Source organism: Sediminispirochaeta bajacaliforniensis DSM 16054 (assembly GCF_000378205.1).
GTDB classification, from domain to species: Bacteria; Spirochaetota; Spirochaetia; order DSM-16054; family Sediminispirochaetaceae; genus Sediminispirochaeta; species Sediminispirochaeta bajacaliforniensis.
This window is the reverse complement of the sequence record NZ_KB899420.1, coordinates 57672-115342: the sequence shown is the minus strand read 5'-3', so window position 1 is coordinate 115342 and position 57671 is coordinate 57672. Positions and strand designations below refer to the sequence as shown.

Here is a 57671-nt window from a genome sequence, read left to right as displayed (position 1 = left end):
TCTGATATCTTTTTCAAATTTTTTGTTTGCATATGGGCAACTTCCATGGCTTCATGTATAGTCGTGCTATGATAGATCATGAGGGTCTTGTAAAATTAGCTAATTATCGAATGCCCTTCGGTAAGTATAAAGACAGATTGTTACTGCAGATACCCGAAGAGTATTTTCTGTGGTTCGTAAACAAAGGCCTTCCCAACGGAGAATTGGGGCGGTGTATGTCCATGATGCTGGAAATAAAATGCAACGGCCTTGAATATCTGCTTAAACCGCTTATTAAAAAGGATGATGCTCCCTGTGGGAAGCTTTAATTGCTTCTTTCGTTATTTTTGAGGTGAAATTATATGGTGTTATACAGATCAAAAGGACTGAGGTGCTAAAACCACATGGCTCCAGCCGTTTCGGTTATCGTTACCGTATACAATACCGCGCCCTATCTTGAGCGCTGTCTCGACTCTCTGCTTGCACAGAGCCTTGAGGATCTGGAGATCATCGTCATAGACGATGCATCTACCGATGGCAGCCGTGACATTGCCGAACGCTATGCCGAAATGGATACGCGCATCCATTGTATTCCGCTTTCCGAGAACAGCCCGGGAGGTACAGGCATCCCGTCGAATATCGGTATTCGCCAGGCCAGGGGCCGCTACGTGGGATTTACCGACGGCGACGACTGGGTTGAGCCTGAGCTCTTTGAAACCCTCTACCGGGCGGCGGAGGAGAGTGAGGCCGACTTTTCCCTTTGTGATTTCTATACCGCACCAGAGGGAGGTGAGCCCATTGCCGCCTACGACCGTCACCACTGGAGCGGCCTTGCCCTGTCGGCTCCTGTCGCCCTCGATGAGGAGAGTAGAAGGGCACTTCTTCTCCTCTCGCCCGTGCCCTGGCGTAAGCTCTACCGTCGGGATTTTCTTCTCAGCCAACAGCTTTTCTTCCCTGAAGGGGAGTTTTTTTTTGAGGACACCCCCTTTCACTTCTTTACCGTCCTGGCCGCCCGCCGGGTTATCCTTATCGACAAACCCCTTTACTACCATCGCCTCTTTCGAACAGGACAATCCATGGAAGGGGGAGGTACCAAATTCCTTGCCTTCATCGCTCATTTCGGTTTTATGGCCGATTTCATCACTTCCCGTGGTCTCTGGGACCAACATGGGATAGACTTCATTATCATGATGCTGAATAATGCCTACTGGGTCTGGGACAGGCTGGATTGCAAGGAACGAAAGGTCTTTTTTCTCGATTGTAACCGCCTGCTGCATGCCCATCCCTCAGAGAAAAAGCGCCGGAAACGATTCCTCCGAAGAGACCAAAGGATTGCATTTTACATTGTTTACAAAAATATGATAAAAGTGTTTAGTATCTATATTACCCTTCGCAAGAAAGGGGTAGATGTATATAAAAAAATCATGGGTTAGGGGTAGGTATGCGAACGCTATTTCTCGTTGTGGTTCTTCTGTGCTTCGCCTTCTTTCCTCTTGCTGCGGACGATGATCATAACGGTGTAAACATTGATGACCTTTTCGAGCTGCCTGCGGAAAGCGAACAGCAGGATACCACGGAGCCGGAGGTCCAATCGCCTCCTGAGGCTGCGGAAAGCAATGATGTGCTGAGCACGCTTCTCGATGACGATCGCTTTTTCTTTAAGGGCCAGTACAACTTTTCCTTTGGCTACTCGCCGGAACTTGAATTTGATGATTTTAGCGACCTGGTTATCTACGACGCCGATGCCACCATCTCCTTCGATACCAGGATAAACTCTCGTTTCCGCGTTTTCCAATCCTACAGAATCGAACATCCTGATTACCTGTTTGATATTCCCGAGCTCTTCGGCGATTACACCCTTGGAAATCTTCTTTTCATGCGTTTCGGTATCCAAAAGGTCTCCTGGGGGATTTCCCCCATCTTTCCCTTTACCGACCTTCCCGCCCGCCTCTCCGATGATTTCAACGACATCCGGGACGATTTCCCTGAACGCTCCTATAGCCTGAAAGTCGACTACCCCCTGGGAACCGGCGGCGTGGAACTTCTTGCCCTGACACGAAATGGCTTCCTTGACGACCCGGAGCACCCCCAAACATCTGAGGTCGGCTTCGGCGGGAAGATCAACATCGCAAACAAGCTCTTCGACCTCACAGTGGGTGATTTTTACCACGGTGAAATGAACAATCGCGCCTTTTACTCGCTGAAAACCACCCTCTTTGATCGGATCGAGCTTTATCAGGAGGGGCTGTGGGCCCATGCCATGGACGGCGAGGAGACGACGGCCATCATCGCCGGGAAGGAAAAGATCGACAACGTCGACGACCTTTCTGCCAATATCGGCTTGTATATCGATTTTTTCGACGAACGTCTCCAGCTCCAGGGTGAGTACTTTTTCAACGGGGAGGAAAGTGAGCTGGAGCTTGTCGATGTTACCTATCCCCTCTATTATGGCCACAACTATGCCCTCAACCTCGGGTTCAAGGCTTCGCCTTCGACGAGTTTTTTTCTCCAGGGGCGGTACAACCAATATACCGATTCCATGCTGCTTATCCCCGGGGCTCGCATAAAGCTTTACCCTGAGCTACAATGCTATATTGCCGCTCCTCTGGTCTTCGGGCCAAAGACGGGCGGATACTATGTTGATAATCCCGACGCGAACGACCGGCGGGCCTTTTTTGTGTTTGCCGTCCGGCTTTCCGGGACGATCAAAAGGAACTGGTAATGGAAGATGATCTGGTGTCGATTATCACTCCCCTCTACAATGCGGAGGAGTTTATTGCGGCAACGGCACGGTCTGTCCTTGCTCAAAGCTATGAAGCGTATGAATGGATCGTGGTGGATGATGGGTCCCAGGACGACTCCGTTGCTGTCTTGCAGAAGGCTGTCGGTGACAACGAAAAGGTGAAGATCGTCAGACTTCCTGCCAACAAGGGACCCATCGCGGCCCGCAATGTTGGTTTTGAGGCTGCCAGAGGCCGTTTTATCGCTTTTATCGATGCGGACGATCTATGGCTTCCCGAAAAGCTGGAACTTCAGGTCGCTGCCATGAAAAGAAGCGGGGCGCCTTTATCCTGTACCGGATATAAGAAGATCACCCGGGAAGGCTCCCTTACCACCGGTATCACCATTCCGATCCCCGAATACGGCTCCTATCGACGGCTGCTGCATTCCGATCACATCTGTGCCTCTTCTGCCATGTTCGACCGTTCCATTACCGGCGATATCAGGCAGTCCCACCAGGCGCCGGTGGGGCGGGACGACTACCACTTTTTTCTGAGCATCGTGAAGGCCCACGGTTTTGTCTACGGCCTGAAGCGTGATCTGGTACGTTTTCGGGTCTTTTCGGAATCTCTTACCGGGAATAAGTGGAAATCGGCCGGGCTTCAGTGGCAGCTCTATCGAAGGACCTACGGTTTTTCGTTTTTCTCCTCGCTGGAAAAATTCTGTGTTTATGCAGTGAAAGGATTTGCCAAATACCTGTTATGATCACACTCGACGCTATTACCAAAAGCTATCAGCGGGGCAGTTCCGAAGTGGCGGCTCTCAGCGGAATTTCGATCAAAATCAAGAAGGGGGATTTTGTCGCCGTCGCCGGCCCCTCGGGATCGGGGAAGACCACCATGATGAACATCATCGGTCTTCTCGACAGACCTTCCTCCGGACGGCTCGTGATCGAAGGTGTCCCGATGGATGATCTTTCCCGTCGTGAGCGTACCCGATTCCGGCGGGAGCATCTCGGCTTCATCTTTCAATCCTTCAACCTCATATCGGTCCTATCGGTTTTTGAAAATGTCGAATTGCCTCTTATCATCGCCCGCTCTCCCCTTTCTTCTTCCCAGCGGCGGAAGAAGGTAAGTGAGGTAATTAAGAAGGTAGGGCTCGACGGCAGGGAGGACCATAAACCCGCAGAGCTCTCCGGCGGGCAGCAGCAGCGGGTGGCTATTGCCAGGGCCCTGGTGACGGTTCCCGACCTCGTCATTGCCGACGAACCCACGGCGAACCTCGATTCGGCAACCGGGGAGAGGATCCTTTCGCTTATGAAAGAGATCAACCGGAATAACGGTACCACCTTCCTCTTTTCCACCCACGATCCGGTGATCAGGGATATGGCCGATCATGTGATTCTCCTCCATGACGGCAATGTCGAACGAGAGATCCTTGGAAACGGGCGATAGACTATGTTCTTCCTGGTCATCAAATTCTTCGTGAAAAACTGGAAGAAGAATATGCTTGCCGCCCTTCTCCTTACGATGTTGACCTTTCTTTTTTTCATCGGCAATACCATCCTCGAGGAATCGGCAGAGGGGCTGCGGAAAAGCTATACCGAGAATTTTACCGGCGACCTTGCAGTTTTTCCGCAGAGCGAGGAGTCCCTGAGCATCTTCGGGGTCAATAATCCCGCAATCGGGGAATTTTTTTCCATTCCGGTGTTAAAAAACCGCCGGGAGATCCAGGATATGCTGGATGCCAATGATAAGATCGGCGCTTACACCTTTCAGCTCACCGGCTTCGCCGCCATGGATATTGCCGGCCGCCGTTACCAGAGCCTTATTTTTGGCGTTGATCCGACCTCCTATTTTTCGTTCTTCTCCGGGATAGAGGTGATCGAGGGCTTCGCGCTTCGTTCTCAGGAAAAGGGGCTGCTTCTTTCCGAAAAGCAGGCGCAGCAGATCAAACGGGAGACCGGGCGCAGCCCATCACCCGGTGATATGGTGATGCTCAGCAGCCTTGGGGAGATGGGATTTCGCATTCTTGAGCTTCCCTTATGCGGGATCTATCGCTACCGCGGTGATATTGAACTGCTGAACGAGGTGGCTATAGCCGATGCCGATACTGTCCGGGCCTTGAACTCCGTCATGGTTGCCGGTGACTTTACTCCTTCGGATGAGGCGGTCTCCCTGCTCGATGCGAATACGCAGCTTGATGATCTCTTTGCTTCGCAGTTTACCGATGAACCGGAAGCGACAGATGGGAATCTTGGGGATCTCTCCATCGATGAGCTGCGGAAGCAACTCTCTTCTCCCAGGGAGAAGCGCCAGGGGGAGGGAAGCTGGAATTTTATGCTTCTTCGTACCGCTGCGGGCACCTCTTCCAAGGCCCTTGCCAGGCAACTCCGCCCGCAGTTGTCGGCTCTTGGGGCCGAGCCGGTGCTCTGGCATCAGGCGGCCGGCCCTGCCGCCATGTTGGTCCTGCTGCTCCAGACTCTTTTTAACGGAGGCTACCTCCTTGTGATGATTGCGGGGATTATCGGCATTGCCAACATGTTTCTCGTGGCCGTATTCAGGCGTACTTCTGAGATCGGAACCCTGAGGGCCGTCGGTGCCGAGGATCGTGATATCCGTCTGCTTGTCTACGGCGAGAATGTCGCGGTGGCTTTGGTTTCCGGAACAATCGGTGTGTTTCTTGCCTCTCTGCTTTTTGGGGTAGTCAACAGCCGGGCCCTGCCTATCGATAATTCTCTTGTTGTGGCATTGCTCGGTCGTTCGACCTTTCACTTCGAACCACATCTTGATACCGCTCTGGTAAGTATTCTCCTCTCCGTGGCGTCCGGCCTTGTAGCCTCTCTCTTTCCCGTCCGTAAGGCCCTACAGATCGAGCCCGTTGTGGCCATGAGGAGGGGCTAAGGTGAGATTCTTTCATGCCACCGCTCTTTCGGCCCGTTACCTTTTCGGCCATTTTCGTAAGTACCTCTTTCTTTTCATTGCCCTAAGCTTCGGGTTTGCCTTTATCACCGTCATTACCTCCCTCTCCGCAGGCATGCGCGATGCCGTTTTCCAGGCTGCACAGCTGCATTACGGCGGCGATCTCTTTGTCCTTGGCTTCGATCGCTCTTCCCACAGGATGATGATCCGCGTGGCAGATGCCGAGGCTGTGGGTGAGGCGATCGATGCATCCCGGCTGAATCCTCAGGCTATCCTGTATCGAACCAACTGCTTTGAGAAGGCTGTTCTCTATTTTAACGGAAAAGCGGTTAGGCAGAAGAATGTCTTTGGTGTCGACTGGGATGCCGAAGCAGCACTTTTCAATGCGGTGGATATGAGCCGCGGCGAGGGTGGCAAGGTCAATCTTGATGGCGGTGATACCATCATCATTTCCGCACCCGTTGCCAAGCTGCTTGGGGCAAGGGTCGGCGATACGGTACTGCTTCAGGTCGATACATTGACCGGACAAAAAAACAGCGCCGATCTTCGAATTACGGGTATCATCAGCGATGCCTCGCTTTTCGGCTATTACCGAAGCTTTATGGACCGGCGGGCCCTGAACGCGCTTTTAGGAATGGATTCTGACGAATACTCCTCCGCCGGGCTCCTTTTTTCCGATTTGAAGGGGATTAATGAGAAGGCCGCACGGCTGCACTACGCCGTTTCAAGCCTGTTGCAGGCAGCCCCCTATATGGCGAACCGGGATGATTTTTCCTATCAGCTGAGCCGGAGCTGGGATGGTGTTCGCTATTTTGTCCTATCCCTGCCGGTCTATGTCTCCCAGGTGACAGAGCTGCTTTTTGCTTTGCAGGGCGGCTCGTACATCCTCTTTGCCATGATGCTCCTGATCGTGTTTACCAGCAGCGTGCTCACCTATCGCCTTATCCTTCACGAACGGCGAATGGAATTTGCAACCATGCAGGCGATGGGCTTAGGGGAGGGGAGTCTCTTTGCTGTTCTTTTCTTTGAAGGGGCCATTCTTACCCTGTTAAGTACCCTCTGCGGCTTCCTCTTTTCTCATGTCATACTGTTCATTCTTTCCCGTTTTTCCTATGATGCCATACCCGGCTTTGAGATATTTTTGCGAAACGGCAGGCTCAGCGCCGATTTCTCTCCCGCAACCATTGCTGCCAATGTCGGGATTGTATTTTCCGCCGTGGTACTTGCCCTGTTGGGACCGGCGCTGAAGAGTCTACGGGCCGGTCTTGCTCAAGTCCTTGCCGGAGGTGAATGATGCGCAGATATGGTTTTCTTTTGGCCTTTACTGTAGCGGTACTCTTTGCTGCCTTCCCCCTCTTTGCCGTCGATTATCAGGCCTTGCTGAAAAAGGCCGACTCCCTCGTTTCCTTTCCCGAGAGTGATTTTTCGGCTCGATATACCATCGTTCGTGATGTTCCGGGTGAAGGTCGCGATACCACCGAATGTGTTATCTTCAGGCGTGACGAGGAGGAGAAATATGTGATCCTGATCTCCGAGCCTGAGATCAACCGGGGCCAAGGCTATCTGAAGCAGGGGGATACCCTCTGGTTCTATGATCCCGACAGCCGCAAATTCAACTCGACCAGTTCGAAAAACCGCTTTCAAAACAGCAATGCCCGAAATTCCGATTTTACCCGTTCGACCCTTGCCGAAGATTATCGTGCTATTCGCGGAGAGCGGACCAAGCTCGGCCGCTTCGATTGCTGGCTCTTGCGCCTGGAGGCCACCAACGATCAGGTAACCTATCCCATCATGAACATATGGATCAGCGACGACGGGCTTGTGCGCAAAACCGAGGATTACAGCTTATCGGGTACGCTGCTTCGAACTACCGCCATTCCCTCCTACCAGAGCGTCGGAACAAAACACATCCCCGGCTACATGCTTATCGTCGAGAATCTCGAAGGGGCGATGGTAAACGGCTCCTTTGTCAATGAGAAAACACAGATTACCATTACCCAGCCGACACTCAAAGAACAGCCCAATTACATTTATTCGAAGAATTTTCTCGAGCGCATGTCGCGTGAATGATGTTGTGAGTAGTGTCACGAATATTGGTGGCACTATGTCGTTTTCCCTGGAAAAGATCTTGCGTTTCCCCTCCTGTCCGATTTTCTGTATGCTCATGTCTGTAATGAACGATGGGGAAATGAATTAAGCACCTTATACCACCAATATTCCTAACACTACATACACGATACAGCTAACAGGAAAAACATTGATGGTTAATTTTTATCTAACAATTTTACTGTAATATCGTTTATATGGTATATTAATTGTGTTTTTGGTGTATTATTACATAATAATTTTACCGAGGTGGTGATGGGTACCGATTGGTTGGAACGACTGCAGGCCGGGGAAAGCGAGCTTTCCCGGACAGAACGGGATCTTGTTTCGTACATCAATAATCATCCCGAATTTGCTGTCTCACTTACCCAGTTGAAGCTTGCCGAGGCTGCCGGAGTAAGCAAGCCGGTAGTTATCAGCTGTTTTCGTAAACTCGGCTTCGATGATTATCGAAGCTTTCAGAATTCGGTCGAACAATTTTTTTCTACACAGATAGACGCCCTTCGTGCCTCTGAGCGTATGCAGGATCGGGTCCATTCCGTAGAAGAGCTTATCCATGAGGCGGCAGCGGTGGACATCCGCTCCCTTCAGCGGCTTGAGCGTTCGATCTCGGCGCAAACCCTCAACGACCTTGCCTCCCGTTGTTTTTCCGCCAGGACCCTCTATTTTTTCGGCGAGGGTACGGGCTACTATCCGGCCCACTATCTTGCTCAGCGCCTTCGTCGCTACGGGCGGCAGGCCCTCATGGTGACCCAGGACCCGAGCCACCGTCCTGATCTCCTTCATCCGATGGGAAGCGACGACGCCCTTTTCCTTTTTCACTATAGCGACAACGATGCATGGCTGTGGCCGCTCCTCGATCTGGCACGCAAGCGATCGGTCTGGACCCTTCTGGTTTCGGCGACGATTCATCCCGACTATGTGGCCGGTGCTTCCTGTTTTCTCCATGTGCCCCGGGGTGAGTTCCAGTTCAAAAACAGCATTGCGGTGCCCATGCATTTTGCCAACTTGATCTTACTTGCCTGTGAGCTGATTTATCGGAACGAGGTAAAGGAGCAACTTACGGCATTGGAATCGACCCGAGGAGCCTGGAATCGGGCATCGGGAAAAAACATTCGTAAACAAGGAGGAAAAGATGCCTAAAAAGGTATTATTGCTCTCGCTAATCGCTGTTTTGGTAACGGTGAATGGATTTGCCGGAGGGCAGAAGGAGACTTCACAGGGGCCTGTGACGATCCAGATAGCCTACCCTGTGGCGGTGGATGCCCCGGTAACGGAGATCCTCGACGGCTATGCCAGGGATTTTATGGCGAGCCACCCCGGGGTAACGATCGAGCCTGTCTACGCCGGTGGGTACACCGATATAAAGACCTCTATCCAAACCGCGATCGATGGAGGAGGTCAGGCTCCCGCCTTGGCGGTCATGCTTGCCACCGACCTTTTCGACCTGGTTAACGCCCGGTATGTGGAACCCTTGAGCGACTACGTGGATGAGATGAAGGATGGTAAGGCCTACCTGAACGATTTTCTCCCGGTCTTTCTTGATAACTCCTATTATCAGGGTAAGCTCTGGAGCCTTCCCTTTCAGCGGAGCGCTGTGGTGATGTACTACAACGCCGATCTGCTCGAAAAAGAGGGGATCGCCCCGCCTGACAGCTGGGATACGCTTGCTTCAGCCGCAGAGGCCCTGACGCTGAAGGATGGAGATGCTGTAAAACGCTGGGGCATCGAATGGCCTTCGGGATGGCCCTATTGGGTTTTTCAGCCCCTGGCGATTGGGGCCGGACAGAATATTGTCGGCGAGAGCGATACCGAGGTCTACTTCGATAATCCTTCGGTAATCGATGCGGTGAAGTACTACAACAGTCTCTCTGCCACGTATCACGCAATGCCCGCTGGGGTCCAGTCCTCATGGGGGAATGTGGTGCCCAATTTTGTCTCGGGGAATACGGCGATGATCGTCCATAGTTCCGGCAGCCTTTCTAAGATCCTTTCCCAGGCCGATTTTACGGTTGGTGTCTGCGGTGTTCCGGGGAAAGAAAAAGGCACCTTTGCCAGCGTTCCCGGAGGCGGCAACATCTACATGGTCTCCGGCTTAAGCGATGCGCAGAAAAAGGTCGCCTTTGAGTTTGCCGTTTTTATGACCGACCCTGCCCGTGCCGCTCAGTTTTCCATTCAGACCGGCTATATCGCCACGCGAAAGAGTGCCTATGATCAGGACGTCATGAAGGAGTACATCAAGGAGCATCCCCAGGCATTGGAGACCCGAAAGGCCCTGGACAATGCAGGCAAAGAGCTTTCGCTGCAGAACCTGAACCAGGTCCGTACGATCTTCCACACCTATATCCAGGCCGCCTTTAACGGTGATATGACGGCTGAGGCCGCAATGGCCCAGGCCCAAAAGGAAGCCGATGAGGCTCTCAAGGATTTTAGATAACAGCCAACACCATTCCCGCTTACCGGCACCCGGTCCCTTCGGGGCTGGTGGCGGGGGCGGTTCGGAGTGCCCATGATTCGAAAATCACACCCCCTCCTTCCCTATCTTTTGATTCTGCCTACGCTGGTTTTTGTTCTCATCTTCACCGTTTATCCCAGTATCTCAAGTATCGTCGGCAGCTTGTATCAGCATCGTCTCAACATTCCAAAGTATCGGGATCCTCAGTTCTTCGGCTTGGGAAATTACCGGGATCTCTTTGAAAGCCAGCAGTTTCGGCTCATCATGTCCAATACGGTGCGTTACGTGGTGGTTCTTGTTCCCGCCATGGTTGTGGCCTCGCTTTTTCTCGCCCTCTGGTTGCGAAAAAAGCGTTTTGCCAGGCTCAGGGTTGCGATTTTTCATCCCACCATCCTTCCCATGGTATCTGCCGCAACGATCTGGCTTTTCTTTTTTACCCCCGACTATGGTCTCTTTAACTCGTTTCTTCGCCTTTTCGGCTATTCGGGGCCGGAAAACTGGATTGGAAACCCCGACATGGCCCTGTGGGCGATGGTTATCGTTGCGTTCTGGAAGGATACGGGATTTTATATGATTTTTTATCTTGCCGGGGTACAAAATCTCCCGAAGGATGTCTATGAAGCCCTGGAAATCGAAGGGGCGGGGCCTGTGATCACCTTTTTCCGCTTTACCCTGCCGCTGCTGCGAAGGACCACCCTTTTTGTCACTACCGTGGCCGTTATCGGTGCCTTTCGAACCGTGGACCATGTCTTCGTGATGACCCAGGGAGGCCCCAGCGAGCGGAGTTCCCTTTTGCTCTACCACCTTTGGCAGGTACGCTTTGAGAGCCTGAATGTGGGACAGGCTTCGGCCATTACGGTGATTCTGATCCTCGTTCTTTTGATGTTCACCATTGCGAATTTCATCTTCAGCGAAGGGAGGTCGAAGGATGTCTGATATCCATGCTGTTAGTTCCGGCTCGAAAAAACAGCCCCGGGTTAGCGCACGTGTACTGCGTTGGATTGCGGCCGCCCTTGGCCTCTGCCTTGCCCTTCTGTGGTCCATGCCCCTCATCTGGTCGCTGATTGCAAGCCTTCGGCCTGCTTCCGAGCCATTTGCCCGTGGACAGATTTGGTTTGGTTCGGCTTTGAGCCTTGGAAACTACCTGCGGGCCTTTTCTCTGGCTCCCTTTGCCCTCTATTTCCGTAATACCCTGATACTGGTTGTCATGGTCCTTGCTGTCCAGTTGGTAACCAGCAGCCTGGCTGCCTTTGCCTTTTCCTTTTATCGCTTTCGTGGTGAGCGCATCTTATTCACCCTCATCCTTACGCAGATGATGATTCCCACCGTTGCGCTGCTGGTACCGAATTTCCAGACCATCCGGGTCCTCGGCCTGTATGACCACATCGCGGCAATGGCTGTCCCCTTTTGGGGAAGCGCCTTTGGTGTCTTTCTCCTGCGTCAAAGCTTTCTTGGTATTCCCAGAGACTATGGCGACGCCGCGCTGGTCGACGGTTGCAGCTGGTACCGTATCCTTTGGCACATCTACCTGCCCATGGCCACTCCTGCGGTGATAGCCTTTTCGATATCTTCGATAAACTGGCACTGGAACAGTCTGCTTTGGCCCCTTATCATCACTCGCAGTGATGCCTCCCGGCCGCTGACGGTGGGGCTTGCCCGTTTTACGCAGCTCGGAGAGATCGGAGCTCAGTGGGGATTGATGTCTGCGGCGACACTGATTGTGGCTTTGCCCCTTGTCGTTCTTTTCCTTATCTTCCAAAAGCGATTTATGGAAGGCTATATGAGTTCGGGGTTGAAATGAAAAAAGCTACGGAAACCGTGTGCTGGCAATGGGCCGACCCCAAGCACTTTGAGGCACATCAAGATGATTTTATTCGACCGGTCGGGGAGATATTAGAGGAGCTGCATGGCTTTCTGCCTCCCTTTCAGGCTGCATCGAAGAGCGATAAGCCCATTGTTTTGGAGTGTGAATTGGAAGAGCCTGTCGGACGAAGCGGCCTGAAAGTAGTTCGCCCCGAAGCAGACAAGAAGGACGAATCCTTTTGGGCATTTAGACGGGGGCGGGCTATCCCTTCTCATCTCATCTTTGCCGAAAAGGAACTTACACGCTGGGTGTGCCTGTGGGGCTGGAGAAAAGAAGATAGCTTCCTTATTCATACGATCTATCCGGGACGCAGCGCTCCACGGGAGATCCATGATCCCGCCATCACCCTCGATCAGTTATCATCCGCCATAGAATTTTGGCGTTGTCATGCAATAGTAGTAACAGAAAAGGGGGAGTTCAGCCTTGAGCCGGAAGCCTGAACCCACAGCAGACAACCATATTTCGGGAATAAGCCTTCAATGGATTGAGACGTATCTGGGCCTGCATCTGCAGGAAGGTATTGCCCTCTTTGATATCGATGGCACGGTGATGGATACCATCCCCCGCAATTACCAAATTCTTAAGGAGGCAGTCTCGATTATTCCCTGCTTACGGCCGATAGTTGATACGATCGGGCCGGAGGCGTGCGGCTGGAATGTCTTTACCCCCCTTTCCGGTCGCATCCAGCTTACCGACGCGGAATCCCGGGCGCTCCGTCGATTCTGGCGGCAGCGTTTTTTTACCGATTCCTACCTTGCCTATGATAGGCCCTATGCCGGTGTGAGGGAATTTTTGCAGGCGATTAGGAAACAGGGCCTGACAATCGTCTATCTTACCGGCAGGGACAAGGAGAATATGAGTGCCGGGACCATCGCTTCGTTTCAGGCCCACAATATCCCCGTCGATGAACATACCCGCTTTCTTTTTAAGCCGGATGCAGCCATACCCGATCTCTCTTTCAAACAGGATGCCTGTCGCCGTCTTGCCGAAAACGAGCACATAGTTTTTGCTGTTGAAAACGAACCGGCCAATGCCAACATGATGGTGGAATACTTCCCCGGTGCGTTGGTGATGTTGGTCGAGACCATTACCAGCCCAAATCCGGCAGAGCCCGATCCCTCTATTATCCGGTTTTCCTCTTACCAGTGATCGTATTCGTGCCAACTATTATCCTATGTTAATGATTTTATGGTTAGGTTTCTGTACGTTCTATCTAAACAATGTCTACAAGGGGCACATTGAATATGATCGAACAGAAACAGATCCTAAGAAAAGGCACGCAACGAGAATATTTCCTGGATTGGATCAAAGTGAGTGTCGTTTTGTTATTGGTGCCATACCATACGGCGGTAAGCTTTTCCCACATCGGGCATGCCTATATCTATATCGAACCTAAGATAGACTCGTGGTTCTATATCCTGATGTCCGATTTCCTCAACCTTTGGTTTATGAGAATACTTTTTTTCATTTCCGGAATCTCGGTATATCTGGGGCTAAGAAAGAGAACTCCGAAGGAGTTTATTGTCGAACGGTTCAAGCGGCTGATTTTACCGATTGTTTTTCTGGTTTTGACCATCGGCCCTCTTTCCGGGTATGTCCTTGCCACCACCAGGTACGGGTTTACCGGTTCTTTCTTTGCGTTTTATCCCCAATTTTTTCTGAAATTGCACCAGTATCTTTTTTGGGCACAACTCTGGTATTGCGGCTACCTTTTTGTTTTCTCACTTATCGGCCTTCCGATCTGTGTCTTTCTGAAGGAGAGGTTAGGCATAGTTGCAAAGATCAACGGATTTCTTGCAGGAAAATACAGTATTTTACTTCCGGGAGTCGTGATTGTCATATTCGAGATGAGCCTGCGACCCTTTTTCCCCGGTTATCAATCGCTTATTGGTGATTGGGCCAACGAGGCAGTGTATTTTTCTCTTTTTATTTTTGGCTACATCATGGGACAGTCGAAGGATATTTTTAGGGTTATGGCCCGGCATAGCAAACTGTACGGAACCATAGGAGCGATATCAAGCCTTGTATATCTCTACGTAAAGCGATTTTGTTCTTTTATTCCCGAGGGCTACGGCAAAGAGGTGCTTGTTGCTATGTTGTGGGGAATAGCCGCTTATGCATTAATTCTTTTTATTCTGGGATTCGCCAAAACCCATTTCTACAAGAATAGCCCCCTTTTAGCATATCTTTCCAAAAGTTCTTTCGCCTTGTATGTGTTTCACTATGCTATTATTACGTTTATCAACTTCTTTCTGTTAAAGAGCAACATGAATCACTACCTTGTGTGGGGGTTGTCAACGATCAGTACCTATCTTGTGTTTACGCTTCTTTTTGAGTGTGTTCTTAAGCGAAATAGCTTTTTTTGTTATATTTGTTCCATACGAAAATAGGAACATCGATATCGAGGGTACTTAAATGACTGCAGATATAAAGGCCTTTCTCTTTGAAAAATTGGGGAAATATGCAGATATCCCTGATGAAGAGATGGATATGATTATAACGAAGCTGCGGTCGAAGTGTATTGATAAACATGATTTTTTCCTGCGGGCAGGGGACAGTACAAGTAGCCTCGCATTCATCTACTCAGGTTTTTTCAGAGTCTACTGTATCGATAGTTCGGGAAATGAAAAGACCTTGTCGTTTCGAAGAACAGGTCAGTTTCTTTCCGGATATTCTCCATTTCTTGAAAAGAAAGAAATTTGGTATTCCATCCAGGCGCTGGAGGATTCCGAAGTCTTGTATACAAGTGCAAGTTTCGATGATTATCGGAGGGCCGAAAAGGGCCACCCCTGCTGGAATGAATTGATAAAGAATTATGTTACGAAATTGTTTATAGAAAAAGAGCAGCGGGAGCGATCTTTGCTGCTCGATGATGCGACAACACGGTACCTCCGCTTCCTCCAGGATTATCCCGGTTATGAAGAAAGGATTCCCCAATACCATATAGCCTCATATTTGGGGATAACTGCGGTTTCACTGAGCAGGATACGGGCGACAATAAAGAAATCTGGGCCCCCCCGCACTTGAGTGACGGCTTATCTGTCCGGAGTCGAGCCGATAAGCAGCCGAATTCATCATTAGGGATATTTTCGATTGTAATATATAGTAACACATGTTACAGTAATATATATTACTATATAAGGGTTTGGAATGAAATTCTATGCAAGAGAACGCGAATTAGAAATACTCGAAACACAATATAAACAAGTCCGAGATACATCGATAATGACAGTGATAACGGGGAGAAGAAGAATAGGGAAAACATCGCTGTCAAAACTTTATTCAAAAGGAAAAAAAACTCTATATTTGTTTGTTTCAAAAAAAGATGAGGTACTTCTGTGTGAGGAGTTTACTCAGGCAATAAAAGAAAAGTTCGATATCCCTATATACGGAAACGTTCGTAGGTTTAAAGATGTATTCAAGATAATAATGGATATCGGTCAGAACGAGAAAATTGTTGTAATATTAGATGAATTTCAGGAGTTTTTCCAAATAAACCGATCAGTATATTCAGACGTACAGAACGTATGGGATCAATATAAGGATACATCAAATATACACCTCATCTGTATAGGATCAGTTTATTCATTAATGACTAAAATATTTAAGGACAGTAAAGAACCTCTATTTGGAAGGGCAGATAGAGTAATGTATCTAAAACCATTCCCTCCACATGTAATAAAAGAAATATTGGAAGATGAGAATAGATATAGTAATGAGAACTTATTCATAAACTACCTACTTACAGGCGGGGTTCCACGCTATCAGGAAATATTATTAGCAAATAAGAAATTTAGTGAAGAAGAAATATTGAGATTTTATTTTGAAGTAGATTCACCGTTCATAGAGGAAGGGCGAACGATTCTAATAGAAGAATTTGGGAAAGAATATGGAACCTATTTTTCTATTTTAGAGCTTCTATCAGAAGGACGAACTTCACGAAGTGAAATTGAATCAATATTAGAAAAGGACATTGGAGGGTATTTAGAGAAATTAGTAACTGATTATAATATCGTTGGAAAGATAAAGCCTATAGGAGCAAAACCAACGGGAAGAATCCAGAAATATTGTATAAGTGATAATTTTTTGAAATTCTGGTTTCGATATGTATATAAATATAGAACGGCCATTGAGAATAATAATTATGAATATATACGAAATAAATTGAAAGAAACTCTGAAAAGTTATAGTGGCCCTATACTTGAAAAACTTTATCAGGAAATCTATCGAAACTCTGGGAAATATATGGAGATAGGAAATTACTGGGAAAAAGGGAATCAGAATGAAATCGATATAGTCTGCATTGATGAATTGAATAAAAGAATAAAGATGGCAGAAGTAAAGTTGAATAAAGATAAAATTAACATAACCGAGTTAAAGGAAAAGTCACAGAATTTGATTAAGAACTATAAAGAATATGAAAAAGAATATATTGGACTTGGCTTGCAGGATATAGATCATGTAGTGAAAAATGAAGGTTTATAACCGGTATAGCATCGTGACCGAACCCGCGACCGGCGTTAGTAGCTTAGTACCGGCCTCGGGTTATGATCGGCTGCAACTATTTTTTTGTCACCACCGTAAGATTGTATGAAATTACATCGTTGATGGTTTTTGTTCCCTTGGTTCCAGGAAAATTGATGAGTGTGAAGCATGTCGCTTTGGGGAGGATCTCCTGCAGGGGCTTTGCAATGGGGTTATGAATGTTGTCCAGGATGATGGTGGCATCGGAATCCTTGAACTGATTGATCTGGCCGAGGGTCAGGGGTTGGGGGCCGAAGCTGCCGACGACCTCAAGCCCAAGGGTTTGGGCAAAGGGCACCTGGTAGCGATGGACAAGGGCCTTCTGCCCGGCAAGACCGCTTTCCTTTGCTTTTTGTGCCGCCTGTTCGTACAAGGCTTGTAATGCTTCAAGGTTTTCCTTTGCCTTCTCTATGGTTCCCATGCGTCTGGCAATGGTCATAACCGACTGTTCCATGGTCTCCCAATCGTACTGGGTGACGATTTGGATTCCCTTTGAGCTGTCGCCCGAAAGGGTTTTGTTGATTTCGTCCATCATTACCTCATATCCTGCATACACAAAATAGTCGGCCTTGGCCACTTTCGGAATATCGGAAGGCATGAGCTCGTATTCTGCAGGGTGGGTCATCTCCGCCGGAGCGAGGAAGGTGACTGAGTCGGCGCCGGCTGCCATGGCAAAGGCGGCGGTCCAGCTGGTGGAGGCAACGACATTTTGTGCCGCAAGTGAGAAGGGCATCAGGACGACAAAACAGATCAATAAAAACTTACGCATAACATCTCCTTTTTATTAGATTAATCCCCATAACGATGGAGGCTAAAACGGCAATGGTTCCACTCACCGGCCAGTTCAGAAGCAATGCGACGAAGAAGCCGGTAAGGCTGAGGCCAGCTCCCAGAAAGGAGGCCCGGAGAAAGACCGATTTCATGCTGGAAGCCTGGGAGGATGCAATGATGGCCGGAAGCAGAATAAGTGCATCCATGAGAAAGGCACCCATGAGCTTCATGGCGGCCGCAACCGCAAGGGCCGTTAGTCCGACAATGAAATAGGTGTGTGCACTTTCATTGACCCCGGAGGTAAAGGCAATGTCCGGGTCGAAGAAGACCGCCCGGATCTGGCGGACATAGCGGGCCTGATAAACGATCACGACCAGGCCCAGAAGCCCGACCGAGATAAAATCATCCCAGCCGACGGTAAAGGGGCTGCCCCAGAGCAGATTCATCGTATCCTTCGCCGGGACGTGGAAGGCGTACATAAGGATACTGGCAAGGCCGATACTCAGGATCATGAGAAAGAGGTTGACCCTGCCCATCTCCATGCCGCCGCTTCGGGAGAGCCATACGAGCAGAAATACCAGCAGGACGTTCACCGCCGTTGTTACGCCGACGGGTGAAAGGTCTGCGGCCAGGGCGATGGCGCCTCCGAGCATGAGTGAATGCATCATCATGAAACGGATCGAAAGCAGGTTCATACGGACGATGTAGACACCTGTGACGGGAAAGAGGAACCCGCCTGCCACCAATAGCAAAAGCCCCTTCCAGACAGGGGGAAGTTGCAGCAGCTCTAACATAGTTGTCCCCCCTCCAGAGACCTCTCCGGCCAGCCGAGGGCGGAGGTCCAGTCGGCATCGTGGGAGACGAGGAGAATGGTGGGAATAACGGTTCTGCTCATCTCTTCGAGAAGCTCCTTCAGGACCGCTCTCCCCTCCTTGTCCAGGTAGGATGATGGTTCGTCCAGGAGAATGAGCCTGGCATCCTGACAGAGGCAGCGGGCCAGGTTGACCCGTTGCTTTTCTCCGCCGGAGAGCTCGTGGAAGGGGCGATCAAGGAGGGGAAAGGCGCCGGTCCTTCGGGCCGCAATCTCGATCTTCGCTGCGGCCTCCTCTTTTTTTGCCGCCTTGCCTGAGAGGCCTATCTCGATAACCTCCCTGGCCGAGATCGGGAAGTCGTTCGTGACCTGTCCCTGGTGCACATAACCGCACATCCAGCGGTGCTTGTTCCAGTCGGGGCTTTGGATTGATTCGCCGTTAAGACGAATGCTTCCGGTAGCGATCGGCTGCAGCCCCAAAAGGCTTCGTAAAAGGGTGGTCTTCCCCGATCCGTTGCTGCCGCGGATGATGAGGGCCTCTCCTGCATCCATGTGGAGCGATAGCCCATTCAGTACCTTATGGCGTCCATAGCCGACATAGAGTTCTTCGATATCCACGGGAATCCCCCCGGTAAGGCCCGCCCGCTTTTTCAAAAAGATGTAGATCTCCTCCGGAGTCATCGTGCCCGATAGCATCTCTTCGGTTTTACAGCTGATTTTGTCGACAAGCTGGTCCCAGCCCGGGGTGATTCCATGCTGCCTGAAATAATTGAGGCCCAGCCGACTCAGGATGCGGATATGGACATCTCTCACGCCGAGATGCAGCATCATTCCTGCGGCGGCAATGCCTCCGATGGAATCCTCGACACACAGATCCGAGGGGGCGATATTGTTATGCAGGCATGCCTCTTCCAATTCGAACAGGGGATAGAGCCAGCGACCGTTGCTGGTAAAGAAGAGCGTACCGTTTTTTTTCGCAACCAGGGATGGGGTCATTCGCTTTTCCTTTGGTTTTCTCTGGCAGAGATGATGAGTTCGGGTCGATATTCAAAATGCATATTATCCCAAACAGGCCATTTCCCTCCCCATATAAAGCCTTCTTCTTCGAAAGCCGAGAGAACCGAATCGGGAGGCATCCACCGTTTATCCAGCGGCACAAGCATCCATGTCTCGTTCCCGCTGTTTTTTTCCCAAAGCCAGTATATGACTTTGCCCTCCCTCTGAGAAGGCAGCATGTCCAGTGCCAGCCCCATGCTGTGAAAGGAGCGCCCTGCGGTATCGCGGACCTCTCGCCACGCGTAACCGTGCATGCTCGCAATGCTCTCCGTGAACTCCTTTACCACGCTGTCGTTTCGGGCAAGCTGCAAGATCGTGGTCTCGACCCGCTTGAGCGGGCCGGTGATCTTCTCGTGCACATTAATCTGTTTTCCCAGAAAGGTGAACGTTACGATATGGCTTTCGACCGAGCTGCGCGTTGCGCTATCGTAGATGGCATCGAAGAAGGCGGTGTTCGAGACCGGCGCCTTGCTGCGCCGTTCCGTTGAGCCGAAGGATTCGATGGCGGCTATCTGTTCTGGCGAAAGGGTTGCGGGATCCATGAGCTCTATCCGGTACGGATAGATGAGAAGGCGGTAGCGTTCTTTCTCATCATACTGATCGGATTTTACATAGCGGCCGTCCGCCCAATAGAGTGAGGTGCTCTTCTCATTGGCCTCTATGGTGATTTTCCAGTCCTCCACCATGGTGTCGTAGGAGATGGAAAATAGTGTATTGGGATAGGCCCTCTTGAGGATCCTGAGTTCCGAGAAGACGGAACGCGGGGCCCCTTGTGTTCCTGTTTGTGCATTTGCCGCAATCACCCGGAAGAAAAAGATGATGCAGATAAGGAACACGGCCCTGCATGTTGTTATAAATCCACTGCTTTTCATTGTCGAATGTACCATATGATAATGACACATTCTTCATTTTTTCCCAAGTCCCGTTTCGCTATAGGTCGAGGAGGGGGCGCAGCTCCAGGCAGAGTTTCAGGCTCCGGGGGATATGGAAGGGCCCCTTCCAGAGGTTACCCTTCGCACCCGAGGTTGGGACACCGTCTCGGCTTAGGTATCCGAACCACTCGGGATAGTCCGGGTCGGGAAAGCTGCCGAAGAGATAGTCGGCGACTTGCAGGAAGTAATCCGCGTAGCTCTCTTTCCCTGAGAGCGCGTAGGCAAGCAGCGATGCGTAAAGGGCCTCGGTATGGGGCCACCAGTATTTCATGGTCGCTTCGATGTGCGGAGAATCGTGGTCATAGAGGTCGAGAAATGAAAAGAAACCGCCGTAGCGTGTATCCCAGCCCCGTGCAAATGCCCAGTCGATTATCTTCATGGCCCGATCGAGGTAGAGATGGTTTTTGGAGTAGCGATACTCTTCCATGAGGAACCAGGCTGTTTCAAGGCTGTGACCGGGATTGATTTCCCGCCCCGCAGGTGTGTCCACGATCTCGCCCTCGGGGCCGCTGAATTCGAGTACAACCTCTTCCGAAGGATGGAAAAAGTAACGAAGGAATTCGTCGATCTGCTTTTCGATCCGTTTGGTTAATCCTGTTTTCACTTCGTCGTTCGTACTTTGCGAGCGCATCTGCTGGAAGAGGTTGATCATGATCATGGTCATGGAGTGCGAACGCAGGGATACGACCCCCGGAAGGTACTTGCTTTCGAGAAGCTCGGGATGCGCGAGATAATGCTCAATCACTTCGATGAGCCGTTTGGCTTGTTCCACACTCTCTTTATCCCCTGCGACACTTCCGTATGCATGAAGGCCGAGCGCTGTGAATACCTCACTGAACAGGTATCGCCGCTGCCTGAGCGGCTCTCCCGATCGACCGAGCAGATAGTAGCAGCGTCCGTTTGGGGCTATTGCGTGGTCGAGGAGAAATCGCGCCCCTGTTTCCGCCAGGCCAAGATAACGACTACGCTCTTTTTCCGAACCGGCGTTGTTACCTAACCATGACAGAAGCCAGGTAAAGCGGCCCTGGACCCAAATCCCTTTTTCTTGGGAATTCAGGCTTCCGTTTCGATCAAATTGATGAAAAAATCCGCCGTGTTTCGTATCAGGGGCGTTTTGGAGCCAAAAAGGCAAAATATTATCATAGAGCTGCGTCGTGCAAGTTTCCAGGTAATTCCGTATGGCTTCTTTTGTATGTATCGTATTCATGAGTCATACCATACCATGAAATGTATATTTTAACAATTGATAATATATAATCACGATATAAATATAATTTTTACATTTAATAATTGACTGAATTCTTATGAGATGTATAATATCCATATAATTGCAAGGAGGTAGTGTCTATGAAAAAGAGTATGGGGCTTTTTGTCGCTCTTTTATTGGTAACGGGAGTGCTCTGGGCCGGTGGTCAGTCGGAAGCGGAAGCAGGAAGAGAAAAGGTGACCTTCCTTTTCTGGCCGGGGCCGGAGAGCGAGGCAATGCAGAAGGTGCTCGATGCCTACAATGCAGATCAGGGAATAAAAGATAATGTGGAAGTAGAGATGCTCCTTTTTAGCAGGCAGGGATTTTATGATAAACTTCTTGCGGATATGGCTGCAGGTAGCACGGAGTTCGATCTGAATCTGGTGACCACCTATAGCCTTGGCCGCTATGCTCCCTATCTGGAACCGCTGGATTCCTATGTTACCAGCGATCCCGGCAAGACGTTTATTCCTGCAACCCTTAATTCTCTGGCACTGGATGGTAAGCAGTACGGTGTGCCGACCGATGTCAGTCTGCACTTCACTATCTATCGCAAGGATTTGATGCATAGGCTGCTTACGGACGCTTCCTGGAAGAGCAGCTATACTGCCATAGCACAGAAATATCTGGGAAAGAAACTTTCTCCGAAAGACCCGGCGCAGTGGGATTGGGACGATTATCTTGCCACCACTCTGTTTTTTACCAAGTCGATTAATCCCGAATCGCCAACGACCTTCGGTACTGTACTGCAGCTGAAGAACTTGATTTTCAATATCATGATCTGGCAGAGCACCATGGTTTCAAATGGCGGCAACTGGATGGATGAGGCGGGGAATATCACCATCAATAGTCCTGAAGCAAAACGCGGACTTGAGATTTACCAGATGATTATCGATAACAAAGCCACGCCTCCGGGGAGCCTCAATTATGAGTTTGCCGAATCGAATGAGGCATTCAAGGCGGGCCAGGTCGCTTCGATGTTGCAGTGGAACGCCGCCTATTCCACCCTTACAAATCCCGATGACTCCCCTTCGGTCTACGACAAAATCGGGGTTGCTCCGCTTCCTGCCGGAAGCCTCGGCCATCGGACCCATGTTCACAGCCTGGGAATCGGCATGAATGCGGCAAGCATCCATAAAGCGGCTGCTGGTAAATTCGTCGACTATCTCTTCAGCGACAAAGCGATGGAGATTTACGGCAGAGCAGGCGGCAGCCCTCCCGCTTCGATGGTGCTTTCGAGTCTTGCCGATATCAGACCCGAATTTCCGACCGTGGCAGAGTATCTGGAGCGATATGCCTATGTTGTGAACGGCGGGACAGCCGATTATGCCGTGCCCGTCTATGAGGTTATGGCAGAAGAGTTTTCCGCCGTTTGGTCCGGGGACCAGTCGATCGACACGGCCCTGGCGCATACCGAACAGCGAATGAAGGAATCGATACATAAATAATGTTGGAAAACGGGTGACGACAAAGCGTCGCCCGTTTTTTATAATCTCGGAGTAGAAAGAGGGGGAGCATGACCAGTAGCATGACCCGGTACAGAAAATATCTTTTCATTGCGCCCCTGGCGCTGTTTTTGCTTATTACGCTTGGATATCCGCTTGTTACAAATATCATATACAGTTTCAGCGATGTCACCTTTCGGACCATACGATCGCCGAGGCTTATCGGCATTCAACATTATAAAGAGGTGCTGACTTCTCCTGCTTTTTGGGGCAGTTTCTGGTTCAGTGCCAAATTTGCAATTGTAGCGACATTCTTCGAAGTCCTTCTCGGGCTTGGGCTTGCCATAGCACTTGCTCCGTTGCTCGAGCGCTATAAGATTCTTCTGACCTTCATCATGCTGCCTTTGATGATCGCCCCTGTCCTGATGGGAATCATGTACCGGCTTCTTTTGAACGAATTCGTGGGGCCGATTTCACAAATCATGCAGATGTTCGGAATCTATGTTAGCTTGCTGAATCCTCCCTGGATCGTCGGAACGCTCGTGACGATCGAGATTCTTCAATGGACGCCTTTTGCCTTCCTGATTATTTTTTCGGGATTACAGTCCATCTCCGGGGATGTTATCGAGGCCGCCAGGATAGATGGTGCTTCCGAGTGGGGAGTCTTTTGGTATATCACAATCCCTGCTTTATTGCCGAATATCTCCATTGCGGCCTTTGTCAGGTTTGTCGATTCCTTCAGGGTCTTCGATCATATCTATGTGCTCACCGGAGGGGGACCAGGGCGGATGACTACCAGCCTGAGTATTTTTATCTATAAGTCGTTTTTTCAGCAGGAGCAGATAGGAACGGCCGTTGCTGCGGCCATGGTTCTTCTTATCGTATTTCTGATACCGCTGATTTTCTCCATGCGACAGATTACAAGGAAATAACGATGAAAAAAACATTACGTATTATCTGTTATGTTCTGGTGGTTCTTATCTGTAATCTGCCGCTCTTGGCGACGATCGCAACCTCTCTAAAAACGCCTGCCCAAATATCCGCTTCCCCTCCGCTCCTTTTTTTTAAGCCGACTCTTGCCAATTATGCGGAAGTTCTTACCTCGCCGTCACTTCATTTTGGGACATACCTGAGAAATAGTTTCGGTCTCGCACTTCTTGGTACACTGTTTTCAATCCTCCTGGCCCTTCCAGCGGCCTACGGGATGGTCCGCCATGGTGTCGGAAAGAAATTCCTTCTGCCCTTTGTAACGAACCTTCGGACCTTCCCCTTGATTATCTTTGCCATCCCCTTTTATTTTATGTTCCAGTCGGTCGGCCTTTTGGATACGGTTCTCGGTCTGGCGATTTTATCCTGTCTCATTAATCTCCCCCTTGCCCTGGTGGTGCTGCTGAGCTTTTTCCAGGATTTGCCCATCGAACTTGAAGAGGCTGCCTTCGTGGACGGCGCTAGCACCTTTCAGACCATGCGGATGATCATCCTTCCGCTTGCGACAACCGTCCTTGCGTCGGTCTCGGTACTTAGCTTCATCTATGCCTGGAATGAGTTTTTATTTGGGCTTATACTCACAACAAAGGTAGCGACTCCCGTTACGGTTGGGGCGACGTTTTTTATTACTTCTTTTGGTATCCGCTGGGGGCAAACCGCTGCGGCCATTACCTTGAGCATACTGCCGCCAATGTTTATCGGTGTTTTAAGTTTCCGCTATCTGACAAAAGCCCTCCTGTCGGGAGCCATTAAGGGATGAGAAAAGAGAGTTCGGTGAAAAAGATGAACGACCTGTCGCTGCTGCGAAGGCAGCGGTCGTCGGAAATCCTTCGATTCATTCTTGCAAACGGCGCCATGACCCGGTCCGAGATCGTGACATGCACCGGCTATACCATGGCCTCGGTCATCAAGTACACCCAGTTCCTTGTTGAATCGGGAATACTTATGCAGGAACCCGGAGGCAGCGGCCGGACCCTTTCCTTCCGCATTGCCACCGGCCTGGGAAATGTCGTTGCCATTGTCGTCGGCAGGACGATTCAGGCCATTTTGGTAAATCCCCATGGGGTGGAATTGTGCTCTTCCGACAAGATCCCTTTTGAATCGGATATCTCTCCCGAGGCCTTTCTGGCCGTTATCGATCAGGTGATCGGCCAGGTTAAACAACGGCATGCGTCGTCGAAAGGGGGAGATATGCGGGCCATTGCCATCGGCTTGGCAATCGGCGGCTATATCAATCCCCGTAAGGGAATTTCCCACAGCTTCTATGCGTCCAAAACATGGCAGGAATTTAAGATAACCGATGCCATCGGCTCTGCATACGGTATCCACACCTTTATGATGAACGACGCAAATGCAGCGGTACTGGGAGAAAAGTATTACGGCGACGGAAAAGCCTTTGAAAACATGCTGCTCCTGTGGCTTGGAGAAGGAACCGGTTTGGGCTTGCTCTTGCAGGGGGAGCTTTACACCGGGGCGTCGTTTTACGCCGGGGAAATAGGCCACACCAAGACGGAGCTCTCAGATGAGCTCTGCTATTGCGGAAAAAACGGCTGTCTTGAGACCGTAACCTCGGAGTCAAACCTTATTCGCTCGTTCCGGAATATGATCGGCAGCGTGGTCAACTCGGGCGGTATCATCCATCATCAAGATGGCGCGGAAGATGTCACCATCAAAACCCTCATCAATCTTGCAAATCAGGGCGACCGCTTTGCGCAAAAAGTATTTACCTATGCGGCAAAGGCCCTTGCCGCAAAGCTTGCCGATATCTGCAATGTTCTCAACCCCGAGGCTCTGCTTTTTCGCGGCCCTATCATCGACGGTAATCGATTTTTGTTCGATACCGTCGAACATGAGTTGCGTCCGCTTCTGCTTTCTCCCATCGATTCCGCGCTCACCCTGAGCTATAATACCGAAAGTGCTTCTCCCATCGGCAAGGGGCTTTCCGCCGCAGCCCTGCTTCAGATACTCGGAGATACGACTCCCGAGTCGGAGGGAAGCGGCTTGTAAGCCGATTCCTACAGGAGCGGATAAAGGAATCCGACATAAACCTGCATGGCCGTCTGATATGAAAATCTCATAGATGCTTTACCATCGATGATGTTGGTGAGGTATGCATGAGAAATATTATCTGTGTCGATATCGGAAGTTCGCACATAAGTACCGGGGTCTTGCTTGAAGAGGGTGAGCTCGTGGCTGCCGCGGATATGGAGATACCGCTCATACGCGGCAGCAGCGGTGTCGTCGAATATGATCCCGATCAAATCTGGGCACTCACCCTTTCCTGCATACGGGATTCTCTTCGTAATCTTGAATCAAAGCACAAAAGCGATATCGCGGCGATCTCCGTGTCGAGCATGGGAGAGGTCGGCTTCCCCGTTGCACAGGATGGCACCCCTTTGTCCACCGCAATCAGCTGGATGGACCGCAGGGCCAGGGAACAGGCGAAGACGCTTGCCGGTGATATCGGTAGTGAAGAACTCTTTCGGATTACGGGTATGCCTCTTGATTCGATGTTTTCGATCCATAAAATCCTGTGGCTCAGGGAACATCAGAAAGAAATTTTCACATCCATGCACAAATGGGTGTGTATCGCGGATTATATAAACTACAAGCTCGTCGGTGCTTTCTTTACCGATTACACCATAGCCTCCAGAACCATGCTTTTCGATATCACCGATTACCAGTGGTCGGCGCCGCTCCTCTCCTATACCGGGCTGAGGACCGATCAGCTTTCCGAACCCTGTATGCCCGGGACGGTAATCGGAAATATGAAAAGCGAGATCAAAGAAGCTTTGCATCTGGATGGCACGGTGGCCGTTGTCCTGGGAGGACACGATCGGAGCTGTATTGCCGCCGCCATGGGAATCGACAACAAGAATCAGATTATCGATTCGACGGGAATCGGTGAGGGGCTTATCAGCGTTACGGATGAGCGGTTCATACCGCCGAATATCAAGGAGAGCAATCGCTTCTCCTGTTATCCGGGCTTTTTGGATCACAAGTATATCACCCTCGGCCATTTCGGGAGCGTCGGGCGATTGGTGAACTGGATCACCGATCAGTACAGCATCAAGGACTTTATTGCGCATCGAAACCTGGAATCACCAATCTATATCCCGAATACCTTCGTAAATAACAACTACCTGGAAAAGAGAATCTGGTTCGACTTGACCCCCCGCTCCACTCCCGAAGAGATCACCTACAGCATCTACGAGGGAATATCCTTTAATTTCAGGCAGATACTGGAACTCTACTGTAAAGAATATTCGGTACAGCACTATTCAATCTTCATGACAGGAGGAATGACCAGAAACGATGTTTTTACCCAGCTAAAGGCGGACACGCTGAATCACGCCATACTCATCGATGTGGAGAATGTCTCCACCCTCATCGGGGTGGGAAAGATTGCCTTTCTCGGTACGGGAATATACAGGGATTGGGAAGAGATAAAAGCGACCATCCAGCCCAGCTTTGTCAAGGTCCACCCACAGAAAGAGTATGAAGAATACTATAGCCAGCGATATCAGAAATATTACAAACAGGCTGAAAAGCTGAACAAGAGGAGAAAGGATGCCATACACTAACTTGAACGAGGTCCTTCGCCACGGCAAGGAACACGGCTATGCGGCCGGAGCCTTCAATGTCGTCAACATGGAGATGATCCAGGCGGTCATCGATTGTGCGGAAAAAAACGGGGTCGGCGCCGTGGTGCAGATTTACTGGGAGAACGACCTCGACCACCTTACGAAGCACTATGCGGTTGCCATGACGAAGGCCGGTGCGGAGAACGCATCGGTTCCTATTGCCCTGCAGCTTGATCACGGCTGCGAAACCGAACTGTTGAAAGGCTGTATCGATGCCGGATTTTCATCGGTCATGGCCGATTTCTCGGCCCATCCCTATGAGAAAAATATCGAACTGACACGAGAGATTGTCGAATATGCGCATGCGAAAGGCGTCACCGTTGAGGCCGAGCTGGGGCAGATCGTTTTGGGAACCGAGGGGAAAGATGAGATTTCATCGCATATGACGGACCCTGCCATGGTTTCCGATTTTCTCGAAAAGACAGGCGTTGATGCCCTGGCCGTTGCGATCGGCACAGCCCACGGGGTCTATTCCGAGGCGCCGGTAATCGATTTCGAGCGGCTGGAGAAGATTTTGTCCCTGGCTTCGAAACCGATTGTTGTCCATGGCGGATCGAAGGTTCCCGATGAAGATGTAAAGCGAATGGCCCGCCTTGGCATCAGTAAACTCAATATCGGCTTTGATCTCATGAATGCATTTCAGCAGTCAATAAAGGAAACGACGAAAACGAAAGACTTTGTTGCTCCTGTCGAAATCTTTTCCGCGGGAAAAGAGGCAGTGGCCAAGGTCCTTGATCATAAAATCAGTCTGCTCTCTTGGCAAAGATAGCAGATAAAAAGAAGGAGTAAGGGTATGAAAAGACTTTGTCTGGTGGCGATGTTTGCCCTCCTGTGCATCTCTTTTGTGATTGCAGGTGGGAAACAGGAACGTGATGGTGTCGTCGAGCTCGAATTCTGGATGCGTGATACTCGTCCCTCGAATGTCGAAGCAATGGATCTGATCGTCGAGTCGTTCGAACAGCAGCATCCGGGAATCAAGGTGAATGTTGTTCTGACTCCGTGGGACAGTGTGGAACAGAAGACCATGACGGCCATAGCGGCCGGAACACTTCCCGATCTTTCGCAGCTCAATCAGACCGGGGCCGCGGACTATGGAGAGAAGGGGATTCTCCTGAACCTTGACGGCGAACTGAAAAGTTGGGACAGGCTCAACGACATATGCGGAGTCAGCGTTTCCCAGGCCAAGTACAATGGCGAATTCTATGCAATCCCCTGGTTTGCCGGTTCCAATGTCATGTTCTACAACAAGGATCTTTTCATCGAAGCCGGAATCGTTGATGCCGACGGCAATGCCGCGCCTCCGAAAAACTGGGAAGAGTTTCTTGCCGATGCGAAGAAACTGACGAAGGATACCGACGGCGACGGTGTCATCGACCAATGGGGATTCGTGACACGGGGTGATGTCTCCCTTACCATTCCCATCAGGGAGTTTATGCTTGCCGCAGGAGACGGGGAATGGGTCGATTCCAACCGGAACGTTATCGTAGACAGCAAGAAGAATCTTGAAGGGCTCAACTTTTATCTTGATCTCTTTCAACGATACAAGGTTGTTCCACCCGATACCCCTTCGGTAGACTATGTGGGCGAAGAGCAGTATTTCCTGTCCGGGAAGGTGGCCATGATGTTTAACGGCCCCTGGAACCTTGGGAACATGTATGATTCGTCGGTCAATTGGGGTGTTGCTCTTGAACCGAAACGGGAGAAGAACGCCTGTCACATCGGCGGCTGCCCCGTTGGAATTTTCAATACCACGGAGCATCCGCAAGAGGCCTTGCTTTTTGCAAAGTATCTGGTCTCGGATGAGGCCCAGAAGATCTGGGCGGTCGATAAGGGCAATGGCCTTCCTGTTACCCAAAAGGCGCAGGAGCTTGCGAAACAGGATCCCGTTATCAAGGTGTTTGTAGAGAGCCTCCAGGCCGCGGACGCAGACAATGTCACTCCTCCGCCGCAAATACCGGAATGGGTCTCTATAGAACGCTCGGTTGCTCCGCCGATTTTTCAGAGTGCACTTCTTGGAGAGATTACACCGGAGGCATGCCTTGCGCAGCTTCAGAGTGCAATGACCGCAGCCCTGAACGAATAGCAGGAGAGGCTATGATGTATGCCGACTCTTCCGCCGTGTCTTTCGGCGGGAGAGCGGCTTTACCAAAATGATTATGAACGGCAAACACAAGTACTACGAAACGAATTACAGGCTCTTTTTGCTGCCTATAGTTCTGATAATGCTGACAAGCATTCTTATTCCGATCGTCAACACCGTACGCTACTCGTTCCTTGATCTTGATTTTATCAGCAAGGGTGCAGGCAATTTTTCCGGCTTTCGTAATTACGGCAAGGCGCTCTCCGATCCGGTTCTTTGGAAGTCCCTTTTCATTACCATCAGATGGACGGTCTATTCCATCGTCTTTCAATTCGGCCTCGGTTTTGCTCTTGCCCTGCTGTTGAAAAGCAAACAGGTACTCATCAATAAAACGGTTCTGCGATCACTGTTTCTCGTTCCCTGGATGCTTCCCGGGGCCCTCGCGGCCATCATGTGGAAATGGTTGTATCACGGCTCGGTCGGGCTGATAAATCAAATGCTTTTGCGTATGCATATTATTAGCGCTCCCATCCCCTGGCTGGCAAGCACGCAGTTTGTGCTCATCTCCGTTGTATTGGTGAATGTCTGGCGGGGGGCTCCCTTTTTCATGGTGATGCTCTTCGGCGGCCTGCAGACCATTCCGAACGAACTCTACGAGGCTGCCATGATAGACGGCGCAGGGAGCTTTACCTCGTTTCGCAAAATCACCGTGCCGTTACTAAAGCCCTTGATTCTGACCCTCAGTCTCTACGGCTTTATCGGAGCCTTCAATTTCATCGATATCATTCTTGTTTTGACAAAGGGAGGCCCTGCCCATCATACCCTGACTCTTCCCCTTTATGTGTGGCAGCTTGCTTTTGTCGACATGAAGATAAGTTATGCGACAGCCGTTTGCGTTCTTATGTGCCTCTTCCTTGTCGTACTTCTTGGTATCATGATGGTGTTTCTCAAAAAGCGGGGAGAAGACGATGAGTAATACCAAAACGAAACGATTCTTCTCTGCAGTGGGTGTGAACCTGTTGGTGGTCCTGGCCCTGCTCTTTATCCTTACCCCTGTGATCTGGCTCTTTTTGACCTCGATCAAAACCAGGGCCGAGATGTTTCAAACCCCGATTACCCTGTTTCCGGAGACTTTCGATTTCGGAAACTATGTGAAGATATGGGAAAAGATACAATTCGGCACCTTTATAAAAAACAGCCTGATCATGTCGCTCTATAATACCGTCGTCACTCTCGTGATATCTTCCATGGCAGCCTATGCTCTCTCGCGCTACAAGTTTAAAGGGCGGGAGTTTTTTCTCCGTTATTTGCTGGTCTCTCAGATGTTTCCAGCGGTGCTGGTCCTCATTCCTCTCTTTCTGATGGTAAAGCGGATCGGGCTTTTAGGAACCTTTACCGGGCTGGAGATATGCTACCTGACAATAACAATCCCGTTCTGCACGTGGGCGTTGAAAAACTATTTCGACAAAATCACTCCCACGATAGAAGAATCCGCGATGATCGACGGTTGTTCGTTTATCACCTCGTACATAAAAATCTTTCTTCCCGTTGCCTTACCCGGACTGGTATCGGTAGGAACCTACTGTTTTCTCTCATCGTGGAATGAATATCTGTTTACCGTGGTCTTCATGCAGACTCAGGATACCTGGACGCTGCCTGTCGGCCTGGCGGCTCTTAGTGGTCAGTTCGCTTTGGACATGGGTCTGTTGACGGCAGGCGGTATCATCAGTCTTGTTCCGGCTGTGATCATCATGCTGTTTTTACAGAAATATTTACTTGAAGGAATGTTGGCAGGATCTGTAAAGGAATAAGCATGAGTGAAGTAGTAAGCATCGGGCAGATCATTACGGATATACTTGTCCGCCCCGTGGAAGCGGTCGATTTTCGGATCGATACGCAGGAGGTTGAAACAATTCAGTTGAATACCGGGGGAGACAGCTTCAATGTCGCGGTTGCCCTTTCGAAGTTGGATGTCGATGTGGCTTTCAACGGAAAAATCGGTGCCGATATCTTCGGTGAACTGCTCATAGGCAGGATCAAATCCTGCGGCATCGATAGCTCGGGGTTGGTTGTTGCAGAAGGCGATTCAACCAGCTCTTCCGTGGCGTTGATCAGGAAGAACGGCGAACGCTGCTTTCTCTTCTATCCGGGGGCCAATAATCACCTTGGAATCGAGGATATTAAGTGGGATGCCATTGATAATGCGAAAATTGTCCATGTCGGGGGGCTCTATACTCTGCCTCTTTTGGATGGTGAGAATGTGGCGAAGATACTCCGGTATGCGAAAGAGAAGGGAAAGCTTACCACGGTGGACGTTTCCTGGGATAGAAGCAACAGGTGGTTCAGTGGAATTCGGGAGAGTCTTCCCTATATCGACTATTTTCTACCCAGCTATGGTGAGGCGAAAGAGATCGCCCAAAAGGATAGTCCCGAGGAAATTGCCCGGTTTTTGCAGTCAGCCGGTGCAAAACATGTCATAATAAAGCTAGGAAACGATGGCAGTTATGTGAAGCCTGCGGACGCCGACGGTTATGTTGTCGCTCCTGTGGATTTCGGAGAGGTCGTCGATACCACCGGAGCCGGTGATTCCTATGTCGCCGGATTTATTCGCGGCCTACTGAATGGATGGGACCTTGCGGCCTGCGCCCTTTTTGCGACGGTGGTGGCCGGAGAGAACATCAGAAAGATAGGTGCAACGGCAGGAATTCCTGCCTATCATGATGCCCTTAAACGATACAAGGAAGAGTCGGGAAAACGAACACCGTGAAAATAGCACTGGTAGATCACTCGCCGTTTATCAACTATGCTCTCACAAAGCTGCTGACTGAGAGCTTCTCTTCCGTCGCCTTTATCGATTGTTATACCGGTGAAGGCGACGTTTTCGATGAGCTGCGGGAGTGTGATCTTATCATTATGGAGTTGATCTTTCGTTCCTGCAGCGGACTTGAATTCATCAAATCCCTCAGAGACCATGAGATTGGTATTCCGGTTCTTGTATTCACCATGCAGAACGAGGAGCACTTTGCCGAGCGTTCCCTCAAAGCCGGTGCCACCGGCTATCTTATGATGAGTTCCGCTATCGAAGAGATTGGCTATGCCCTGAAAACGGTTCTGAACCGGCGATGCTATGTAAGCAGAAATATTGCGGAAAAGATGGCCGACCGCCTCCATGGCACCGGCGGCAATATGCCTATCGAGAGACTGTCCGATCGGGAATTGCAGGTGCTCTTGCTGCTGGCATCGGGAATCAGCAACAGTGACATAGCGCAAAATCTCTGCCTTAGCCCCAAGACCGTGAGTACCTACAAATCCCGAATCATGGAAAAGATGGATTTCCACAACGACAAGGAAATCCTGCTCTATTTTCTGAACCAGAAAGTCTGAAACCCTTCCCCTGCTTCTCCTCACGCTCTAAAAATAAGTGCCTTTATAAAAATGCTGAATCCTCCGGCCATAAAGATAGTAATGATGACACGGCGTATCGCCTGTTCGCCGAGTTTCTTATCAACCACCGATCCTAAGGTGAATCCGGAAGCCATGCCGGGCAGTGCCGCAAGGGCCAGCATCATTACGCTTTTTGTCAGAAGACCGCTTACGATATACGTGACAATTCTGAAGATATTTTCAATCAAAAAGACGAAACAAATATTTCCGCGAAAGGCTTGACGGTTTTTACTTGTCCGTTCGATGTAGGCTACAAAGAAGAGATTGATACCATAGAGGCCAGCGGTGATTCCCGAACAAAATGAAACGATTCCCAGGACCACTTTATTCGGGTGCATCGTTTTCGTCCGGTCTCTCGTTATCATCTCTATACCGATACCGATGACAAGTATGCCCAGGAAGGCCTTAAGAAGCCAGGAGCTTGCATACTTTAGCAGCATTGTACCGGGGATAACCCCGCAGAGAATGCACAGGATGATGAACAGGGAGGTACGGATCGAAAAGGCCTTACGATTCTGCCAGGACATATATGCATTGACCGGAGTAGCAAGACAGAGGTTAAGCGGTGAGATAACCGAATTGTCCATTGTCATGGATAGAAGCGGGGTCGAAATAAGGGGGTCCCCGAAACCGGCAAGGCCTTTGATAAAATAGCAAACAAATTCTATAAGGAAAACAAAAATATATAATTCGAATGTAGAGTTCATATTGTTGGGCTTTGCTTCTCTGCCGGAGGCTTAAAACCAGGGGGGGGTGTTTGCCCAAATACAGGTACACATGACATCCGATTCGTTTCGCTTCATGTGAGGCTCGGTAGAGTTGAAGGTTATGCTGTCCCCCTCAGTCAATCTGTAGCTTTCCCCCTTTATCTCCACGACCAGTTCACCCGAGAGAATCAAGCCGCATTCGCTACCGGGGTGCACATAGGGCAGGGGACCGGTGCTTGTTCCCGGATCATATTCGTTATAGATCAACTCAATAGGACCGGCAAGGTTGGGGTTTAGCAGATAGAAACGTATACCCGGTCCCGGCGAAAGGAACTTTCGATTTTCTTTGTGGACTACCGGGGAGAGCCCCATCAGGTTTACCGATGTAAACATTTTAAGGTGGAAGGGTATATCGGCCTGTGTCGTATCCTGCGTTACCACATTCTCTTCGGCCTGGCTGTTGTTCTCTTCCACGCCATCAAAAAGAAAGCTGATGGGAATATTCATGGCATCGCAGATCTTCTTTAAGGTTGCGATCGATGGTGAGATTAAGGCCCGCTCAACTTGACTAATGGTACTTGATGTAAGGCCTGTCAGCTCGGCAAGTTCGGATATTTTCATGTTATGTTTATTTCTCTGAGCTCGAATTCGTGATCCGAGGGTCAGATTCACTTTAGCAACATCGACATCATCACCCATAATAACCCCTTGCATGCAAATTTAGTTTCAATAAAGTACACGTGTAACTATGCCAAGAAATAGATTCAGTGTCCATAATGATATTCATCATTACTTTATTATATATCCTATAGGTTGATATTTTTATTGTAAATGAACGACATTACCACTTGAATCTCCTATACATAGCTTATTTCATAAGAAATCGTATTGCAAATTATCTTGGACATTTCTTTTCCCGTCTCTATAATGTTTTTTCCTGTAACAAGTTACCACACCGCCATGGACGGAATAAACGGTGGGATTATGTATGTAAAAATTTGTTGACAGGTAAATTATTGTGACTTACAATAATTTCAGTTTTAATAAATAAATTAAATGTATGGTTAATATATTACATTCTGTTTGAGGTTGCTGCGATGTGTGACTGGAGTTATTCACTGTCAAGTGCCGATTCTGCACCCGATTCCGCACCAATTTTGTTACGCGGGGGAATCTGTTCGAATCTTGAGGTTGCTTCGATGCTGGGGTATCAGGCGATCGAAATACATACACGGGAAGATGCTTTTCTGGATTATACGAGGATCGCAGAAACCGCTTCCCGATACAATGTTACTATTTCCGCGGTTGTCACGGGACGCCTGAATACCCAGGGAGAAGTAAATCTTATTGATGACAGGCCCTATATTACCCAGAGCGCTTTGGCCGGGATGCACTCTTACATAGAGATGGCCGCTCATCTTAAAACCAATCTGATTATAGGCTGGCTGAAGGGGCGTATCCCCGATGGGGCCGACAGAACTTTGTATTTGGATCGTCTGGCCCGGAATCTCCGGCTTATCTGTAAAGCGGCGGAAGAGAAAGGGGTCAAGGTTTTTATCGAGGTCATTAATCGGTACGAGGTGAATATCTTTACTACGGCTAAAGAGACTGTGGAGTTTCTCGATGCCTGGGAGATTCCCAACTGCTATGTCCACCTGGATACCTTTCACATGAACATCGAGGAAGAGGATCCCGTTGATGCAATTCATGTTTCGGGAGCCCGCCTCGGCTATTTTCACGTGGCGGACAACACCCGCTTCTATCCTGGGAGCGGCACCCTCGATTTTACTTCGTATTTGTCTGCGCTAAAAGATATTAACTATGCCGGCTTTATATCTGTCGAGTGTCTGCCTGTTCCCGACGGAAAAACAGCGGCAAAGAAGGCATTGGCATATCTGAAGAACATAGAAAAGGAAATATGAGGAGGAGCATTCATGCGCGCATTTTATGTTGAGGCGGAATTCGAGCCTAAGCCTGGATACAAGCTTTCTGAAAGAGAGTTAAGTACGAGGCGTGCGGCAAGGGGAAATTCTGTTTGGAAGAATATACGAGGTTCTGTCACCGATCGCCCCGATCCCCATCCTAAAGACGATGAGGTTTTAATCAAGGTGGGGGCTGCCGGCATTTGTGGGACGGACGCACATCTGCTGCTTAAAGATGAAGAGGGGTACACCAAGTATGATGGGCACAGCAAGTACCCGATCATTACAGGGCATGAATTCTCCGGAGAAGTCGTTGAGCTGGGGTCGGCTGTTCACAGGCTGAAGCTTGGTGATTTGGTCAGTGTCGAATCCATGAATTGGTGCGGCGAATGTGATGCCTGCCGAATGGGCATGTTTAATCAATGTAAAAACCTTGAAGAGCCCGGCCTGACCTTTGATGGCGGTTTTGCAGAGTATGCAGTGGTCAGGGCCAAATACTGCTACCTCCTGAACGACATAGTGGAATTTTATGGAAACAAAATGACGGCCTTTGAATTGGGGGCCATGATTGAGCCTACCGGGGTTGCTTACAACGGTTTATTTGTGAGAGGTGGTGGCATTCGTCCCGGAGGGCATGTGGTTGTTTTTGGTGCCGGACCGATAGGCCTTGCCGCAATTTCACTCATGAAAACCAGTGGTGCTGCTAAGCTTATCTGTTTTGAAACCACGGAAGAGAGGCGGAAACTGGCTCAGGAGTGCGGGGCCGACTATGTCTATGACCCTATCGCATTGGGAAAAGAGGGAGTGAATCCCTCGGAAGTGCTGATGGATCTTACTAAAGGTAGAGGCATTGCCTTATTTGCCGAATGTTCCGGGGCGACGAATGCCACCTATCCTGTAATGGCTGGGGCACTTGCCATTGGCGGGAAAACGGTTCAAATCGGTCATTCTCTTGGAAAAACAAGTATCGATTTATATCCCTACATGTTTAACGCCGGTGGCATCAGTGGTTCCAACGGGCAGTCCGGGCAGGGAATCTATAGCGATGTGATTGCTTTGATGGCAAGCGGCAGGATCGATATGCGTAAAATGGTAACCGGCAGGGTGCACCTTGAAGATATTCAGACTGGACTTGATCAGGCTGCTGACCGCATTTCCGGAAAAATATTAGTCAGCATGAATTATAAGAATTACGGAGGTAACAGGTAATGTCAAAATGGCAAATCCCGGCAAAGGGTGGACATATGGAAAAGAATACCGGTGTCTACTATCAGAACATGACGAACAAAGATGTGGAAGAACGTCTTGAAAAGAATGACGTAATCCTGATTCCGGTAGGTTCGACGGAAAATCATGGAGCAAACGCTCCTTATGGTGAAGATACCTACCTCGATACCAGGCTCTGCGAACAGGTCGCTCTGACTACCGGTTGTACCGTTGCACAGCCTATTTGGTATGGTTCTCATCCCTACCATCATCTAGGCATGCCCGGGACGATCATGATTCCCGAGGAAACACTGGCCGACTATCTTTGCTACGTGTTTGCAGGATTCTGGAATACCGGTTTCCGGAAAATGATTGTAGTGAATGGCCACGGTCAGGATTATGTTATTCCCCTTGCCATTCATAAATTCGGCAAGAAATTCCAGGTACCGGGTATTGTCCTTTACGTGCACTTTTGGAATGCCGCCAAAAATCCCGAAACAGGATTGACCGATCTTGCGACCAAGGACCAGGGAGGGGTGTATGATACTCCTTTTATCCACGCCGACGAGGTTGAACAGTCTTTTGCCCTTGCCTTGTTTCCCGAGCTTTGCAAACAGGAGAATGCAGTTGTCACCAAGCCTTCTCCCATGCTGCCGCCGGGGCATATTAATAACTCTGCAGAAAACGGGGTCGGCCCAATTAAATGGTACAATGCTTTCGGCAGTGTTGGTATGGAGTGTATCTGTACTCCGGAAGGGGTCATCGGGGATCCGACCATGGCGGATGCTGAGAAGGCCCGTGCCGGGGTCGAGCACACGCTTAACTACCTTGAAAAACTGGTAAACGACATCATTACCAAATATCCGGCCGGAGAGTTGCCTCCCATCGATAAGGTCACGCAGCGCAGTCGTGAAGATATCGAAGCCGTAATCAAGGGACCGACAAAGGGTGGCCGACATATCTATACGCTTACCTACTAAGGCCTATTAAGGGCTTCGTGAGAAATCTAAAGACAAATAAGAATCTTTTCAGGAGGGTTGTTAATGAAAGCCAATATAGCTTTTCTGCATGGGCCTGAAGATCTCAGGATCGAAGAGGTGGAACTGCCGCCCCTTAAACCAAACGAGATCCTCATCAAGCTCAAGGCCTGTGGTATCTGCGGATCTGATGTTGAGTGCTACGAGGGAAAATCTGCAGAGGGACGTTACGATATTGCCCCCTACACGCCAGGCCATGAATGGGCGGGGCAGGCTGCCGAGGTAGGAAGCGCTGTCACCAGTGTAAAGGTCGGCAACAAGGTTGTCGGAGATTGTGTGCTTCCCTGCTTTAACTGTGCGAACTGTAAAGACGGCAAAATGCCTTCTGCTTGTCTGAATATGCGCGAGGTGGGATTTCGGCCCGATTCTCCCGGGGGGATGGGCGAGTACATGATCCTTGAAGAGTGCTATACCCATGTGATTCCAGACGATTGGGCATATGAGCTGGGAGCGTGGGTCGAGACCTTCAATGTAGGCTACTGGGGCGTGTGGGGAAATGGATGTGATCCCGATGCCTCGGATGACTGCGTTATTATTGGTGCCGGGCCTATCGGTCTATCCGCCTCAATGGTGTGTAGAACTTCCGGCGCACAAGTCATTGTCGTCGATCCCCTTGCTTCTCGACGGGAGACGATTCTTAAATACGGGGCGGATCACACGGTGGATCCGTCCAAACCTGGTTATCTTGACGAAATACTTCGTCTGACCAATGGCCGTGGGCCGTCTGTGGTTATTGAAGCATCCGGCAACGATAAGGGCATAGCGTCGCTCTTCGATATTGCGGGACACAGCGCACGGGTTGGATTAATAGGCCACTCCATCGGTCGCAAGGTTCCTGTCGAAATTGGTAAGACTATCTGGAAGACGCTGAAGATTGCAGGTTCCGGCGGGACGGACAAATGGTTTCCCCGAACCATTCGTTTCCTTTCACGCATTAAAGACAATTACGATTTTGCTGCTTTGAATACACATCATTTCAATTTTAAGGATATCCATAAAGCCTTTGATGTCGCATGCCATGATAAGGCAAACGCCCGCAAAGTTATGCTGACGTTCGACGAATAAAGTTTTTTGTGGTGGGGCACTTCCTCATCGATCTACCAAGCGGAAGTGCCCATAATATTCACGTATTAGGGAAAAAGCCAATGAAACTGGGTTTTAATGAAGCCACTTGCATGAAGCGGTCGACGGTTGAAAATGACTTGGTGCTTTGTGAGAGGTATGGATATAAGTATATCGAACTTCGACTCGACATGCTTAAAAAATATCTGGAAAAAAATAGTCTTGCCGACTTGCAATCTTTTTTTCGTTCCAGCCGTCTTAAACCGTATGCATTCAATTCGATAGAAAATATCAATTTTTGTTCTGCCGACCAATGGGATACATTGATTTCGCTTTTTACCTTTGGATGCGAAATTGCACAAGCAATAGGTAATCCTTATCTTATCGTTGTTCCTACAATGGGAGACGATATGCATAAAAAAAGTAAAGACGATGTATATAGCGACAGCGTTGAGGTCCTAAATAAGCTTGCGGATATTGCTAAGCCTTACAAGGTAAAGCTTGCTTTTGAGCCTATTGGTGATAAGCGATGGTGTGTACGTAGCCTTGAACAGGCCTTGGAAATTGTTCATGCAGTGGATCGCCCCGACGTCGGCGTTGCTTTGGATTCAATAAATCTTTTTCTCTATAACCGACTATCCAATATTGATTCAATTGATGACGTTCCGTTGGATAAACTTTTCGTTTATCACATTAACGATTGTGAAGATCTTCCTTTGGGTGTGTTGGATCACTGCCATCGTCTGTACCCCGGTGACGGAATTATTCCATTAGCGAAAATCAGCGATAAACTGCATAAAAAAGGTTACGAAGAGATATGCTCGGTAGAGTTGTTCCGTCCAGAGTATTGGGAACTTGATCCGGAAAAAGTTATTCGAACAGCATCTCAAAAAGCACAACGATTTTTGTAGTAAAAGGGAATGGCTTATGCTGTTTCCCAAAAAACGGTTGGAGGGTTTTGTATATGCAAAAGAGAGGAAACGGGAAAAACTTATTAATGTTTTGTTCATTTGTATTAACAGTATTTTTGTTGTTTGGCTGTACGGAAAAAGAAAGCGATGCTGCTTCTTCCGGACCAAAGGATATTAAAAATATCAAAGTTGGTGTCTCTGTTGGGCATACACAGGAAGAGCGATGGCAACGTGAAATAGATATGTTTAGATCGTATGCAAAAGAACATGGCTTTGAATTATTAGTTCAATCTGCCGAGAATAATGCACAAAAACAAGTTTCCCAATGCGAGAATCTTATAAATCAAGGGATTGATGTTCTTATTTTACAATCTCTGGATGCATCTGCCGTTGCTCCTATCATAACTTCTGCTCACGATGCTGGTATTAAAGTTATTTCATATGATAGGTTTGCATTAAATTGCGACTTGGATTATTACGTGACGTTTGACTCCTTTAAGGTTGGTGTTACACAGGCAAATTTTGTTATCAACAAAGTCGATAAAGGAAATTTTATTTGGCTCAAGGGTGCTGCGGAAGATAACAATGCGCATCTTGTAGCGGCCGGTCAGAAAAGTGTGTTACAGCCTTATATCGACCGGGGGGATATTGACATCGTTCTCGAACAATGGTGTCGAGGCTGGGACCCGAACGAGGCCCTAAAGAATGTTGAGAATGGTCTTACGCTGACGAATAACGACATACAGGCTGTTATTGCTTCCAATGATGGAACAGCAGGGGGCGCTATACAGGCTTTGGCTGCTCAGGGTTTGAATGTTCCAATTTCAGGCCAGGATGCAGATCTTGCTGCTTGCCAGCGTATTGTTGAAGGAACGCAAACAGGAACTGTGTATAAACCTCTTGCAAAATTAAATCGTGCTGCTATGGAGCTTGCTGTTGCGATTGCGACAGGGAAGGATCCGCAATCCTCAATCGATAGTTCGCTTGGGGTATGGACAACTTTGGATAATAACTATAAGCAGGTCGACAGCTTTTCTGTAGATGTTATTGCAATTGATAAGGATAACCTTTACGACATTCTAATTGCGCGGGATAAATTTCATACGCTGGAAGAAGTTTATAAGAATCTACCAAAAAGTGAATGGCCTGAAAAATAGCAAATACTTTTAGAATAAATGATTATAGGTGTGCCTTCCTTGTTTTGAGGGAGGCACGTATGTTTTTCGACGATACAGGATGAAGGGGAAAGGGTCTGTGCAAGAGAAAAATATACTGGAAATGAGAAAGATCACCAAATTATTTCCAGGCGTAAAAGCTTTGGATAAGGTTGATTTCAAAGTGACAGAGGGAACCGTTCATGCACTGGTTGGCGAGAATGGTGCGGGGAAATCAACTTTAATTAAGATTATCAGCGGAGTGTACCCATATAATACCTATAGCGGAAAAATGCTTATACATGAGAATGAAGCAAAGTTTTTTAGCATCAAGGAAGTAGAAAGGGCCGGTATTGCCTGTATTCATCAGGAATTAAATTTAGTTCCGGAAATGAGTGTTGCCGAGAATATTTTTCTCAATGAGAAGCCCACTCGGTATGGCTTTATTGACTTTGATGCAATGTATGCAGAAACCTTATCTTTGCTTAAACAGATCGGCATGAACACTACAGATACTATTCTTATACGTCCCGATGAAAAAGTTAAGAATCTTGGTATTGGTCAAAAGCAAATGGTGGAAATCGCAAAGGCTTTGGCGAAGGACGTTAGCCTTCTTATTCTGGATGAACCAACCTCTGCCCTTACAGAATCAGAAGTCGATGTATTACTCGGGATTATTGACGGGCTGCGATCAAAAGGTGTGACGTGTATTTATATATCTCATCGTTTAGATGAAGTAATGCGCATTGCCGATGAGATAACCATCTTGCGTGATGGAAAGACCATCGATTCAAGAAAGCGATCGGATATTGATAAAGAGACTATGATTAAATTAATGGTCGGTCGTGAACTGACGAATATGTTTCCGAGAGTTCCTCATAAAAGAGGCGATCTGGTTTTTGAAATTAAGAATTATTCTGTTGAGAATCCCGATGTCCCAGGGCGAAAATTGATCGATAATGTAAACTTGAAGGCTTATCGGGGAGAAATACTTGGTATAAGTGGCCTTATGGGTGCAGGACGTACTGAACTATTTACATCCGTGTTCGGTGCTTTTCGTGAAAAAGGTGAAGGTGAAGTCTGGATCGACAATAAAGACGTAATAATTAAAAGTCCATTAGATGCATTGAAGCATGGATTGGCAATCATTAGTGAAGATCGCAAAAAATTAGGGCTTAATCTCTTAATGGATATAAAAGAAAATGTTACCCTTGCTGCTTTGAAAAAAGTATCAAGAGCCGGTATTTTAGATGCAGATAAAGAAGTCGCTTATACAAAAGATTATGTGGACACCATCAGAATCGTTGCTCCCAATATTAGTGTAAAAGTTTCTACGCTTAGTGGTGGTAATCAGCAAAAAGTTGTCATCGCGAAAGCTTTATTTTGTGATCCAAAAGTAATTATCCTCGATGAACCTACCAGGGGAATCGATGTCGGAGCAAAATATGAAATCTATAAAATCATGAATGACCTGGTAGAGAAAGGCGTAGTAGTTATCATGATTTCTTCCGAAATGGAAGAAATACTTGGAATGAGCGACAGAATATTAACTATGGCCGGTGGAAAGATCACTGGGGAATTTGATGTTGCCGAAGCGACACAAGAAAAACTGCTGCAGGCGTCGGTTGCAGGGAGGTAAAAGATATGAACGATTCAATGAAACACTATTTTTCTAAAAAAAAGATCGACATGCGTACTTTTACCATGGTCGCCATTTTGGTGATACTATGGGTTGTCTTTTCTTATCTAACCAGTAATGGTTTTAGAACACTTGGTACATCATTTCTCTCGAGCCGAAATCTGTCCAATTTGATGAGACAAATGACTATTGTGGCCATCATGGGAAGCAGCATGGTCCTGGTAATGGTTACCGGCGGAATTGATCTTTCTGCAGGTGCTGTAGTTGGCTTTATTGGTTGTACGGCGGCAGGTTTACAGGTTTTTTATAGTGTGGGTACGCTGCCCACTATTATTATTTCTCTTTTGCTGGGCATGCTGGTATTTGTTCTGCAGGGTTCTCTTATTGCCTATGCCGGGCTGGCGCCCTTTATTGTGACACTCGGTGGTCAGTTGGTATTTAAAGGTTTGGTTTTGGCAATATCCAAAGGTGCAACTATTGCTCCTTTGGAGGATTCTTTACGCTATTTCGGACAAGCATACATAAGTAAGACATTAACTACTGTTATCGGCATTGCCATAATTCTTTTTTTGTTAATGAATGAAATTCAACGGCGCTCTGGTCAGCGAAAACATGGAACCCTGTTTGAGCCTTTACAGGCTATGCTTATTCGTTGGGGAATAACGGCTGTCGGTATCTTGGTAGCCGTTTATATCATGAATAGTTATCGAGGAATGCCTGTCCCGGTCTTGATCATGTTCATCATTTCATTTCTTTTGACTATTGTAGCGGAAAAAACAGTCTTTGGCCGCAGTATCTATGCGATTGGAGGGAATCTGGATGCCGCAAAATATTCTGGAATCAACGTAAGTAAAAATTTACTTATCGTATATACCATCCATGGGATGATGGTTGCAATAGCAGGTTTAATTCTCGCCGCTCGTCTTAATGCTGGAACAATAACTGTTACCAATATGAATCTTGAGCTTGATGCAATCGCCGCTGCTGTCATTGGAGGAACAAGCATGACTGGTGGCGTTGGTAAGGTGGCAGGCGCTATTTTCGGTGCCCTGGTGATGGCTTCTATTGATAATGGTATGAGCATGATGAATATGGATGCATTTTGGCAATACATCGTAAAAGGCAGTATTTTAGTAGCTGCTGTTTGGTTTGACATGCAGACAAGAAAAAAGGGAAATGCATAAAGGAGTGGCGTTATATGGCAAAAACAGTGCGAATAGGACTGATCGGCTTGGGCCGTATAGGAAGATTACACGGTAATAATCTCGTTGCATCGGTAAGAGGTGCTGAAGTGACAGCAGCTGCAGACATTGTGATGAATGACGAGATCCGCGATTGGGTGTCCTGCCTAGGAATAAAGAAAATTTATGATGACCCTGTAAAGCTTATACAGGACTCTGATGTTGATGCTGTTTTTATCTGTTCTTCGACAGCTTCTCATGCCGAACTGATTCTTGAGGCCTCAAAGGCCGGTAAGCATATTTTCTGCGAAAAGCCGATTCATACCGATGCTGGTGTAATAAAACATGCTTTGTCGTCGGTTGAGGCCTCTGGGGTAAAACTACAAGTAGGGTTTGTCCGCCGATTTGATCATAATCATAAAAAAGTTCATGATACCGTAGCATCTGGTGCGATGGGCCATCCTCATATTGTAAAGGTTACTTCCAGAGATCCCGAACCGCAACCAATAGAGTATGTAGCAACATCTGGTGGCATTTTCATGGATATGACGATTCATGATTTTGATATGGCTCGCTATTTATCGGGGAGCGAAGTCTCTGAGGTTGCAGCTTACGGTACTATTATGATCGATCCAGGTCTTAAAAAGTATGACGATGTAGATACGGCTATCATAATGCTTAAGTTTGAAAATGGGGCAATAGGTGTTATAGAAAATAGTAGAGCGGCTAGATATGGTTATGATCAACGCGTCGAAGTTCATTGTGATAAAGGCTGTGTTCAGGATTTTAATGATCGGATAAATACATCCATGATAAGTACTGCCGATGGAGTGTTCTGCGAAAAACCTACATGGTTTTTTCTGGAGCGTTATAATGATGCTTTTATTGCAGAGGCTCAAAGCTTTGTTGATGCAATTATTAACGACAGGGATCCGGAAGTCTCCGGCCTCGATGGTTTAATGCCTGTGTATATTGCCATTGCAGCAAAAAAATCCCTTCGGGAAAATCGTCCTGTTAAAATAAGCGAAGTAGTGGTATAAACTAATCGTATATAAGAATTGCTGGCTGAACCCGGTATTGGTTTAGCCAGCAACTTAATTTGCTATAACAGATAAAATTTGCAGCCTCTAAAAAGCCATACATGATATCAAAAGCTCCTCGTCTGATTTCCGTGGGAGCTTTTCATGTTCCTGTCACACACACTATTGCCGGTGGTGTAACCCTGATATAAGATAATATTACGGGGGAGAAATAGATGAAGATAGGATTTAATACGGACGGGCTTGGTTTTCAGCCCTTTGAGCAGATGCTGAAGACCATTACCTCCCTTGGGGTGAAAAAGCTTGAACTTCCCATGGGCAATTGGTCCTCTGCTCCTCATGCTGATCTCGATGCCCTTGTCTCGAGCAAGGATAAACGTGATGAGTACCTGGGAAAGGTACATGCGGCAGGTGCGCATATCATTGCCCTGAATTGTTCGGGAAATCAGCTTGCACCGGGAGAGGTGGGTGAGCAGCATGAAGATGTGGTGCGGAAGACCTATAAGCTTGCAGAGGCGTGGGGCATAAAAAAGATCATCATGATGTCGGGTCTGCCCGGAGGGCCCGGCGACAGTAATCCGAACTGGATTACCACTTCCTGGCCTCCGATTACCACGGAGATTCTGAACTGGCAGTGGAACGAGGTTGCCATTCCCTATTGGCGGGAGAATGTCAAACGTGCCGCCGATCATGGCATTGAATGTATTGCTCTTGAAAACCATGGCTGCCAGCTTGTCTATAACGTGGAAAGCTTTTTCAGACTGCACGATACTGTCGGCGATATGGTCGGCATGAATCTTGATCCCAGCCATCTTTTCTGGATGGGTGGGGATCCGATCGAAGCCGCAAGGGTATTAGGTACATCGATTTATCATGTGCATGCAAAGGATGTTCGGCTCGAACGCCGGATGGTGACCGCTCATGGGGTTTTGGATACCAAACCCATCGATAAGTTTTCCGATCGCAGCTGGAACTATGTAGCCCTTGGCTACGGTCATGATTCCTTATGGTGGAAAGAGTTTCTCGTGGTGGTACGGATGTCCGGCTACGACGGAGTCGTCTGCATCGAGCAGGAAGATCTCACCATGTCTCCAATGGCGGGAGTGGTAAAGGCCGTCGATTTCCTAAAATCCGTGATGCCGGAATGTGAAGAGGATCTGTTCGAGTAGGGCAGAAATCGAAAGTGAAGGATGCACCCCTTTCTGCAAAAGAAAGGGGTTTTCTTTATCCAGACCCTATGTTGTGTGATACGACAATATGATAGTGTTAATCTATAGTGGTTTATGACAATATTATTGAAAAATAAATATACATATAAAACTTATATTATTATAATATATTAATTTATATGGTGATTTATCTTGACAAAAACATGTGATATCTGCGACATTTTTACTTTGACATGTGTAAAATAATAGATAATCATTATGACAATACACAAGGAGTTTTTCGCCATGCTCCAATATCATAATAATTATGAACATCTCTGCTTTCAGGAGAGATGGACTATCACTAAGGACATTGCCCTTTTATTAGGTGAAAGTATCGGTGTAATACATTCGATAACAAACACCCCTATCTTACCTGAATATCGAAGGAAACTATTGGCCGTTGCTTTGATTACGGGGGCACAGGCTACTACTGCCATAGAAGGAAACACCCTTACATACGAAGAAATTGAGAACATCCAATCAGGGGGGGAAGTCCCGCCATCCAAAGAATATCAGAAACAAGAAGTAAGTAACGTTATTACAGCTCTGAATACAGTTTTACGGCAATTGGTGTTTGATAAGCACATTGAATACATCACGCCAAATCTTTTAAAGCGTTTCCATGAAATGATAGGTAGAAATATAGGAATGGCTTTTGATGCCACTCCCGGCTCCTTCAGAAAGCGGAATGTAATTGTAGGCAACAATCGGCCACCATCTTCGGAGAGCGTTCCAAAGCTTATTGATAAGCTTTGTGTGTGGATAAAAAAGGAATTTCAATTTGGTGAAAGCCAGAAAATCGAAGATGCAATCATTCAGGCCATAGTTACGCACCTGTATATTGCTTGGATACACCCTTTTTCTGATGGAAATGGAAGGACGGCCAGGCTTGTAGAATTTTTTATTCTCATGCGGGCTGGGCTTCCTGATATTGCATCGCACATACTATCAAATCATTATAATGAAACGAGAACCATGTATTATCGTCAGATAGAACATGCTATGCAGACTCAGAATCTAACAGATTTTCTCTTTTACGCGCTTCAGGGATTCCGTGATGGCTTGGTTGCTGTTTTGGGACAAATACAGGAGTCACAGCTGGTAGTTTCATGGAAAAGTCATATATTTGATGTGTTTAAGAATCTGAAAAAGAATAAACAGGACTTATCATCGATGAATAAGAGGCGGAGAGAATTGATTTTATCCTTACCCATGGATACATACTTTGATCCTTCTACATCGACCTTCCCGAACAAAGAAATAGAAAACCTGTATAGAAAAGTGTCTGATAGGACATTTTTACGTGATATCGAATTTCTTAGAAAGTTAAAATTGCTATCTTTTGAAAAAGGAAAGGGATATCGGCCCTACTTTGAAACATTGAAGAGCCATATGGCGCTTAGCATAGAACATGATGAACAAAATTAAATGTTTGATCCTTCTATAATTCACCAGGCTGTTGATTTCATCTATACCCATCTTGATGAACAGCTCTCTGTAGGGAGGGTTGCGGATGCCTGCTGCTTTTCACCGTATTACTTCAATCGCATGTTCAGGCAGGTAACGGGTGAAAGCCTTTATACCTGCATCAAAAGATTACGACTCGAACGGGGGGCATTCCGCTTACTGAAAGAACCATCGGCAACGGTAACGGATATTGCCCTGGAAGCGGGATTCAGTCCCTCGAATTTTGCCACGGCCTTCCGCGATCATTTCGGCACCTCTCCTATGCGTTATCGGAATGAGCGGCCCTTCAGGGCTTCCGTTCCCTATGCCGAGCAGCTCCATGAAATACGTAAAAGACAGGAATCCCCTGACGATGCCCTGCTTTCCTTCCTGGACTCCCGGATTTCTCTTCGTGTGCTGCCGTCCACCCGCATTGTCACCAGAAAATTCATCGGCCCTTATTCCCGCCTTGGAGAGGTCTGGTGTCGCTTTTGCGAGAGCATGGGATCCTATCTTCGCCGGCTTTCCTCTCCATCGTTTATCGGGATTTCCTTCGACGATCCCCTCATCACCGATTCCCGTTCCTGTGTCTATAACCCCGCTTTTGAACTGCCTGATGCCTATGGGCCGGGTACCCTCGCGATGCCCGGAGGTCTGCATGCCTGTTACCGCTATCGCGGGGGACATGAGCGGCTTTTGATTGCTTTCAACGATCTTGTCGGAGTCTGGATGCCCTATCACGGATATACGGTAGGGCAAGGCTTTATTTTTGAGCGTTACTATTCGGCAGGCACCGACGAGGCGGGGCTCTTTGATGTTGATCTTTGTGTTCCCGTACGGCCTGCGCACAAATTCAGAAGTAATAAAATGTAAGAGCTCCTATCCTCTTTTTCAGGAAACGAAAAAGGAGGATTCCATGGATCAGTTACTCTTGTCTCAAAAGCAGCCGGTGAGACAGTTTCTTGCCTATGCCTTGCCTGCTGTACTGGGAATGTTTCTCTCATCCTTTATCATCGTGGTCGACGGACTATTCATTGGACGGTTCGTAGGAAGCCGGGGACTTGCCACCACTAATCTCGTCGTTCCCTTTCTCTATCTGCTTTTGGGGATTTCGATCATGATCTATGTGGGGGGAATGGTTCCTGCAACTCATAATCTCGGAAGAGGTGATTTCGAGGAGGCCAGCCGGATTTTCTCGATAACCTTTACCTTGGGAACGATATCGATATTTCTCGTTATGTTGTTGGCCGGATTCTTTTTTGACGAGCTCCTTACCTTCCTCAATCTTGAAGGTGAGCTGCGCCCATTCGGCCGTGATTATCTGGGAGTCCTGCTTTACTTTTACATCTTTATGACCATCAATATCGGATTTTCCATCTTTTTGCGGACGGAGGGGAAACCGGTTCTCTCCCTCTTTTTTTCTCTGGCAGGTAACTGTCTCAATCTGCTGCTCGACTACCTGTTTATTGTGGTATACGGCTGGGGAATGCGGGGGGCCGCCCTTGCCACCGGGATTGCACTTCTTCTTCCCTTCCTGTGCGGGCTCTTTTACTTCCTTTCCGGACGATCACTGTTTCGTCTTGTGGTCCCTCGTTGCCGGATGCGGGAAATCGTTATGTTGCTGTACAACGGTTCTTCGGAAATGATCGGGCAGTTTTCCGTCTCCATAACCACCTTCATTTTCAATGCGGTGCTCCTTCGGCGCATAGGTGTCGACGGCGTTGCCGCGTATACGGTGGCCGGCTATATCATTATGCTTCAGGGGATGGTCCTAACCGGGATCATTCAGGGCCTTGCCCCTCTGGTTGGGCGTGCCTATGGTGCGAAAGATATCCTCTCCGTTAAACGCTTTTTCCGAATTGCCGTGTATGCCGCCTTCATTGTGGGCATCCTTTCGTTTGCTGCCTGCGCCGCCGCTTCCTCTCTTTTGCCGCGTCTGTACAATGTCGATAACCCGCGCTTTCTTACGGTCGCAAGCACCGGTTTGCTGATTGTCTCATTTTCCTTCTTGCTCAACGGCTTCAATATCGTCACCACTGCATTTTTTACCGCCCTGGGAAAGGCTGGACATTCGGCCCTTATCGCTATTCTTCGAGGCGTGGTGATCATTAATATTTTCGTTCTCATCCTCCCTCGATTTTTAGGTGACCTTGGTATATGGCTCTCGATTCCTGCTAATGAGCTTCTTGTCGCCGCTGCCGCTTTCTTTCTCCTGCGCCTTGACAACCGCGAGCTGGTGGTGAAAAGTAACGGATGATAACATCGCCGGAGAGTGTTCATTATGGATCACCGGATAGTGCGCATTGTCTTTTTCAGTGGTACCGGCTGCACGACCCATGTAGCCGAAACCTTTAAAGCTGCCTGTAACCAGCGGGGGGCTTTCGTCCAAATGCACGAACTGCGTCATGACGCGGCCGAACCGAAAGGATCGTTCGATTATCTGCTTCTTTGCTATCCCGTACATGCGGCTAATGCACCCCGGCCGGTGATGGAGTGGATCCGGGGACAGGAGATAACGAAGTCTGTTCCCGCTGCCGTTATCTCGGTTTCCGGCGGTGGAGATATAACCCCAAATCTTGCCTGCCGTGTTGCTGTGAAACGCCGGCTTTCCCGAAAGGGATTCCTGGTCCGCTACGAGCGGATGCTTGTTATGCCTTCCAATTGGATTGTAGCTACGAAGCCGGCTCTTGCGGCTCGCTTGCTGGAGGTCCTCCCAGAACGGGCCGGAAGCGTGGTAGATGAGTTTCTTTCAGGCGGAAAACGGAGGATGATACCGGGCCCTGGAAATCGCCTGCTTTCACTACTTGGTAAGCTGGAGACGCCGGGTGCTAGGCTCTTCGGAAAGAGGATCCGGGCCGATGAGCATTGCATCGGCTGTGGCCTCTGTGCAAGGGAGTGTCCGGTGGCAAATATCGACATACGGAGTGGACGCCCTGTTTTCGGCTTCGAATGCGTCATGTGTCTGCGTTGCCTCTACCTGTGTCCGCAGAAGGCCCTGCGCCCGGGCCTCGGCTCTTTTGTTCTGATCAAAGAGGGGTTCCGTCTTGATGAAATAAAAAAATTGCCTCCTCTACAACATAAGATAGACATAGAGCGGGAGGCCGACGGCCTCCTCTGGTTAGGGCTCAAGCGCTACCTGCTTTCCTTGGACGGCAAGGCATCAGGTTCGGGTTCGGGTTCGGCAGGAGGAGCTGCTTCAGCCCAGAAGTGAGAGTATCTCATCCGGATGACCCGCAACGATGCAGCGGTCTGAAAAATCCTCCCTGGCCCCGGCCCCGCCGAGCAGGGCGCAAAACTGTGCCCCCGCTGCCGTTGCCATCTCCTCGTCGGTAGGGGCATCTCCGATGACGAGGATCTGCGAGGGGGGAATGGCAATCTCTTTGGAGAACCGCTCAACGCACCACGGATCCGGTTTCGCTCTGGGAACCTCATCGCCGAAGGCGAAGAACGTGAAGAAGGTCACGATTCCATGGGCCGAAAGCTCTTTGAGGCAGGACTTCCTGCTGTCAGAGCTTGCAAGCCCCTGGATAATACGCCTTTTCGCGGCCTCGGTCAGAAGGGCGTGGATGCCCCGGCGCAAAGGGGCCGGGGTTTTGTCCGATGCAAGAATATCTCCTATAAAGCCTCCCACAAGGGAAGCGAAGGCCTCGGGGGAGGGGAGTTGTCCGAAGGCGCTAAGCGCCCCTGCCATGGCTGCGGCGATGGAAGCCTCGGTTCCCCTGGCAATCTCTCCCCTTGGGTCGATTCCCTCTTCCCTCACACCAATAGCGGCAAGGCCTGCCGCCACGGCTGCGGCATGATCTGCTTCGGGGATGTCCAGTTTCCTGCAAAGCATCTGGAGCAGCCGACGGTCGCGGGCTACCCATTGTTCAAGGCTGTCCACCAGGGTTCCGTCCTTGTCCCAGAGCAGTGCTTTGACCGGTTCCTTCATGCGCGATCTCCTTTCGCTTTCCGTACCGTTTCCAGGATGTGTCGCGTTGCCGCGGCAGGATCCGGGGCCTTCCAGATCGCCGAAATCACCGCCACACCGACACAGCCCCACCCGATAGGGATCGAGGCGTTTTCGGCATTTATTCCGCCGATGGCCATCATCGGAAGGCTGCTTTCTTTCACCATCGATGATAACAGCTTTGCCTCCACATTGGAATAATCCTTCTTTGTCGTTGTGGGAAAGGCCCCGACTCCGAGATAGTCGGCCTCCTGTTCCTGGGCCAGCCGCATCTCCCCGAGGTCTGCGACCGAAACACCGAAGATCCCTCCTTCCGGCCAGATTCGCTTTGCAACCGGCAAAGGAAGGTCGTTCTGGCCGATGTGAAGTCCGTCGGCACCGATTGCCATGGCGATATCGATTCGGTCGTCCACGACCAGCGGAACACCGAATCTGCGACACAGTGTCACCAGCTTCATACCACGATCGTATATCTCTCTGTCGCAATAGCGTCCGCTTTTTTCCCGGTACTGGACCATGGTCGCACCGTTTTTCAGGGCCGTCTCCACCGTGGAAAGGAACTGGTCTTCGGGGCGGAATCCCGCATCGGTTACGATGCAAAGGCTCATGGCTGCATTGATGGATTTATACATGGACTTCATGGGCTTACACATGGCTGATCCGCTCCGGGTGGAAAAAGGTGCTGTCGTCCATACGGCTTGCTGCATCGATGAGCCGCATACGGAAGCTGCCGCTGCCTTCTTCTGCGGTCAATGCCCGGGCTGCCGTCTCTCCGGCCAGGTCCATGGCAAGGATGGCACCTGCCGCCGCCTCGAGCTTCGAGGGAAAGACCGAGGCAAAGCATCCGAGGGCCGATGCGCTCATGCAGCCCGTGCCGGTTATCCTTCCCATCATGGCGGAGCCGCCGCAAATCCGAATCGTATTGCTGCCGTCGGATATGAGGTCTTCGCGTCCTGTTGCAATTACTATTATGCCGAAGGCAGAGGCCAGGCTATATACGCTTTCCAGCACCCCCTCTTCGAGGGTTGAATCGACCCCTTTCTGCCTCACCTCCTGTCCTGCAAGGAAGGCGATCTCCGCGGCGTTTCCCTTGACGATGTCCGGGCGCAGACCTTCAAGGATCTGCCTCGCAGCTTTGCGGCGCGGGGCCGTGGCTCCTGCCCCGACCGGGTCGAAAATGATGGGAATGCCGAGTTCCCTTGCCCTGCCGCCTGCGGCCAGCATGGCTTCAATACTATCGGGATTAAGGGTCCCCATATTCAGGACCAGGGCCCCTGCATGTTCCACCATATCGAGGGCGTCTTCTTCCCAGTCTGTCATAACCGGAGCACCGCCGAAGGCGAGGGTGATATTGGCGCAGTCGTTGATGGTCACCATGTTGGTGATGTGGTGAATCAGGGGAGATGCACTGCGTATGTTGTGAAAAGCCGTGTTTAAGCCTTTGAATTCCATACATAAGCTCCTTTCATGAAGAGAAAATAGACGACCATCGAGATAAGCATTGCCGGCAGGGAGACACCCAGAGGGGTTCCCTTGGGCAAGAGGATATAGTAGGCTCCGACCCCTGCCGCCCAGGCTGCAAAGCCGAGAATAATCAGGAGTATGGATAACGGGGCTTTTGCAAAGAAGAGGCGGCGGCAGAAAATCACCCCGAAGAAGGGGGCAAAGAGGGAGCCCAAAAGATAGAGAAAGCTTTCGTACCAGCCGCCGGGAAGCAGCATGGCAAGCATGAGACCTGCGAAACCAACAAGTAAGGGGGCCACGTGCCTTCCTATTGCGGGAAAGGCAAGGCGGAGGGAGACTCCCGCAGAATGGACGTCGAGAAAACCGGTGGTAACCGTGGATAGGAGGACGACGAAGGCGGCGCCCGCTCCCATTCCCACGGCAAGCATGCTCTCAACCGCCCCTGCGCCGGGTAGTTTGGTGACGGAAAGCAGCCCCAGCAGATACATCCCGCAACTTCCCAGAAAGTAGCCGACGGCTGCGGCCGATACCCCTTTGCGGCCATGTTTTGCGCTGCGGGTGTAGTCCCCAATCAGGGGAAGCCAGGAAAGGGGCATGAGGACCGCCAGTTCCAGCATGTTCCCAAAGGCTATGGAATCTGGTTCCCGGGCTTTGGAAATGGCCGAAATTTCCCCTGCGGGAAGGGTAATCAACTTGATCGCCCACAATAGTGAAAGGACCAGGAGAAGGGCCACCGCAATCATATTGATGCCCCGTATACCCTTTCGTCCAGCTGCGGTCCAGATAAGCAGGAGCGCTCCTATCAGCAGCCGGGAGGCCGGAGGCGATATCGTCATTCCGGCTGCGCTGCTCGCGGCAACAAGTCCCTCGGCTCCGGCGATGATCATCACCGCTGTCCAACCAATAAGCTGAAGGGCGTTTACCAGGGCAAAGCTTGTTACTCCCGGCCTCCCCAGGGTGCTGTCCGCAATGGCGATGGCATCCTTATGCTCTTTCCAGGAGATCCAGCCGACGGCGAAAAATGCTATTCCTCCCAAAAGATGGCCGCCTATGATTGCCGCAAGCGCCCCTCCTGTTCCCATGCCGCGGTAGAGGGCCCCGGTGAGAATCTCGGCCAGGGAGATTGCCGCACCGAACCAGAGGAGGGCAAGCTGGGGAGAGCCGATTGTTGTATGGTCTCTGGTACTTGTATTCATGGCTGTAGCTCCTCTCCGCCGTAGAGGGCGTAAAAGTGATGGATGGGGCCGCAGCCACCGCCGATGGCTATACCGTGGGCTATGCCTTCGGTCACATATGCCTTTGCCCTTTCTACTGCCGCTTCGAGGCTGAATCCCCGGGCGAGAAAGGCCGCAAGGGCGCTGGAGAGGGAACATCCCGTACCGTGTGTGTGGTGTGCATCAAGGCGCCCGGCCTCGAAACGGCGAAAGCCCTTACCATCTGCCAAGAGATCGACAGAACGGTCGGGATCGTCCGCGTGCCCTCCCTTGATCAGAACGGCCCTTGCACCCCGCTTCAAAATCTCAAGGGCGAGCCTTTCGCGTTCCTGTTCCGACAGGTTTTCGTTTTGTTCGGCTCCTTCCGCCTGTGTCTGCGTCTGTCCTGCGTATGCAAGTTTCAGGGCTTCGGGGATATTGGGAGTGATGAGGTCCGCAAGGGGGAGCAGCTCCTCAGTCAGAAGCCTTTCGGCCTCTTCTGTCAGAAGGCGGTGTCCCGATTTTGCCACCATAACCGGGTCGAGAACCGTAATCGGCGGTTTCCATCTGCGCAGCGCCGCGGCAACCGCTTCGATGATAGGGCCTTCGGCAAGCATACCGATTTTTACCCCGTCGACACGGATGTCTGAAAAGACCGCATCGATCTGGGCGGTGACAATGTCGGGGTCCATGGCCCTGACTGCCCTGACTCCCCGGGTGTTTTGGGCTGTTATGGCGGTGATGACCGTCATGCCGTAGACGCCGTTGGCGCTGAAGGCCTTCAAGTCGGCCTGAATGCCCGCGCCCCCCGAGCAGTCGCTTCCTGCAATGGAGAGAAGATGTTTCATGGGATCTCCTTATCTACGAGATCCGGCTGGCTAGGGATTAATGAATGGATGATGGATGAATCAACCTCACGCTTTCCTCCGCCGGCATTATCCGGATCAGGTTCATGGGTCGGAAACTTCGAGGGTTTCCATCTCAGCCGGCCAATTCCGGCACCCCAAGGTGTTGTATACATACAATGATAGATGTGGCTGAAAGAAAAGTCAACGCAATCGTCGGTTCACCTTGAAAAAAGGTATTGGTGATTTCTGCACCACTCCAGACTTTTCGCATAGGCTGCTTCCGGGTCCAGATGATAAGAATCATGGAGGATTTCCATGGTCAGATAGCCGTCATAGCCGTATGCGTTTAAATCAGCAATATAAGAATCCATAGGAAGTATCCCATCTCCTATCGCAAGATGTCCTCCCGGATTTCCATCGACGAAGTGGACATGCTGAATCGATTTCCCCATGAGTTCGAAATAGTCGCGCACCCCCTCATGCAGCCGGGCCGCCATATCGACATCAATCATTCCGACAACATTTTTCATTCCGACCTCTTTCAGCATACGATCGACATCTCGTGCTTTCAGGCATAGGTTGGTTGTTGTTTTCGTTAGATGTTCAAACACAATGGTTACACCCAGCTGTTCTGCTTTTCGGCCTAATATGGATAGTGCTTCAACACAGCGATCCCATGCATCCTCTTTGCTTTCATCTCGATATCCCTGTCCCGTAGTGACTAAGGTCTTTGGTGATTCTATTTGAGATGCTATTTCGATGGATCGTATAAGATACGCTATACTGCGTTTTCTGATAACAGGGTCACTTGATGCAATATTTATCGGATACATACATTGTTCCGGGGTATAACAAATGACACTTAGGTTATAGGTTTTGATTTTTTTTGATAACGATTTTATCATAGCATCTGAAAAGTCGTCTTGAAATAGATGTGGTCCTGCCCCCCAAAGTTCTATCTCTTTTTGTTCCAGTCGTTTCATTGATTCAAGAAAATACTCGAAGCTATACAGCTGATAGGAGTAATTGCCGCAGATGACTTTTGATATATTCATAAAAACACCTCTATATTAATATGATATATATCGTATTATAATGTCGTATTATATACAAGCTTTTTTTAGTTTCTATTCCTCATTATTCGGCATCGTAATGGATATTCGTTTTCATAGGGTATATAGTTTATCGAGTTTTTTTTATCTATATGCTCATATACGAATCACGGAGGGAAAAATGAAATGTAAGCATCTTTTTGCTGGTCTTCTTGCTGCACTTATTTTGCTTGGCTGCCAGCCTTCCAAAAGTAAACTAAGCGACGGGAGCTATAGTTCGGTAGAGAAGGGCTTCGGTGGAGATATCGCCGTTACTCTGAACATTGATAAAGGCAAGATTGCAAATATCACCATAAAAGGGGATGATGAGACACCGGCCGTGGGCCAGGCTGCTTTAGAGCCTCTCAAGGAGGCCATCCTCGAAAGTCAGTCGGCCGATGTGGATGTTGTATCTGGGGCCTCTCATACATCCGAGGCGGTCAAGGCCGCGGTGCAGGACTGTTTGGCTCAGGCTTCTGGTGCCCAGGCGATAGACCTCGAAGATGTCAAGATGGCGGATGGGAGCTATACAGCATCGGCATGGGGATTTTCTACCAATAATAAAGTCAATCTTTCGGTGGAAATTGCGGATAACAGGATGAAGACCATACACCTTCTCGAAAATTTCGAGACCGGCCCGATCCTTCAGAGTGCAATAGATCTTCTGATTCCCCGCATGATAGAACACCAATCCGTTAAGATCGACAGCATAACCGGTGCTACCGCTTCCTGTAGCGCAATCAAGGCTGCCACGGAGGCGTGCCTGAAACAGGCCATTACGGCCGCCGGTGGAGATAAAAATCTGGTAGCGGCCTTCTATTCGACTCCGGCCCTGAAGGATCAGGAAGAGACGATCGATACCGATCTTCTGGTTATTGGAATGGGAGGATCCGGATGCGCCACGGCGGTACGGGCGGCAGAAGCATTATACGCGGCCGCCGAGAATGATCCTTCCAAGGTGCACATCCTTGCCATTGATAAGGCCGGAAAATTCGGTGGGACCAGCTCCGTTACCTCATCTCCGATGTCGGTTAATCCCCCCTCTTTTGTAAAAAAGAATGGCGGTAGGAACTATGTGGACCCAGCCGTTTTAAAAGCCGACTGGATGAACTATACCGAGGGCGATGCAAAGGAATGGGCAATCGATTACATGATGGATCAGTCGGGCAATGCGATCGACTGGCTGATCGGAAACGGTTTTGTATTCGGAGCACCTGCACAGGGCCTCTCCGCTCCTTACAAGCTGTGCGTGAACTATGCCGATTCCTTCGGAAACAATAAGGACGAGATAGACGGCTACTTTCATGGCTTTGTCGACCATTTTACCGCATTGGGCGGAAAATATATGCTTGAAACGGAGGCTACGGAGCTTCTCACCAATGATGCCGGATCCGTGATTGGGGTCAAGGCACACAATGCTGACGGAACAAGGTATATAATCCATGCCAAAAAGGTGGTGCTTGCAACCGGGGGATTCGCCGGCAATTCGGATATGATGAACAAGTATCTCTCCGACAAGTACTATCCGCTTACCGGCGGGCATTGGAATGTCTACGGCATGCTTCAGAATGATGGAAAGATGTTGCAGCAGGCCATCGATGACGGCGCCGCCACCTATAATATC

General features: G+C 49.3%; 56 protein-coding genes and 1 riboswitch (1 of these 57 only partly in view). Of the genes, 43 read left to right on the top strand and 13 right to left on the bottom strand.

The genetic code is table 11. From position 1 onward, the window contains the following. Window positions 1-68 precede the first annotated feature (68 nt). The 17 genes from F459_RS0115055 to F459_RS0114975 all read left to right on the top strand — a co-directional run bounded on the left by F459_RS0115055 (window position 69) and on the right by F459_RS0114975 (window position 16531). A complete protein-coding gene (locus F459_RS0115055) occupies window positions 69-308 on the top strand; it encodes a DUF3820 family protein (RefSeq protein WP_026295055.1) in 240 nt (79 codons plus the stop codon). 75 nt (window positions 309-383) lie between these two features. Then, window positions 384-1412, top strand: coding sequence for a glycosyltransferase family 2 protein (locus F459_RS0115050; RefSeq protein WP_020613547.1), 1029 nt, complete (start codon window positions 384-386; stop codon window positions 1410-1412). 8 nt (window positions 1413-1420) lie between these two features. Then, complete coding sequence (locus tag F459_RS0115045; RefSeq protein ID WP_020613546.1) at window positions 1421-2701, top strand: hypothetical protein; 1281 nt, start codon at window positions 1421-1423, stop codon at window positions 2699-2701. Next, window positions 2701-3465 carry a glycosyltransferase family 2 protein gene (locus tag F459_RS0115040; protein WP_020613545.1) on the top strand — a complete coding sequence of 255 codons (765 nt, stop codon included), beginning with the start codon at window positions 2701-2703 and terminating at the stop codon, window positions 3463-3465. The genes F459_RS0115045 and F459_RS0115040 overlap by 1 nt, the downstream gene beginning before the upstream one ends. After that, window positions 3462-4154, top strand: a complete 693-nt coding sequence (locus F459_RS0115035; protein WP_020613544.1) for an ABC transporter ATP-binding protein — start codon at window positions 3462-3464, stop codon at window positions 4152-4154. The genes F459_RS0115040 and F459_RS0115035 overlap by 4 nt, the downstream gene beginning before the upstream one ends. Before the next feature lie 30 nt (window positions 4155-4184). Further along, window positions 4185-5603 carry an ABC transporter permease gene (locus F459_RS0115030; protein ID WP_245540187.1) on the top strand — a complete coding sequence of 473 codons (1419 nt, stop codon included), beginning with the start codon at window positions 4185-4187 and terminating at the stop codon, window positions 5601-5603. Between the two features lies 1 nt (window position 5604). Further along, window positions 5605-6915 (top strand): ABC transporter permease, encoded by a 1311-nt coding sequence (locus F459_RS0115025; protein ID WP_020613542.1) that lies wholly within the window; start codon window positions 5605-5607, stop codon window positions 6913-6915. Next, window positions 6915-7691, top strand: coding sequence for an outer membrane lipoprotein-sorting protein (locus F459_RS0115020; RefSeq protein WP_020613541.1), 777 nt, complete (start codon window positions 6915-6917; stop codon window positions 7689-7691). Before F459_RS0115025 ends, F459_RS0115020 begins: the two co-directional genes overlap by 1 nt. A 291-nt stretch (window positions 7692-7982) precedes the next feature. After that, the gene (locus F459_RS0115015) at window positions 7983-8870 is read left to right on the top strand and encodes a MurR/RpiR family transcriptional regulator (protein WP_020613540.1); all 888 of its coding nucleotides are present in this window, start codon (window positions 7983-7985) and stop codon (window positions 8868-8870) included. After that, window positions 8863-10164 carry an ABC transporter substrate-binding protein gene (locus F459_RS0115010; protein WP_020613539.1) on the top strand — a complete coding sequence of 434 codons (1302 nt, stop codon included), beginning with the start codon at window positions 8863-8865 and terminating at the stop codon, window positions 10162-10164. The genes F459_RS0115015 and F459_RS0115010 overlap by 8 nt, the downstream gene beginning before the upstream one ends. Before the next feature lie 72 nt (window positions 10165-10236). Then, window positions 10237-11118 (top strand): carbohydrate ABC transporter permease, encoded by an 882-nt coding sequence (locus tag F459_RS0115005; RefSeq protein ID WP_020613538.1) that lies wholly within the window; start codon window positions 10237-10239, stop codon window positions 11116-11118. Further along, complete coding sequence (locus tag F459_RS0115000; protein WP_020613537.1) at window positions 11111-11983, top strand: carbohydrate ABC transporter permease; 873 nt, start codon at window positions 11111-11113, stop codon at window positions 11981-11983. Before F459_RS0115005 ends, F459_RS0115000 begins: the two co-directional genes overlap by 8 nt. After that, a complete protein-coding gene (locus F459_RS0114995; protein WP_020613536.1) occupies window positions 11980-12486 on the top strand; it encodes a hypothetical protein in 507 nt (168 codons plus the stop codon). The genes F459_RS0115000 and F459_RS0114995 overlap by 4 nt, the downstream gene beginning before the upstream one ends. Next, a complete protein-coding gene (locus F459_RS0114990; protein ID WP_020613535.1) occupies window positions 12470-13195 on the top strand; it encodes an HAD family hydrolase in 726 nt (241 codons plus the stop codon). Before F459_RS0114995 ends, F459_RS0114990 begins: the two co-directional genes overlap by 17 nt. 95 nt (window positions 13196-13290) lie before the next feature. Beyond that, window positions 13291-14436: an acyltransferase family protein gene (locus F459_RS0114985; RefSeq protein WP_020613534.1), complete on the top strand. Its 1146-nt coding sequence runs from the start codon at window positions 13291-13293 to the stop codon at window positions 14434-14436. A gap of 25 nt (window positions 14437-14461) precedes the next feature. Next, a complete protein-coding gene (locus tag F459_RS0114980) occupies window positions 14462-15073 on the top strand; it encodes a Crp/Fnr family transcriptional regulator (RefSeq protein WP_020613533.1) in 612 nt (203 codons plus the stop codon). 123 nt (window positions 15074-15196) lie between these two features. Beyond that, window positions 15197-16531, top strand: a complete 1335-nt coding sequence (locus F459_RS0114975) for an ATP-binding protein (protein WP_020613532.1) — start codon at window positions 15197-15199, stop codon at window positions 16529-16531. Between the two features lie 76 nt (window positions 16532-16607). Here F459_RS0114975 and F459_RS0114970 read toward each other — a convergent pair whose 3' ends face one another. Genes F459_RS0114970 through F459_RS0114950 form a run of 5 tightly spaced genes read right to left on the bottom strand, consistent with a single transcriptional unit; the run spans window position 16608 to window position 21347 of the window. Next, on the bottom strand, window positions 16608-17339 hold the full coding sequence (locus F459_RS0114970) for a metal ABC transporter solute-binding protein, Zn/Mn family (protein WP_013253326.1): 732 nt from the start codon (window positions 17337-17339) through the stop codon (window positions 16608-16610). Continuing rightward, window positions 17332-18135: a metal ABC transporter permease gene (locus F459_RS0114965; RefSeq protein WP_013253327.1), complete on the bottom strand. Its 804-nt coding sequence runs from the start codon at window positions 18133-18135 to the stop codon at window positions 17332-17334. Before F459_RS0114965 ends, F459_RS0114970 begins: the two co-directional genes overlap by 8 nt. Beyond that, window positions 18129-19148, bottom strand: coding sequence for a DUF1893 domain-containing protein (locus F459_RS0114960; RefSeq protein ID WP_020613531.1), 1020 nt, complete (start codon window positions 19146-19148; stop codon window positions 18129-18131). Before F459_RS0114960 ends, F459_RS0114965 begins: the two co-directional genes overlap by 7 nt. Continuing rightward, window positions 19145-20080, bottom strand: coding sequence for a M15 family metallopeptidase (locus tag F459_RS0114955; RefSeq protein ID WP_020613530.1), 936 nt, complete (start codon window positions 20078-20080; stop codon window positions 19145-19147). Before F459_RS0114955 ends, F459_RS0114960 begins: the two co-directional genes overlap by 4 nt. 58 nt (window positions 20081-20138) lie before the next feature. Beyond that, window positions 20139-21347 (bottom strand): AGE family epimerase/isomerase, encoded by a 1209-nt coding sequence (locus tag F459_RS0114950; protein ID WP_020613529.1) that lies wholly within the window; start codon window positions 21345-21347, stop codon window positions 20139-20141. A gap of 140 nt (window positions 21348-21487) precedes the next feature. Here F459_RS0114950 and F459_RS0114945 point away from each other — a divergent pair, with 140 nt between their 5' ends. From F459_RS0114945 to F459_RS0114895, 11 genes are all read left to right on the top strand, one after another. Then, the gene (locus F459_RS0114945) at window positions 21488-22834 is read left to right on the top strand and encodes an ABC transporter substrate-binding protein (RefSeq protein ID WP_020613528.1); all 1347 of its coding nucleotides are present in this window, start codon (window positions 21488-21490) and stop codon (window positions 22832-22834) included. A gap of 68 nt (window positions 22835-22902) precedes the next feature. Beyond that, complete coding sequence (locus tag F459_RS0114940) at window positions 22903-23763, top strand: carbohydrate ABC transporter permease (RefSeq protein WP_020613527.1); 861 nt, start codon at window positions 22903-22905, stop codon at window positions 23761-23763. Window positions 23764-23765: 2 nt separating this feature from the next. Next, entirely contained in the window at window positions 23766-24578 is an 813-nt protein-coding gene (locus tag F459_RS0114935) for a carbohydrate ABC transporter permease (protein WP_020613526.1), read from the top strand. Next, window positions 24575-25825: an ROK family transcriptional regulator gene (locus tag F459_RS0114930; protein WP_020613525.1), complete on the top strand. Its 1251-nt coding sequence runs from the start codon at window positions 24575-24577 to the stop codon at window positions 25823-25825. Before F459_RS0114935 ends, F459_RS0114930 begins: the two co-directional genes overlap by 4 nt. Before the next feature lie 107 nt (window positions 25826-25932). Then, window positions 25933-27402 carry an FGGY-family carbohydrate kinase gene (locus F459_RS0114925; RefSeq protein WP_020613524.1) on the top strand — a complete coding sequence of 490 codons (1470 nt, stop codon included), beginning with the start codon at window positions 25933-25935 and terminating at the stop codon, window positions 27400-27402. Further along, window positions 27389-28231: a class II fructose-bisphosphate aldolase gene (locus F459_RS0114920; RefSeq protein ID WP_020613523.1), complete on the top strand. Its 843-nt coding sequence runs from the start codon at window positions 27389-27391 to the stop codon at window positions 28229-28231. Before F459_RS0114925 ends, F459_RS0114920 begins: the two co-directional genes overlap by 14 nt. 24 nt (window positions 28232-28255) lie before the next feature. Then, window positions 28256-29545, top strand: coding sequence for an ABC transporter substrate-binding protein (locus F459_RS0114915; RefSeq protein ID WP_020613522.1), 1290 nt, complete (start codon window positions 28256-28258; stop codon window positions 29543-29545). A gap of 139 nt (window positions 29546-29684) precedes the next feature. After that, on the top strand, window positions 29685-30518 hold the full coding sequence (locus F459_RS0114910; protein ID WP_169517954.1) for a carbohydrate ABC transporter permease: 834 nt from the start codon (window positions 29685-29687) through the stop codon (window positions 30516-30518). After that, a complete protein-coding gene (locus tag F459_RS0114905; RefSeq protein ID WP_020613520.1) occupies window positions 30511-31353 on the top strand; it encodes a carbohydrate ABC transporter permease in 843 nt (280 codons plus the stop codon). Before F459_RS0114910 ends, F459_RS0114905 begins: the two co-directional genes overlap by 8 nt. A gap of 2 nt (window positions 31354-31355) precedes the next feature. Continuing rightward, a complete protein-coding gene (locus tag F459_RS0114900; RefSeq protein ID WP_020613519.1) occupies window positions 31356-32309 on the top strand; it encodes a carbohydrate kinase family protein in 954 nt (317 codons plus the stop codon). Further along, window positions 32306-32926, top strand: a complete 621-nt coding sequence (locus F459_RS0114895; protein ID WP_020613518.1) for a LuxR C-terminal-related transcriptional regulator — start codon at window positions 32306-32308, stop codon at window positions 32924-32926. Before F459_RS0114900 ends, F459_RS0114895 begins: the two co-directional genes overlap by 4 nt. Window positions 32927-32946: 20 nt before the next feature. On the opposite strand, the gene F459_RS0114890 is transcribed toward F459_RS0114895, so the two are convergent. Together F459_RS0114890 and F459_RS0114885 are read right to left on the bottom strand one after the other, a co-directional pair. Beyond that, window positions 32947-33693 (bottom strand): sulfite exporter TauE/SafE family protein, encoded by a 747-nt coding sequence (locus tag F459_RS0114890; RefSeq protein WP_020613517.1) that lies wholly within the window; start codon window positions 33691-33693, stop codon window positions 32947-32949. 30 nt (window positions 33694-33723) lie between these two features. Continuing rightward, a complete protein-coding gene (locus F459_RS0114885) occupies window positions 33724-34392 on the bottom strand; it encodes a cupin domain-containing protein (RefSeq protein WP_020613516.1) in 669 nt (222 codons plus the stop codon). Between the two features lie 398 nt (window positions 34393-34790). On the opposite strand from F459_RS0114885, the gene F459_RS0114880 reads away from it, so the two are divergent. The 14 genes from F459_RS0114880 (at window position 34791) to F459_RS0114815 (ending at window position 50713) form a co-directional block, all read left to right on the top strand. Next, window positions 34791-35615, top strand: coding sequence for a sugar phosphate isomerase/epimerase family protein (locus F459_RS0114880; RefSeq protein WP_020613515.1), 825 nt, complete (start codon window positions 34791-34793; stop codon window positions 35613-35615). A gap of 12 nt (window positions 35616-35627) precedes the next feature. Then, window positions 35628-36824 (top strand): scyllo-inosose 3-dehydrogenase, encoded by a 1197-nt coding sequence (iolM, locus tag F459_RS0114875; RefSeq protein WP_020613514.1) that lies wholly within the window; start codon window positions 35628-35630, stop codon window positions 36822-36824. Further along, a complete protein-coding gene (gene iolN, locus F459_RS0114870) occupies window positions 36824-37801 on the top strand; it encodes a 3-dehydro-scyllo-inosose hydrolase (RefSeq protein WP_020613513.1) in 978 nt (325 codons plus the stop codon). Before iolM ends, iolN begins: the two co-directional genes overlap by 1 nt. A 63-nt stretch (window positions 37802-37864) precedes the next feature. After that, on the top strand, window positions 37865-38923 hold the full coding sequence (locus tag F459_RS0114865; RefSeq protein ID WP_020613512.1) for a zinc-dependent alcohol dehydrogenase: 1059 nt from the start codon (window positions 37865-37867) through the stop codon (window positions 38921-38923). An 80-nt stretch (window positions 38924-39003) separates the two neighbouring features. Then, on the top strand, window positions 39004-39831 hold the full coding sequence (locus tag F459_RS0114860) for a sugar phosphate isomerase/epimerase family protein (protein WP_020613511.1): 828 nt from the start codon (window positions 39004-39006) through the stop codon (window positions 39829-39831). A gap of 53 nt (window positions 39832-39884) precedes the next feature. Then, on the top strand, window positions 39885-40988 hold the full coding sequence (locus F459_RS0114855) for a sugar ABC transporter substrate-binding protein (protein WP_026295052.1): 1104 nt from the start codon (window positions 39885-39887) through the stop codon (window positions 40986-40988). 97 nt (window positions 40989-41085) lie between these two features. Next, window positions 41086-42624 (top strand): sugar ABC transporter ATP-binding protein, encoded by a 1539-nt coding sequence (locus tag F459_RS0114850; protein WP_026295051.1) that lies wholly within the window; start codon window positions 41086-41088, stop codon window positions 42622-42624. 5 nt (window positions 42625-42629) lie between these two features. Further along, window positions 42630-43808, top strand: a complete 1179-nt coding sequence (locus tag F459_RS0114845; RefSeq protein WP_020613507.1) for a sugar ABC transporter permease — start codon at window positions 42630-42632, stop codon at window positions 43806-43808. A gap of 14 nt (window positions 43809-43822) precedes the next feature. Next, window positions 43823-44845 (top strand): inositol 2-dehydrogenase, encoded by a 1023-nt coding sequence (iolG, locus tag F459_RS0114840; protein ID WP_020613506.1) that lies wholly within the window; start codon window positions 43823-43825, stop codon window positions 44843-44845. A gap of 215 nt (window positions 44846-45060) precedes the next feature. After that, window positions 45061-46014, top strand: a complete 954-nt coding sequence (locus F459_RS0114835) for a sugar phosphate isomerase/epimerase family protein (RefSeq protein WP_020613505.1) — start codon at window positions 45061-45063, stop codon at window positions 46012-46014. A gap of 285 nt (window positions 46015-46299) precedes the next feature. Next, window positions 46300-47484, top strand: a complete 1185-nt coding sequence (locus tag F459_RS22425; RefSeq protein WP_020613504.1) for a Fic family protein — start codon at window positions 46300-46302, stop codon at window positions 47482-47484. Then, the gene (locus F459_RS0114825; protein WP_020613503.1) at window positions 47485-48375 is read left to right on the top strand and encodes an AraC family transcriptional regulator; all 891 of its coding nucleotides are present in this window, start codon (window positions 47485-47487) and stop codon (window positions 48373-48375) included. A gap of 43 nt (window positions 48376-48418) precedes the next feature. Beyond that, window positions 48419-49759 (top strand): MATE family efflux transporter, encoded by a 1341-nt coding sequence (locus F459_RS0114820; protein WP_020613502.1) that lies wholly within the window; start codon window positions 48419-48421, stop codon window positions 49757-49759. Between the two features lie 24 nt (window positions 49760-49783). After that, window positions 49784-50713, top strand: a complete 930-nt coding sequence (locus tag F459_RS0114815) for an EFR1 family ferrodoxin (RefSeq protein ID WP_020613501.1) — start codon at window positions 49784-49786, stop codon at window positions 50711-50713. Here the strand turns inward: F459_RS0114815 and F459_RS0114810 are convergent. From F459_RS0114810 to F459_RS0114780, 6 genes are all read right to left on the bottom strand, one after another. Then, entirely contained in the window at window positions 50699-51433 is a 735-nt protein-coding gene (locus tag F459_RS0114810; RefSeq protein WP_020613500.1) for an HAD family hydrolase, read from the bottom strand. The two genes, F459_RS0114815 and F459_RS0114810, sit on opposite strands and share 15 nt — an antisense overlap. Beyond that, the gene (gene thiE / locus F459_RS0114805) at window positions 51430-52092 is read right to left on the bottom strand and encodes a thiamine phosphate synthase (protein WP_245540185.1); all 663 of its coding nucleotides are present in this window, start codon (window positions 52090-52092) and stop codon (window positions 51430-51432) included. The genes F459_RS0114810 and thiE overlap by 4 nt, the downstream gene beginning before the upstream one ends. 4 nt (window positions 52093-52096) lie before the next feature. Then, entirely contained in the window at window positions 52097-52903 is an 807-nt protein-coding gene (gene thiM / locus F459_RS0114800; RefSeq protein ID WP_020613498.1) for a hydroxyethylthiazole kinase, read from the bottom strand. Then, window positions 52885-54111 carry a cytosine permease gene (locus tag F459_RS0114795; protein WP_020613497.1) on the bottom strand — a complete coding sequence of 409 codons (1227 nt, stop codon included), beginning with the start codon at window positions 54109-54111 and terminating at the stop codon, window positions 52885-52887. Before F459_RS0114795 ends, thiM begins: the two co-directional genes overlap by 19 nt. Beyond that, a complete protein-coding gene (gene thiD / locus F459_RS0114790; RefSeq protein WP_020613496.1) occupies window positions 54108-54956 on the bottom strand; it encodes a bifunctional hydroxymethylpyrimidine kinase/phosphomethylpyrimidine kinase in 849 nt (282 codons plus the stop codon). The genes F459_RS0114795 and thiD overlap by 4 nt, the downstream gene beginning before the upstream one ends. Before the next feature lie 55 nt (window positions 54957-55011). Further along, window positions 55012-55124: riboswitch (TPP riboswitch) on the bottom strand. 50 nt (window positions 55125-55174) lie between these two features. Further along, the gene (locus F459_RS0114780; RefSeq protein ID WP_020613494.1) at window positions 55175-56011 is read right to left on the bottom strand and encodes a sugar phosphate isomerase/epimerase family protein; all 837 of its coding nucleotides are present in this window, start codon (window positions 56009-56011) and stop codon (window positions 55175-55177) included. A 178-nt stretch (window positions 56012-56189) separates the two neighbouring features. On the opposite strand from F459_RS0114780, the gene F459_RS0114775 reads away from it, so the two are divergent. Next, a protein-coding gene (locus tag F459_RS0114775) for an FAD-binding protein (protein WP_020613493.1) crosses the window boundary here: on the top strand, window positions 56190-57671 show its 5' portion. Its footprint extends 852 nt past the window's final position; the window shows 1482 of its 2334 coding nt (coding positions 1-1482); it begins with the start codon at window positions 56190-56192; the stop codon falls past the right edge of the window.

Bases quoted from the DNA above. Each gene is read 5' to 3' on its own strand.
- F459_RS0115055 (WP_026295055.1), top strand. From the start codon at position 69: ATGATAGATCATGAGGGTCTTGTAAAATTAGCTAATTATCGAATGCCC.
- F459_RS0115050 (WP_020613547.1), top strand. From the start codon at position 384: ATGGCTCCAGCCGTTTCGGTTATCGTTACCGTATACAATACCGCGCCC.
- F459_RS0115045 (WP_020613546.1), top strand. From the start codon at position 1,421: ATGCGAACGCTATTTCTCGTTGTGGTTCTTCTGTGCTTCGCCTTCTTT.
- F459_RS0115040 (WP_020613545.1), top strand. From the start codon at position 2,701: ATGGAAGATGATCTGGTGTCGATTATCACTCCCCTCTACAATGCGGAG.
- F459_RS0115035 (WP_020613544.1), top strand. From the start codon at position 3,462: ATGATCACACTCGACGCTATTACCAAAAGCTATCAGCGGGGCAGTTCC.
- F459_RS0115020 (WP_020613541.1), top strand. From the start codon at position 6,915: ATGCGCAGATATGGTTTTCTTTTGGCCTTTACTGTAGCGGTACTCTTT.
- F459_RS0115015 (WP_020613540.1), top strand. From the start codon at position 7,983: ATGGGTACCGATTGGTTGGAACGACTGCAGGCCGGGGAAAGCGAGCTT.
- F459_RS0115010 (WP_020613539.1), top strand. From the start codon at position 8,863: ATGCCTAAAAAGGTATTATTGCTCTCGCTAATCGCTGTTTTGGTAACG.
- F459_RS0115005 (WP_020613538.1), top strand. From the start codon at position 10,237: ATGATTCGAAAATCACACCCCCTCCTTCCCTATCTTTTGATTCTGCCT.
- F459_RS0115000 (WP_020613537.1), top strand. From the start codon at position 11,111: ATGTCTGATATCCATGCTGTTAGTTCCGGCTCGAAAAAACAGCCCCGG.
- F459_RS0114995 (WP_020613536.1), top strand. From the start codon at position 11,980: ATGAAAAAAGCTACGGAAACCGTGTGCTGGCAATGGGCCGACCCCAAG.
- F459_RS0114985 (WP_020613534.1), top strand. From the start codon at position 13,291: ATGATCGAACAGAAACAGATCCTAAGAAAAGGCACGCAACGAGAATAT.
- F459_RS0114980 (WP_020613533.1), top strand. From the start codon at position 14,462: ATGACTGCAGATATAAAGGCCTTTCTCTTTGAAAAATTGGGGAAATAT.
- F459_RS0114975 (WP_020613532.1), top strand. From the start codon at position 15,197: ATGAAATTCTATGCAAGAGAACGCGAATTAGAAATACTCGAAACACAA.
- F459_RS0114970 (WP_013253326.1), bottom strand. From the start codon at position 17,339: ATGCGTAAGTTTTTATTGATCTGTTTTGTCGTCCTGATGCCCTTCTCA.
- F459_RS0114965 (WP_013253327.1), bottom strand. From the start codon at position 18,135: ATGTTAGAGCTGCTGCAACTTCCCCCTGTCTGGAAGGGGCTTTTGCTA.
- F459_RS0114960 (WP_020613531.1), bottom strand. From the start codon at position 19,148: ATGACCCCATCCCTGGTTGCGAAAAAAAACGGTACGCTCTTCTTTACC.
- F459_RS0114955 (WP_020613530.1), bottom strand. From the start codon at position 20,080: ATGAAAAGCAGTGGATTTATAACAACATGCAGGGCCGTGTTCCTTATC.
- F459_RS0114950 (WP_020613529.1), bottom strand. From the start codon at position 21,347: ATGAATACGATACATACAAAAGAAGCCATACGGAATTACCTGGAAACT.
- F459_RS0114945 (WP_020613528.1), top strand. From the start codon at position 21,488: ATGAAAAAGAGTATGGGGCTTTTTGTCGCTCTTTTATTGGTAACGGGA.
- F459_RS0114940 (WP_020613527.1), top strand. From the start codon at position 22,903: ATGACCAGTAGCATGACCCGGTACAGAAAATATCTTTTCATTGCGCCC.
- F459_RS0114935 (WP_020613526.1), top strand. From the start codon at position 23,766: ATGAAAAAAACATTACGTATTATCTGTTATGTTCTGGTGGTTCTTATC.
- F459_RS0114930 (WP_020613525.1), top strand. From the start codon at position 24,575: ATGAGAAAAGAGAGTTCGGTGAAAAAGATGAACGACCTGTCGCTGCTG.
- F459_RS0114925 (WP_020613524.1), top strand. From the start codon at position 25,933: ATGAGAAATATTATCTGTGTCGATATCGGAAGTTCGCACATAAGTACC.
- F459_RS0114920 (WP_020613523.1), top strand. From the start codon at position 27,389: ATGCCATACACTAACTTGAACGAGGTCCTTCGCCACGGCAAGGAACAC.
- F459_RS0114915 (WP_020613522.1), top strand. From the start codon at position 28,256: ATGAAAAGACTTTGTCTGGTGGCGATGTTTGCCCTCCTGTGCATCTCT.
- F459_RS0114910 (WP_169517954.1), top strand. From the start codon at position 29,685: ATGCTGACAAGCATTCTTATTCCGATCGTCAACACCGTACGCTACTCG.
- F459_RS0114905 (WP_020613520.1), top strand. From the start codon at position 30,511: ATGAGTAATACCAAAACGAAACGATTCTTCTCTGCAGTGGGTGTGAAC.
- F459_RS0114900 (WP_020613519.1), top strand. From the start codon at position 31,356: ATGAGTGAAGTAGTAAGCATCGGGCAGATCATTACGGATATACTTGTC.
- F459_RS0114890 (WP_020613517.1), bottom strand. From the start codon at position 33,693: ATGAACTCTACATTCGAATTATATATTTTTGTTTTCCTTATAGAATTT.
- F459_RS0114885 (WP_020613516.1), bottom strand. From the start codon at position 34,392: ATGGGTGATGATGTCGATGTTGCTAAAGTGAATCTGACCCTCGGATCA.
- F459_RS0114880 (WP_020613515.1), top strand. From the start codon at position 34,791: ATGTGTGACTGGAGTTATTCACTGTCAAGTGCCGATTCTGCACCCGAT.
- iolM (WP_020613514.1), top strand. From the start codon at position 35,628: ATGCGCGCATTTTATGTTGAGGCGGAATTCGAGCCTAAGCCTGGATAC.
- iolN (WP_020613513.1), top strand. From the start codon at position 36,824: ATGTCAAAATGGCAAATCCCGGCAAAGGGTGGACATATGGAAAAGAAT.
- F459_RS0114865 (WP_020613512.1), top strand. From the start codon at position 37,865: ATGAAAGCCAATATAGCTTTTCTGCATGGGCCTGAAGATCTCAGGATC.
- F459_RS0114860 (WP_020613511.1), top strand. From the start codon at position 39,004: ATGAAACTGGGTTTTAATGAAGCCACTTGCATGAAGCGGTCGACGGTT.
- F459_RS0114855 (WP_026295052.1), top strand. From the start codon at position 39,885: ATGCAAAAGAGAGGAAACGGGAAAAACTTATTAATGTTTTGTTCATTT.
- F459_RS0114845 (WP_020613507.1), top strand. From the start codon at position 42,630: ATGAACGATTCAATGAAACACTATTTTTCTAAAAAAAAGATCGACATG.
- iolG (WP_020613506.1), top strand. From the start codon at position 43,823: ATGGCAAAAACAGTGCGAATAGGACTGATCGGCTTGGGCCGTATAGGA.
- F459_RS0114835 (WP_020613505.1), top strand. From the start codon at position 45,061: ATGAAGATAGGATTTAATACGGACGGGCTTGGTTTTCAGCCCTTTGAG.
- F459_RS22425 (WP_020613504.1), top strand. From the start codon at position 46,300: ATGCTCCAATATCATAATAATTATGAACATCTCTGCTTTCAGGAGAGA.
- F459_RS0114825 (WP_020613503.1), top strand. From the start codon at position 47,485: ATGTTTGATCCTTCTATAATTCACCAGGCTGTTGATTTCATCTATACC.
- F459_RS0114820 (WP_020613502.1), top strand. From the start codon at position 48,419: ATGGATCAGTTACTCTTGTCTCAAAAGCAGCCGGTGAGACAGTTTCTT.
- F459_RS0114815 (WP_020613501.1), top strand. From the start codon at position 49,784: ATGGATCACCGGATAGTGCGCATTGTCTTTTTCAGTGGTACCGGCTGC.
- F459_RS0114810 (WP_020613500.1), bottom strand. From the start codon at position 51,433: ATGAAGGAACCGGTCAAAGCACTGCTCTGGGACAAGGACGGAACCCTG.
- thiE (WP_245540185.1), bottom strand. From the start codon at position 52,092: ATGAAGTCCATGTATAAATCCATCAATGCAGCCATGAGCCTTTGCATC.
- thiM (WP_020613498.1), bottom strand. From the start codon at position 52,903: ATGGAATTCAAAGGCTTAAACACGGCTTTTCACAACATACGCAGTGCA.
- F459_RS0114795 (WP_020613497.1), bottom strand. From the start codon at position 54,111: ATGAATACAAGTACCAGAGACCATACAACAATCGGCTCTCCCCAGCTT.
- thiD (WP_020613496.1), bottom strand. From the start codon at position 54,956: ATGAAACATCTTCTCTCCATTGCAGGAAGCGACTGCTCGGGGGGCGCG.
- F459_RS0114780 (WP_020613494.1), bottom strand. From the start codon at position 56,011: ATGAATATATCAAAAGTCATCTGCGGCAATTACTCCTATCAGCTGTAT.